The organism is Streptomyces sp. NPDC048191, from assembly GCF_040652655.1.
Classification (GTDB): Bacteria; Actinomycetota; Actinomycetes; order Streptomycetales; family Streptomycetaceae; genus Streptomyces.
Window position 1 is genome coordinate 1 of the sequence record NZ_JBEZMO010000048.1, and the last position, 44,014, is coordinate 44,014.

The 44,014-nt window shown below is 72.2% G+C and carries 41 protein-coding genes and 1 rRNA gene; 11 read left to right on the plus strand and 31 right to left on the minus strand.

All coding sequences use genetic code 11. The features are described 5' to 3' along the window. Positions 1–54: 54 nt before the first annotated feature. Positions 55–270: an I78 family peptidase inhibitor gene (locus AB0D93_RS39250; RefSeq protein ID WP_362130780.1), complete on the minus strand. Its 216-nt coding sequence runs from the start codon at positions 268–270 to the stop codon at positions 55–57. 461 nt (positions 271–731) lie between these two features. Between AB0D93_RS39250 and ctaD the strand changes: the two genes are divergently transcribed. Further along, the gene (gene ctaD / locus AB0D93_RS39255; RefSeq protein ID WP_362130784.1) at positions 732–2,426 is read left to right on the plus strand and encodes a cytochrome c oxidase subunit I; all 1,695 of its coding nucleotides are present in this window, start codon (positions 732–734) and stop codon (positions 2,424–2,426) included. Here the strand turns inward: ctaD and AB0D93_RS39260 are convergent. After that, positions 2,308–3,348 carry a YafY family protein gene (locus tag AB0D93_RS39260; RefSeq protein ID WP_362130787.1) on the minus strand — a complete coding sequence of 347 codons (1,041 nt, stop codon included), beginning with the start codon at positions 3,346–3,348 and terminating at the stop codon, positions 2,308–2,310. The genes ctaD and AB0D93_RS39260 overlap by 119 nt on opposite strands. 76 nt (positions 3,349–3,424) lie before the next feature. Further along, positions 3,425–4,120, minus strand: a complete 696-nt coding sequence (locus AB0D93_RS39265; RefSeq protein ID WP_362130790.1) for a transglycosylase family protein — start codon at positions 4,118–4,120, stop codon at positions 3,425–3,427. Positions 4,121–4,660: 540 nt separating this feature from the next. Here AB0D93_RS39265 and AB0D93_RS39270 point away from each other — a divergent pair. Both AB0D93_RS39270 and AB0D93_RS39275 read left to right on the plus strand, forming a co-directional pair. After that, positions 4,661–5,458, plus strand: a complete 798-nt coding sequence (locus AB0D93_RS39270) for a hypothetical protein (RefSeq protein ID WP_362130793.1) — start codon at positions 4,661–4,663, stop codon at positions 5,456–5,458. Between the two features lie 64 nt (positions 5,459–5,522). Beyond that, positions 5,523–5,921, plus strand: coding sequence for a hypothetical protein (locus AB0D93_RS39275; RefSeq protein ID WP_362130796.1), 399 nt, complete (start codon positions 5,523–5,525; stop codon positions 5,919–5,921). A 62-nt stretch (positions 5,922–5,983) separates the two neighbouring features. Here AB0D93_RS39275 and der read toward each other — a convergent pair whose 3' ends face one another. The 5 genes from der to aroH all read right to left on the minus strand — a co-directional run bounded on the left by der (position 5,984) and on the right by aroH (position 10,453). Next, a complete protein-coding gene (der, locus tag AB0D93_RS39280) occupies positions 5,984–7,468 on the minus strand; it encodes a ribosome biogenesis GTPase Der (RefSeq protein ID WP_362130799.1) in 1,485 nt (494 codons plus the stop codon). 91 nt (positions 7,469–7,559) lie between these two features. Continuing rightward, positions 7,560–8,147: a lysophospholipid acyltransferase family protein gene (locus tag AB0D93_RS39285; RefSeq protein ID WP_362130888.1), complete on the minus strand. Its 588-nt coding sequence runs from the start codon at positions 8,145–8,147 to the stop codon at positions 7,560–7,562. Between the two features lie 62 nt (positions 8,148–8,209). Further along, the gene (gene cmk, locus AB0D93_RS39290; protein WP_362130803.1) at positions 8,210–8,905 is read right to left on the minus strand and encodes a (d)CMP kinase; all 696 of its coding nucleotides are present in this window, start codon (positions 8,903–8,905) and stop codon (positions 8,210–8,212) included. A 103-nt stretch (positions 8,906–9,008) separates the two neighbouring features. Further along, positions 9,009–10,094, minus strand: a complete 1,086-nt coding sequence (locus AB0D93_RS39295) for a prephenate dehydrogenase (protein WP_362130806.1) — start codon at positions 10,092–10,094, stop codon at positions 9,009–9,011. Further along, positions 10,091–10,453 carry a chorismate mutase gene (gene aroH / locus AB0D93_RS39300; protein ID WP_362130809.1) on the minus strand — a complete coding sequence of 121 codons (363 nt, stop codon included), beginning with the start codon at positions 10,451–10,453 and terminating at the stop codon, positions 10,091–10,093. Before aroH ends, AB0D93_RS39295 begins: the two co-directional genes overlap by 4 nt. A gap of 146 nt (positions 10,454–10,599) precedes the next feature. Between aroH and AB0D93_RS39305 the strand changes: the two genes are divergently transcribed. Further along, on the plus strand, positions 10,600–10,986 hold the full coding sequence (locus tag AB0D93_RS39305) for a Rieske (2Fe-2S) protein (protein WP_362130812.1): 387 nt from the start codon (positions 10,600–10,602) through the stop codon (positions 10,984–10,986). A 22-nt stretch (positions 10,987–11,008) separates the two neighbouring features. Beyond that, positions 11,009–11,752 (plus strand): nucleotidyltransferase domain-containing protein, encoded by a 744-nt coding sequence (locus AB0D93_RS39310; RefSeq protein ID WP_362130814.1) that lies wholly within the window; start codon positions 11,009–11,011, stop codon positions 11,750–11,752. On the opposite strand, the gene AB0D93_RS39315 is transcribed toward AB0D93_RS39310, so the two are convergent. The 11 genes from AB0D93_RS39315 to AB0D93_RS39365 form a co-directional block, all read right to left on the minus strand. Beyond that, positions 11,678–12,427, minus strand: a complete 750-nt coding sequence (locus AB0D93_RS39315) for a nucleotidyltransferase domain-containing protein (RefSeq protein ID WP_362130817.1) — start codon at positions 12,425–12,427, stop codon at positions 11,678–11,680. The genes AB0D93_RS39310 and AB0D93_RS39315 overlap by 75 nt on opposite strands. Positions 12,428–12,431: 4 nt before the next feature. Beyond that, positions 12,432–13,439: an ADP-ribosylglycohydrolase family protein gene (locus tag AB0D93_RS39320; RefSeq protein ID WP_362130820.1), complete on the minus strand. Its 1,008-nt coding sequence runs from the start codon at positions 13,437–13,439 to the stop codon at positions 12,432–12,434. Between the two features lie 66 nt (positions 13,440–13,505). Beyond that, positions 13,506–14,570, minus strand: coding sequence for a pseudouridine synthase (locus AB0D93_RS39325; RefSeq protein ID WP_362130822.1), 1,065 nt, complete (start codon positions 14,568–14,570; stop codon positions 13,506–13,508). Between the two features lie 12 nt (positions 14,571–14,582). Continuing rightward, the gene (gene scpB / locus AB0D93_RS39330) at positions 14,583–15,230 is read right to left on the minus strand and encodes an SMC-Scp complex subunit ScpB (protein ID WP_362130824.1); all 648 of its coding nucleotides are present in this window, start codon (positions 15,228–15,230) and stop codon (positions 14,583–14,585) included. Further along, positions 15,227–16,384, minus strand: a complete 1,158-nt coding sequence (locus AB0D93_RS39335; RefSeq protein ID WP_362130827.1) for a segregation/condensation protein A — start codon at positions 16,382–16,384, stop codon at positions 15,227–15,229. Before AB0D93_RS39335 ends, scpB begins: the two co-directional genes overlap by 4 nt. Positions 16,385–16,402: 18 nt before the next feature. Then, positions 16,403–16,951 (minus strand): hypothetical protein, encoded by a 549-nt coding sequence (locus AB0D93_RS39340; protein ID WP_362130830.1) that lies wholly within the window; start codon positions 16,949–16,951, stop codon positions 16,403–16,405. Beyond that, positions 16,936–18,069 carry a ParA family protein gene (locus AB0D93_RS39345; RefSeq protein ID WP_362130833.1) on the minus strand — a complete coding sequence of 378 codons (1,134 nt, stop codon included), beginning with the start codon at positions 18,067–18,069 and terminating at the stop codon, positions 16,936–16,938. The genes AB0D93_RS39340 and AB0D93_RS39345 overlap by 16 nt, the downstream gene beginning before the upstream one ends. Before the next feature lie 412 nt (positions 18,070–18,481). Further along, on the minus strand, positions 18,482–19,606 hold the full coding sequence (gene ald, locus AB0D93_RS39350; protein WP_362130836.1) for an alanine dehydrogenase: 1,125 nt from the start codon (positions 19,604–19,606) through the stop codon (positions 18,482–18,484). 139 nt (positions 19,607–19,745) lie between these two features. Then, a complete protein-coding gene (locus tag AB0D93_RS39355) occupies positions 19,746–21,812 on the minus strand; it encodes a tetratricopeptide repeat protein (RefSeq protein ID WP_362130839.1) in 2,067 nt (688 codons plus the stop codon). Between the two features lie 164 nt (positions 21,813–21,976). Then, positions 21,977–22,603 (minus strand): NUDIX hydrolase, encoded by a 627-nt coding sequence (locus tag AB0D93_RS39360; protein WP_362130842.1) that lies wholly within the window; start codon positions 22,601–22,603, stop codon positions 21,977–21,979. A gap of 82 nt (positions 22,604–22,685) precedes the next feature. Further along, positions 22,686–24,335 carry a CTP synthase gene (locus tag AB0D93_RS39365; RefSeq protein WP_362130845.1) on the minus strand — a complete coding sequence of 550 codons (1,650 nt, stop codon included), beginning with the start codon at positions 24,333–24,335 and terminating at the stop codon, positions 22,686–22,688. Positions 24,336–24,853: 518 nt separating this feature from the next. Here AB0D93_RS39365 and AB0D93_RS39370 point away from each other — a divergent pair. From AB0D93_RS39370 to AB0D93_RS39380, 3 genes are all read left to right on the plus strand, one after another. Further along, positions 24,854–26,656, plus strand: a complete 1,803-nt coding sequence (locus AB0D93_RS39370) for a glycoside hydrolase family 15 protein (RefSeq protein WP_362130891.1) — start codon at positions 24,854–24,856, stop codon at positions 26,654–26,656. A 133-nt stretch (positions 26,657–26,789) separates the two neighbouring features. Then, positions 26,790–28,151, plus strand: coding sequence for an FAD-binding oxidoreductase (locus AB0D93_RS39375; protein WP_362130848.1), 1,362 nt, complete (start codon positions 26,790–26,792; stop codon positions 28,149–28,151). Positions 28,152–28,195: 44 nt separating this feature from the next. Continuing rightward, the gene (locus AB0D93_RS39380) at positions 28,196–29,842 is read left to right on the plus strand and encodes a PucR family transcriptional regulator (protein ID WP_362130850.1); all 1,647 of its coding nucleotides are present in this window, start codon (positions 28,196–28,198) and stop codon (positions 29,840–29,842) included. A gap of 51 nt (positions 29,843–29,893) precedes the next feature. Here AB0D93_RS39380 and AB0D93_RS39385 read toward each other — a convergent pair whose 3' ends face one another. The 6 genes from AB0D93_RS39385 to AB0D93_RS39410 all read right to left on the minus strand — a co-directional run bounded on the left by AB0D93_RS39385 (position 29,894) and on the right by AB0D93_RS39410 (position 35,928). Further along, entirely contained in the window at positions 29,894–31,030 is a 1,137-nt protein-coding gene (locus tag AB0D93_RS39385; RefSeq protein ID WP_362130853.1) for a glycosyltransferase family 4 protein, read from the minus strand. A gap of 267 nt (positions 31,031–31,297) precedes the next feature. Further along, entirely contained in the window at positions 31,298–32,047 is a 750-nt protein-coding gene (locus AB0D93_RS39390) for a hypothetical protein (RefSeq protein WP_362130856.1), read from the minus strand. Positions 32,048–32,097: 50 nt separating this feature from the next. Continuing rightward, positions 32,098–33,840: a DNA repair protein RecN gene (gene recN, locus AB0D93_RS39395; RefSeq protein ID WP_362130859.1), complete on the minus strand. Its 1,743-nt coding sequence runs from the start codon at positions 33,838–33,840 to the stop codon at positions 32,098–32,100. A 39-nt stretch (positions 33,841–33,879) separates the two neighbouring features. Further along, positions 33,880–34,797 (minus strand): NAD kinase, encoded by a 918-nt coding sequence (locus tag AB0D93_RS39400; protein WP_362130863.1) that lies wholly within the window; start codon positions 34,795–34,797, stop codon positions 33,880–33,882. Further along, positions 34,794–35,609, minus strand: a complete 816-nt coding sequence (locus tag AB0D93_RS39405) for a TlyA family RNA methyltransferase (protein WP_362130866.1) — start codon at positions 35,607–35,609, stop codon at positions 34,794–34,796. The genes AB0D93_RS39400 and AB0D93_RS39405 overlap by 4 nt, the downstream gene beginning before the upstream one ends. A 7-nt stretch (positions 35,610–35,616) precedes the next feature. Further along, positions 35,617–35,928, minus strand: a complete 312-nt coding sequence (locus AB0D93_RS39410) for a hypothetical protein (protein ID WP_362130869.1) — start codon at positions 35,926–35,928, stop codon at positions 35,617–35,619. 42 nt (positions 35,929–35,970) lie between these two features. Between AB0D93_RS39410 and AB0D93_RS39415 the strand changes: the two genes are divergently transcribed. Beyond that, positions 35,971–36,318, plus strand: a complete 348-nt coding sequence (locus AB0D93_RS39415) for an SCP2 sterol-binding domain-containing protein (RefSeq protein ID WP_362130873.1) — start codon at positions 35,971–35,973, stop codon at positions 36,316–36,318. Here the strand turns inward: AB0D93_RS39415 and AB0D93_RS39420 are convergent. Genes AB0D93_RS39420 through AB0D93_RS39435 form a run of 4 tightly spaced genes read right to left on the minus strand, consistent with a single transcriptional unit; the run spans position 36,302 to position 40,316 of the window. After that, positions 36,302–37,150 carry an ABC transporter ATP-binding protein gene (locus AB0D93_RS39420; protein WP_362130876.1) on the minus strand — a complete coding sequence of 283 codons (849 nt, stop codon included), beginning with the start codon at positions 37,148–37,150 and terminating at the stop codon, positions 36,302–36,304. The genes AB0D93_RS39415 and AB0D93_RS39420 overlap by 17 nt on opposite strands. Next, a complete protein-coding gene (locus AB0D93_RS39425) occupies positions 37,147–38,178 on the minus strand; it encodes an iron chelate uptake ABC transporter family permease subunit (RefSeq protein ID WP_362130894.1) in 1,032 nt (343 codons plus the stop codon). The genes AB0D93_RS39420 and AB0D93_RS39425 overlap by 4 nt, the downstream gene beginning before the upstream one ends. An 11-nt stretch (positions 38,179–38,189) precedes the next feature. Then, a complete protein-coding gene (locus AB0D93_RS39430) occupies positions 38,190–39,233 on the minus strand; it encodes an iron chelate uptake ABC transporter family permease subunit (protein WP_362130879.1) in 1,044 nt (347 codons plus the stop codon). 54 nt (positions 39,234–39,287) lie between these two features. Continuing rightward, complete coding sequence (locus AB0D93_RS39435) at positions 39,288–40,316, minus strand: HAD hydrolase-like protein (protein WP_362130882.1); 1,029 nt, start codon at positions 40,314–40,316, stop codon at positions 39,288–39,290. A gap of 73 nt (positions 40,317–40,389) precedes the next feature. Between AB0D93_RS39435 and AB0D93_RS39440 the strand changes: the two genes are divergently transcribed. Then, on the plus strand, positions 40,390–41,673 hold the full coding sequence (locus tag AB0D93_RS39440) for a DUF1015 domain-containing protein (protein WP_362130885.1): 1,284 nt from the start codon (positions 40,390–40,392) through the stop codon (positions 41,671–41,673). Positions 41,674–41,750: 77 nt separating this feature from the next. Here the strand turns inward: AB0D93_RS39440 and AB0D93_RS39445 are convergent, their stop codons facing one another. Continuing rightward, positions 41,751–42,482, minus strand: a complete 732-nt coding sequence (locus tag AB0D93_RS39445; RefSeq protein ID WP_362130897.1) for a hypothetical protein — start codon at positions 42,480–42,482, stop codon at positions 41,751–41,753. 291 nt (positions 42,483–42,773) lie between these two features. Here AB0D93_RS39445 and AB0D93_RS39450 point away from each other — a divergent pair, with 291 nt between their 5' ends. Beyond that, positions 42,774–43,688 (plus strand): hypothetical protein, encoded by a 915-nt coding sequence (locus tag AB0D93_RS39450; protein ID WP_362130901.1) that lies wholly within the window; start codon positions 42,774–42,776, stop codon positions 43,686–43,688. A 32-nt stretch (positions 43,689–43,720) separates the two neighbouring features. Here AB0D93_RS39450 and rrf read toward each other — a convergent pair. After that, positions 43,721–43,837: ribosomal RNA gene (rrf, locus tag AB0D93_RS39455) — 5S ribosomal RNA — on the minus strand. Positions 43,838–44,014 lie beyond the last annotated feature (177 nt).

Sequence of the window (44,014 nt, forward strand, 5' to 3'; positions counted from 1 at the left end):
CCCTGATCCGGGAGCGGGGCCTCGTTCGTGCGCGGGGGTGGCCCGCGGAGCCCGCTAGCCCTTCCAGGCGCGGACCACTCGCCCCTCCCGCACCTCGAAGTTCAGCCGTCCCACGCGGTACTCCATGGTGATGATCGCGCCGGGCGGCAGCGACCGTACCGTCGACCACCCCCGCTGCCGGGCGAGCAGCTCGGCGTTCGCGGCGTCGAGGCCGACGTACCCTTCCGGACTGTCCTGGGGCTCCGCTGGCGGAGTGGGAATCGGTGCCATGCCGCCACGCTAGGTCGCAACCGGCGGTCACGGAAGCCGGGCACGGCCGGGTAAGAGTCCCATCCGGCTCCCGTCACACTTCTGTCACAGCTTCCCGGCCCCCGTTTCCTCGCCGTGTCATTGGCCGCTGACGCTGCGGGCGTCACACGTACGGGGGTTTCCGCAGGGCCCACCGGTGTAATCGAACGGAATTCACGTGCCTCCGGTGCAGCCCGCCGAATTACCCGGCGGAAAGTTCCGCGGCAAGGAGCCGGACGGGTCCGATGAGGTGATTTCCCGCGCAATCCGGCGCGATGCCGCCACACCTGACGCCGCATAGGAAATTCACGGATTCAGCACAAGACGGCCGTACGCCCCCTGTCGGAGCACCCGGCACCGCGAGCATCATGGCGCCAGCTCGCGGGTACGCGTGCCGCGGGCCGCAGTGCCCGGGCGCGAGGATGCGGAGGGGCGGGCGAGCGATGGGGACCGAGACCGTAGGGACCGCGGCGGGGCCGCTGCACGGCAGGAACCGGGCCGGCCGGGTGGTGGTCGACTGGCTCACCACCACCGACCACAAGAAGATCGGGCACCTGTACCTGATCACGGCGTTCGGCTTCTTCCTGGGCGGCGGGGTGATGGCGCTGCTGATGCGTGCCGAGCTGGCCCGGCCGGGGCTGCAGATCATGAGCAACGAGGAGTACAACCAGCTGTTCACGCTGCACGGCACGATCATGCTGCTGCTGTTCGCGACCCCGAGCTTCGCCGGCTTCGCCAACGAGCTGATGCCGTTGCAGATAGGCGCTCCGGACGTGGCCTTCCCGCGGCTGAACATGCTGGCGTACTGGCTGTTCGCGTTCGGCGGCCTGATCGTGCTGGGCTCGCTGCTCACCCCGGACGGGCCGGCCGACTTCGGCTGGTTCGCCTACGCGCCCCTCAACAACTCGCTGCACTCGCCCGGCATCGGCCCGGACCTGTGGATCATGGGGCTCGCGCTGTCCGGCTTCGGGACGATCCTCGGCGCGGTCAACTTCATCACCACGATCGTCGGGATGCGCGCGCCGGGCATGACGATGTTCCGGATGCCGGTCTTCACCTGGAACACGCTGTTCACGTCGATCCTGATCCTGCTGGCGTTCCCGGTGCTGGCGGCGGCGCTGCTGGTGCTGGAGGCGGACCGGCGGTTCGGGTCCCAGGTGTTCGAGGCGCAGAACGGCGGGGCGCTGCTGTGGCAGCACCTGTTCTGGTTCTTCGGGCATCCCGAGGTGTACATCATCGCGCTGCCGTTCTTCGGGATCGTCACGGAGATCATCCCCGTGTTCAGCCGTAAGCCGGTCTTCGGTTATCTGACGCTGGTCGGCGCGACGATGGCGATCACGGGACTGTCGATCGTGGTGTGGGCGCACCATATGTTCGCGACCGGCGCGGTGCTGCTGCCGTTCTTCTCCTTCATGTCGTTCCTGATCGCGGTGCCGACCGGGGTGAAGTTCTTCAACTGGACCGGCACGATGATCAAGGGCTCGCTGTCCTTCGAGACGCCGATGCTGTGGGCGACGGGCTTTCTGGTGACGTTCCTGTTCGGCGGCCTGACCGGAGTGATCCTGGCGTCACCGCCGCTCGACTTCCATGTCACGGACTCCTACTTCGTCGTCGCCCACTTCCACTACGTCGTCTTCGGCACCGTCGTCTTCGCGGTCTTCGGCGGCTTCTACTTCTGGTGGCCGAAGTTCACCGGGAAGATGCTGGACGAGCGGCTCGGGAAGATCCAGTTCTGGACGCTGTTCGTCGGCTTCCACACCACGTTCCTCGTGCAGCACTGGCTGGGCGCCGAGGGCATGCCCCGCCGGTACGCCGACTACCTGGCGGCCGACGGCTTCACCACCCTGAACACGGTCTCGTCGATCGGCTCCTTCCTGCTGGGCCTGTCGACGCTGCCGTTCCTGTACAACGTCTGGAAGACCGCCAAGTACGGCGAGAAGGTCGAGACCGACGATCCCTGGGGCTACGGCCGCTCGCTGGAGTGGGCGACCTCCTGCCCGCCGCCCCGGCACAACTTCGTCACGCTGCCCCGGATCCGCTCGGAGTCCCCGGCGTTCGACCTGCATCACCCGGAGTACGCGGAGCAGGCGCCGGGCCCCGCGCCAGAGCCGCGTCGAGCCGGTCCCGGATCCTCCTGATCTCCTCGGTCAGTCCGGCGGGCTCGATCACCTCGAAGGGGAAGCCGGTCATCATGATGTGAATGACCATCACCTCCAGGTTCGGTGCCCCGCTGCGCAGGATGCAGGCGTCCTCCCCGTCCGCCTCCAGCGTCCCGGCGGAGGGTGAGATCCGCTCGGCGGCCTCGTGCAGGGGCACCAGCAGCCGTACGGCGGAGTGCGTGGCGTACGCGCGCGTGGAGACGCCCTTCGAGACATAGGCGGCCAGATCCCCGGCGGGCGGCTCGCGCGGGGTGAAGCGGGGCCCGTGCGGGGGCCTGGGGGTGATGCGGTCGACGCGGAAGGTGCGCCAGTCCGCGCGGTCGACGTCCCAGGCGACCAGGTACCAGCGCCGCTCGGTGCACACCAGCCGGTGCGGCTCGACGGTACGGCGGCTGTCCGCGCCGTCGTGCGTGCGGTACTCGAAGCGCAGCCGCTCGGTGTCCCGGCACAGGTGGGCGAGTTCGGTGAGCAGTGCCGGGTCGACGTCGGCGGCCGGCGGGCCGCCGCGCAGCATCGGCACGGTGAAGGCGTTGAGGGCGCCCACCCGGCGGCGCAAGCGGTTCGGCAGCACCTGTTCGAGCTTGGCGAGGGCGCGTACGGAGGTCTCGCCGATGCCCTCGATGCCCTGGCCGGCGGCGGTGCGCAGGCCGACCGCCACGGCTACGGCCTCGTCGTCGTCCAGCAGCAGCGGCGGGAGTTCGGCGCCCGCACCCAGCTGGTAGCCGCCGCCGGTGCCGGGGCTGGCGTTCACCGGGTAGCCGAGTCCGCGCAGCCGGTCCACGTCGCGGCGGACGGTGCGCGGGGTGACGCCCAGCCGTTCGGCGAGTTCGGCGCCGGACCACTCGCGGTGGGCCTGGAGCAGCGAGAGCAGGCGCAGCAGGCGTGCCGAGGTCTCCAACATGGGGCCGAGTCTGGCAGGGAACGCGGACAGCCGCTGTCCTCGACGGGCAGCGGCTGTCCGCGCGAGTGCCCGGTGGTCAGAGCGCGAGGCGCTGGCCGGGCACGATCAGGTTCGGGTCGTCGCCGATGACCTTCTTGTTCGCGGCGTAGATCCGCTGCCAGGTGGTGCCGTGCCGGGCGGCGATGGCGCTCAGCGTGTCGCCCTCGCGGACGGTGTAGTCACCGCGTGAGTCGCTGCGGCCGGTGTGGGCCGCCGGGCGGTCCGGCGTCTTCGCCGGAGCGGACTTCGTCGCAGCGGACCTGGTCGGGGCGGACTTCGTCGTCGCGCTGCCCCGCGAGGCCGCGGTGCCGGAGGAACCGGTGCGGTCCGCCGCGGGAGCGGCGCCGGAGGCTCCGGCGCGTCCCGAACAGACCGGCCAGGCACCCCAGCCCTGGGCCTGCTGGACCTTGCTGGCGACGGCGATCTGCGCGCTCCTGGAGGCCTGGTCGGCCGTCGGGGCGTAGGCGGTGCCGCCGTACGCGCGCCAGGTCGAGGCGGAGAACTGGAGCCCGCCGTAGTAGCCGTTGCCGGTGTTGATGTGCCAGTTGCCGCCGCTCTCGCACTGGGCGATGCGGTCCCACACCCCGTTGTCCGCCGCGGCGGCGTTGCCGGTGGCGGCCAGCAGGCCCAGCGGGGCCAGCAGGGCGGCTCCGGCGAGCGCGGCCGCCGTACGGCCCTTGCGGGCGCCGTCGCCACGGTCGGTGCTGCGGGTGGTATCGGCACACTCGGACATGTAATTCCCTCTCCACGAACCCGGACTCCCCCAGGCGGAGCACGCCTCGCCGCGCATGAGCGCGGTTGCTCGTGCCCGCCCCGTCCGCGTGGCCGGTGCCGGCGTCGGTGCTCTGCCGGTGCCGGCCGTCGGACGTGTCCGAGCGGTGCTCGTTGCACACGGCGGAGGAATGTAGGGAGAACGGGCAGCCGGAATCAACCAACTCTCCGTCATTCCAGGCCAGTTGCCGGTTACCAACGGTATCGGCGATTTTCAGCCACCCACTACATGCCCTGATTTCCCGATTTATCGACCAACGACTGAAGCGATCTGTGACCCACTTCACCTGTTCAAGTTCCTTGACACGGCGACGAGTTGACGAGGAGTAGCGGATTCCGGACTCCTGGTGACCGTGCGCGCCGGTTGGTTCGAACCGGTTGCCCCGGGAGCGTGACTCCCACCACAGGACGCCCGTTGTCTTCTTCATGAGCCCGGAACCCCGCCGGCTCATCGGCCGGGAGCCACCCGTCCGACCCAGCACCGCATCCCGAGGGAGCCACCGTGCCGCGCATGCTCGACGTCAGCGACGCCGTACGCGCCGAGATCGGCGACGAAGAAGCCGACCGGCTGCTCGCCGGAGAGAACGCCCCGGGCAGTTACGACTGCACGTCCTGCCGCACCCCGGGCGACTCCGAGCAGGAGCGCACCAGCACCGTTCTGTTCGTCGGCGACGAGACCGCCGTCCTCGCCTTCGCCCACGCCAGCTGCCTGCCCTCGCAGGTCGTCCAGGTCACCGAGGAGCAGTTGCAGGGCGCCGTCCGGTCCATCAGCGGTGTCGGCGGTGGCGAGGCCGCCGCTGCGGGCGCGCCGCAGCGGGCCGTACCCGAGCAGGCGGTGCTCGGCGTGACCAGCGGGCTCGTCCTGATCGAGGGCGAGCTGCACCCCGCGCTCGTCGTCGAGCCGACCTCGCCGATCGTGCGGCCGGGCTCCACCGGGGCCGGCGACGACTTCCTTCCGCTGCTCATCGAGCAGGGGTTCATGCCGGTGACGGAGCTGGCAGCCGTGCCGCCGGTGCTGCACGGCTGGTCGGTGCTGCTCGCCGTGGGCCAGCTGCACGCGGTGCTGCAGCCCTCGGCGCACGGCGGGCAGCCGGTCGCCTGGTGGCAGGCGCACCAGCCGCTGCAGGTGACGGACAGCTGGCGGGCCGCCGCCAACAAGCACCAGCAGGTACTGATGTTCGCGGCGCCGGTGGGATCCATCGGGCGGCAGCCCCGGGAGGACCTGCTGCGGGAGTCCCTCGACAAGGCGGCGGCGAGCGGGAAGCTGGTCACGGCGGCGCTTCCGCTCGCGGGTACGTGACCTGTTCGCCGCGTCCCTTCGGCAGCGACCGTATCTCTTCAAAGGCAGGGTCGTTTGGACATACGTGCACACATACGACGCTCCCCCTCCCCGCCGGTCCACCTTCGTCTCCGTTCCCTCCGCCCGGTTGGCGCAGGACGGGGTCGGCGCGGCTTCTGCCACGCCCATCTACGACATGCTCTACGCGGAATGGGTCAAGACCTTCCGCACACTGCCGGGGGACCGCAGCGGGGAGGAGGGGCTGAGGTTCAGCCCGTTCGGCGAGCTGCCCGGGGGCACGGGCTCGTACGGAGGCCACCGGGCGGGGTCGTTCAGCAGCTCCTACAGCGCCTACAGCGCCGGGGCCTACAGCGCGCGGCAGCAGTCGCAGTGGCAGCGGATCGGCACGCTCGGGCGGCAGCAGGACACCGGGATGCTGCACGTCCCGGCGGCGCTGCCGCCGGGGCCGCGCCAGGGGATGTGACCGGCGTACGGTGAAGGGCGGCTCCCGGATCTCCAGGGGCCGCCCTTCGCGTCGTACCGCGGTTACTTCTTCTTCGCGCCGCGCTTCTCGCGCACCCGCACCGAGATGTGGATCGGGGTGCCCTCGAAGCCGAACTCCTCGCGCAGCCGGCGCTCGATGAAGCGCCGGTAGCCCGCCTCGATGAAGCCGGAGGCGAACAGGACGAACCGCGGGGGCTTGGTGCCGGCCTGGGTGCCGAACAGGATGCGCGGCTGCTTGCCACCCCGGATCGGGTGCGGGTGGGCCGAGACCAGCTCGCCGAGGAAGGCGTTGAGACGGCCGGTGGGCACGCGGGTCTCCCAGCCGGCGAGGGCGGTCTCGATGGCGGGGACCAGCTTCTCCATGTGGCGGCCGGTGCGCGCCGAGACGTTCACGCGCGGGGCCCAGGCGACCTGGCCCAGCTCGGTCTCGATCTCGCGCTCCAGGTAGTAGCGGCGCTCCTCGTCGAGGGTGTCCCACTTGTTGTAGGCGACGACGATCGCGCGGCCCGCCTCGACGGCCATGGTGACGATCCGCTGGTCCTGCACCGAGATGTTCTCGGAGGCGTCGATGAGGACGACCGCGACCTCGGCCTTCTCCACGGCGGCCGCCGTGCGCAGGGAGGCGTAGTAGTCGGCGCCCTGCTGCAGGTGGACGCGCTTGCGGATACCGGCGGTGTCCACGAACTTCCAGGTCACGCCGCCCAGTTCGATCAGCTCGTCGACCGGGTCACGGGTGGTGCCCGCGAGTTCGTTGACGACGACGCGCTCCTCGCCGGCCACCTTGTTCAGCAGGGAGGACTTGCCGACGTTCGGGCGGCCGATCAGGGCGATCCGGCGCGGGCCGCCGATGCCGGCCCCGCCGAACGTCGCGCGCGGCGCGTCCGGCAGCACCTCCAGGACGGCGTCCAGCATGTCACCGGTGCCACGGCCGTGCAGGGCGGAGACGGGGTGCGGCTCGCCGAGGCCGAGGCTCCACAGGTAGGCCGCGTCGGCCTCGCCGCTCGGGCCGTCCACCTTGTTGGCGCACAGCACGACGGGCTTGCCGGCCTTGCGCAACAGCCGTACGACCGCCTCGTCGGTGTCGGTCGCGCCGACCTTGGCGTCGACGACGAAGACGACCGCGTCGGCCGCCTCGATCGCGTACTCGGCCTGGGCGGCCACGGAGGCGTCGATGCCGAGGACGTCCTGCTCCCAGCCGCCGGTGTCGACGACCTTGAACCGGCGGCCCGCCCACTCGGCCTCGTAGGTGACGCGGTCCCGGGTGACGCCGGGCTTGTCCTCGACGACCGCCTCGCGGCGGCCGATGATCCGGTTCACCAGAGTCGACTTGCCGACATTCGGGCGGCCGACGACGGCGAGCACGGGCAGCGGACCGTGGCCCGCCGCCTCGATGGCGCCCTCGACGTCCTCGATGTCGAAGCCCTCTTCCGCGGCGAGCTCCATGAACTCCGCGTACTCGGCGTCGCCGAGAGCCCCGTGGTCGTACTCGTGCTCAGCCGAGTCGCCGGGCTGGATGTCGTCGTTCATGTAGTCCGTACCTCGTCGTTCTTCGTGGTGATCGGTGGAACGGGCCCTTCCGGGAGGAATCCGCGGGGCTGATCCACTACTCAAGTGTCGCCTAGCGCCCGGTCAGGCGCCTGGCGTTTTCCAGGTGGCTGGTGAGCTGCTTCTGGATGCGCTCGGTCGCCTCGTCCAGCGCCTTGCGCGTACGCCGCCCGCTGCCGTCGCCCGCGTCGAACGGGTCGCCGAAGACGACGTCGACGCGGGAGCGCAGCGGGGGCAGCGCCTTTATCAACCGTCCCGGCCTCTCCGCGCTTCCCAGTACGGCGACGGGCACGATCGGCGCCCCGCTGCGTACCGCGAAGTAGGCGAGCCCGGCGCGCAGCGAGGCGAAGTCGCCCTCGCCCCGGGTGCCCTCCGGGAAGATGCCCAGCACTCCCCCGGCCTCCAGCACGCCGAGGGCCTGGGTGATCGCGGTGCGGTCGGCGGAGGTGCGGTCCACCTTCAGCTGGCCGATCCCGGTCAGGAAGGAGCCGAGAGGGCCGATGAACGCCTCCTGCTTGATCAGGAAGTGGGTCGGCCGGGGTGCCACACCCATGACCATCGGTCCGTCGATGTTGTGGGAGTGGTTCACCGCGAAGATCACCGGGCCGGTGGCCGGCACCTTCCAGGCGCCGAGCACACGCGGCTTCCACAGGCCGCGCATCAGGCCCACGCCGATGCGCCGCCCGACCTCGGCCCCTCTGAGGGAGGGAACGGACGGCTGGGTCACTTCCCGGCCCGCTTCTCCTCGACCAGGGTGACGACGCACTCGATGACCTGGGAGAGGGTGAGCTCGGTGGTGTCCACCTCGACCGCGTCGCCGGCCTTGGCGAGGGGCGAGGTCTTCCGGGAGGAGTCGGCCGCGTCCCGCTTGATCAGCGCCTCGCGGGTGGCGTGGATGTCCGCGCCCTTCAGCTCGCCGCTGCGGCGGGCCGCGCGGGCCTCCGGGGAGGCGGTGAGGAAGATCTTCAGGTCGGCGTCGGGAAGCACGGTCGTACCGATGTCCCGGCCCTCGACCACGATGCCGTTCTCGGCGCCGGTGGCCAGCGAGCGCTGCAGCTCGGTGATCCGGGCGCGCACCTCGGGCACCGCGCTGACGGCGCTGACCTTGGAGGTGACCTCCTGGGTGCGGATCGGGCCGGCCACGTCGACGCCGTCGACCGTGATGGTCGGGCCGGCCGGGTCGGTGCCGGAGACGATCTCCGGCTTGCCCGCGACGGCGGCGATGGCGGTCGGGTCCTCCAAGTCGATGCCGTTGTTCACCATCCACCAGGTGATCGCCCGGTACTGGGCGCCGGTGTCCAGGTAGCTCAGGCCGAGCTGCGCGGCGACGGCCTTCGACGTGCTCGACTTGCCCGTGCCGGAGGGGCCGTCGATCGCGACGATCACGGGCTTGGCGGTCGGGGCGGCGCCGTTTTCCACGGAGGGACACCTTCCTGGGTGCGGTGCGGGCGGGTGCGGGGGCAGGAGCGCCCTGCACAAGGTTACTGGGTGCGGGTCACTCGTCCGGACGCCCGCCGGTGCTCTACTGCCGCAGCGCCCAGCCCCGCTCCCGCAGGGCCTCCTTCAGTACCGGTGCCGCCTTCGGCTCCACGCTGAGCTGGACGAGACCGGCCTGCTGTCCCGTCGCGTGCTCGATGCGGACGTCCTCGATGTTGACCCCGGCCCGTCCCGCGTCGGCGAAGATGCGGGCCAGCTGGCCGGGCTGGTCGTCGATGAGCACGACGACGGTCTCGTAGCTGCGCGGCGCGCTGCCGTGCTTGCCGGGTACCCGCACCTGACCCGCGTTCCCGCGGCGCAGCACGTCCTCGATGCCGGCGCTGCCCTCGCGCCGCTTGGCGTCGTCGGAGGACTGCAGGGCGCGCAGGGCCTCGACGGTCTCGCCGAGGTCCGCGGCGACGTCGGAGAGCAGGTCGGCGACCGGGCCGGGGTTCGCGGACAGGATGTCGATCCACATGCGCGGATCCGAGGCGGCGATCCGGGTCACGTCCCGGATGCCCTGTCCGCACAGCCGTACGGCGGCCTCCTCGGCGTGCTCCAGGCGCGCGGCGACCATGCTGGAGACCAGGTGGGGCATGTGGGAGACGAGGGCGACGGCGCGGTCGTGGGCGTCGGCGTCCATGACGACCGGTACGGCCCGGCAGTGCGAGACCAGCTCCAGGGCGAGGTTGAGCACCTCGGTGTCGGTGTCCCGGGTCGGGGTGAGCACCCAGGGGCGGCCCTCGAAGAGGTCCGCGGTCGCGGCCAGCGGGCCGGACTTCTCGCGGCCGGACATGGGGTGCGTGCCGATGTACGCCGACAGGTCCAGGCCGAGCGCCTGGAGCTCGCGGCGCGGACCGCCCTTGACGCTGGCCACGTCGACGTAGCCGCGGGCCACACCCCGGCGCATGGCGTCGGCGAGCACGCCGGCCACATGGGCGGGCGGGGCCGCCACGACCGCCAGGTCGACGGGGCCCTCGGGGGTCTCGTCGGTGCCGGCGCCCAGCGCGGCGGCCGTCCGGGCCTGCTCGGGGTCCTGGTCGGCGAGGTGGACGGTGACACCTCGCTGGACGAGGGCCAGGGCGGCGGAGGTGCCGATCAGGCCGGTGCCGATGACGAGTGCGGTTCTCACTGGGCGATGTCCTTGCGCAGGGCGGCCGCGGCGCCGAGGTAGACGTGGCTGACGTCGGCGCGGGGCTTGTCCGACTCGACGTGGGCGAGGATCCGCACGACCCGGGGCATGGCGCCCTCGATGTCCAGTTCCTGGGCGCAGATCAGCGGCACGTCGACGATGCCCAGCTTGCGGGCGGCGGCCGCGGGGAAGTCGCTGTGCAGGTCGGGGGTGGCCGTGAACCAGATGCTGATCAGGTCGTCGGCGGTCAGGCCGTTCCGTTCCAGGACGGCGGTGAGCAGCGCTCCGACCTGCTCGTCCATGTGCCCGGCCTCGTCCCGCTCGAGTTGGACGGCCCCCCGGACCGCTCGTACCGCCACGGCGCTGCTCCCTGCTGACATGCGGATCTGTTCTTGGTCCGTCCAGCGTAGTCAGCCCGCGCGGTCCGAGCGCACGGCGCCCGATCGCTGAGACGATGCGGAGAATCCGGAACGCACCGATTTCGACTTGTTGTACGGAGGCCGGCATGGCTGAGGGCGCGACGCGGCGCACGGTTCTGGCGACGGGTGCGGCGGCGGTCGTCGCACCCGTCGCGGCATGCGGCGGCAACGCCGGCGGAACGAGCGGCGGGGACCTGGGCAGCACCAGTGACATCCCGGAGGGCGGCGGCAAGGTCTTCACGGACCAGAAGGTGGTCGTCACCCAGCCGGAGAAGGGTGACTTCAAGGCGTTCTCGGCGATCTGCACGCACCAGGGCTGCACGGTCAACAGGGTCGCGAACGGCACCATCGACTGCCCCTGTCACGGCAGCAGGTTCCACATCGCCGACGGCTCGGTGGCTCATGGACCGGCGACCAGGCCATTGCCCGCCAAGTCGATCAAGGTGCAGGGGAATTCGATCAAACTGACGTGAGGGAGCGGCGTACGCTCCGGGCATGGAGCCCGAGACCCTGGTACGCGACCACACCGTCTACGCCTGCGTCATGGGTTCCCGGGCCTTCGGTCTGGCCACGGACACGAGCGACACCGACCGGCGGGGCGTGTTCCTCGCCCCCACTGCCCTGTTCTGGCGGTTCGAGAAGCCGCCGACGCATGTGGAGGGGCCCGGCGAGGAGCAGTTCTCCTGGGAGCTGGAACGGTTCTGCGAGCTGGCGCTGCGCGGCAACCCGAACGTTCTGGAGTGCCTGCACTCCCCGCTGGTGGAGCACCTGGACGACACCGGCCGGGAGCTGCTCGCCCTGCGCGGCGCCTTCCTCTCCCGCCGGGCCCACGACACCTTCACCCGCTATGCCCTCGGCCAGCGCAAGAAGCTCGACGCCGACGTCCGCAGGACCGGCGCCCCGCGCTGGAAGCACGCCATGCACCTGCTGCGCCTGCTGACGAGCGCCCGCGACCTGCTGCGCACCGGTGAGCTGCGGATCGACGTCGGCGACCGGCGCGAGGCGTTGCTCGCGGTGAAGCGGGGCGAGGTCGCCTGGCCGGAGGTCGAGAGATGGATGGCCCGGCTGGGGGCGGAGACGGAACAGGCCCTGCACCGTTCCCCGCTCCCGCCGGAGCCGGACCACACCCGGGTGGCCGACTTCCTGTTCCGGGTGCGCCGGGACTCAGCCCTGCAGACGGACGCGGACCACGAAGTCGTGCAGGGCGTCGTACGCGGTGGGCGCGTCGGGCAGGGCTGAGGCGGACTGGGCCTCGTCCAGCACGACGTGCAGCCGCTCCACGTCGGCCTCCACGCGCGCGTGAGGTATCGAGGCGGCGCCGTGCTCCCGCTCGGCCTTGGCGGCTATCAGTTCGGGCAGATAGCCGGGGGCGTCCAACTGCTCCAGGAGCGTGGGCAGGTGGGCCTGGACCTCGCCGCTGCGCATGAGGTGGATGCCGGTGAGCAGCACCCGGAACGTGTAGAGCAGCGGCTTCAGTTCGCCCGTCTTCTCGAACAGCCGCCACTGCGTCACCGCGAACCCCCGGTAGTGGTGGGCGTGGTGGCTGGTGAGGACGCCGGGGGCGAGCGCGGCCAGTTCCCGGTGCGTGTCCCCGGTGTGCACGACCAGCGGCGAGAGCAGCTGCTCCAGCACATAGCCGTTGCGGCGCAGCATGAGCCGGACGAACTTGCGCAGGTCGTGGGTGACGAGGTCCAGTTCGACGCCGTAGCGTACCCAGGCCCGCGAGCGGGTCTCCTCCGGCTCGCGCAGCCCGAGGAGGTCGGCCGCCGGGAGCAGATGCACGCCCCGCAGGTCCACGTCCGAGTCCTGGGAGGGGAAGCCGTACAGGTGGGCCCCGGAGACGGTCGCGAACAGCAGGGGGTCGGGCTGTTCCGCGACCACGGGCTTCAGGTCGATGTCGAGGTCGTCGATCATGGGCCTAAGCGTCCCAGAGTGCTCCCAGGGCCGACAGACCGTCCCGGTACTCGATCCGGTCGGCCCACTCCTGTGGCCAGGCCTGTGCGCCCAGCCAGGCACCCGCGAACGCGCCCGTGAGGCAGGCGATGGAGTCGGAGTCCCCGGAGGAGCAGGCGGCCCGGCGCAGGGCGGTGACGGGCTCGTCGGGAAAGAGCAGGAAGCACAGCAGCCCGGTGGCGAGCGCCTCCTCGGCGATCCAGCCCGCGCCGGTGGCCAGGCACGGGTCGGTCTCCGGGGAGACGGTCCGTACGGCCTCCTGGAGCCGGTCGAGAACGGCCAGGCACTCGTCCCAGCCGCGCGCGGCGAAGTGCTCGGGGCTCGGGTCCTGGGAGCGGGTCCACAGGTCGCCCAGCCACGTGTGGTCGTAGTGCCCGCGGTGGTCGAGGGCGTACGAGCGCAGTCGCCCGACCAGTCCGGCCGGGTCGGTGCCCTGCGCGAGCAGGTGGACGGCGTGGGCGGTGAGGTCGGAGGCGGCGAGCGCGGTGGGGTGGCCGTGGGTGAGCGCGGACTGCAACCGGGCGGCGCCGGCGCGCTGTTCGTCGCTCAGGCCCGGGGCGAGCCCGACCGGAGCGACCCGCATGTTGGCACCGCAGCCCTTGGAGCCGACCTGGCTGGCGTCCTGCCAGGCGCGGCCCTCCTCCTTGAGCAGAGCGCAGGCGGTCAGGCAGGTGTTGCCCGGGGCGCGGTTGTTGTCGGGCGAGTGGTACCAGTCCACGAACTCCTCGCGCAGCGGCCGCTCCAGCCGCTTGGGCGCGAGGTACCCGCGTTCCATGGCGGTCCTGAGCCCGCGTCCGACGGCGAGGGTCATCTGGGTGTCGTCGGAGACGAAGGCGCGCTGCGGCAGCTCCATCTCCCGCCAGGGTCCGCACTTGGCGAGGATCGAGGGCACGTCGTTGAACTCGGTCGGGAAGCCGAGGGCGTCCCCGAGGGCGAGGCCGAGCAGTGCTCCGGTGGCGGCGCGCTTGGACATAGGATCACCATCCCCCTTTATCGTCACGTTGACCATAAAGGGGGACGGTGATCCCGGCAAGGCATTTTAGAGGTCGACTTCCTTCATCAGCATCCCGACCTCGGTGTTGGACAGGCGCCGCAGCCAGCCCGACTTCTGGTCGCCGAGGGTGATCGGGCCGAAGGAGGTGCGCACCAGCTTCTCGACCGGGAAGCCCGCCTCGGCGAGCATGCGGCGGACGATGTGCTTGCGGCCCTCGTGCAGGGTCACCTCGACCAGGTAGTTCTTGCCGGTCTGCTCGACCACCCGGAAGTGGTCCGCGCGCGCGTAGCCGTCCTCCAGCTGGATGCCGTCCTTCAGGCGCTTGCCCAGGTCCCGCGGGATCGGGCCCACGATCGCGGCGAGGTAGGTCTTCTTCACGCCGTACTTGGGGTGGGTGAGACGGTGCGCCAGCTCACCGTGGTTGGTGAGCAGGATGACGCCCTCGGTCTCGGTGTCCAGCCGGCCCACGTGGAACAGCCGGGTCTCGCGGTTGGTGACGTAGTCCCCGAGGCACTGCCGCCCCTCCGGGTCCTCCATCGTCGAGACGACGCCCGCGGGCTTGTTCAGCGAGAAGAACTGGTACGACTGCGTCGCGACCGTCAGGCCGTCGACCTTGACCTCGTCCTTCTCCGGGTCGACCCGGCGGCCCTGCTCCAGCACGATCTCGCCGTTGATCTCGACCCGCGCCTGCTCGATCAGCTCCTCGCAGGCCCGCCGCGAGCCGTAGCCGGCGCGTGCGAGCACCTTCTGCAGCCGCTCGCCCTCCTGCTCGGCGCCCGGGAAGGTCTTGGGCAGCTTGACGTCCTTCTTGCCGGCGTAACGCTCGCGGTTGCGCTCCTCGGCACGTGCCTCGTACTCGCGGGAGGTTCCCGGAGCCGTCCGCCCGCCGCGCTGCTGCGCCTGCTTGGGGCCGCCCTTGGCGCCGCCGCGCGCGGAGCCGCCGCGCCCGGACTTGGGGCCGTCCTTGGTGGCGCCGGGGCCCACGTCGTAGCGGCGCTCCTCCGGGCGGGGCTTGCGGGGACGGCCCTGCCCCTGCCGGTCGTCCCTGTTGTTGCCGGCACCGCGGTGGTTACCGCGCCCGCCACTCTTTCCGCTGCCGCTGCTTCGCATCAAAGTTCCGTCTTAGTCGTCTGCGTCCTGACCGCCGGGCGCGTCGGGCGCGTCCGGGTCGAACGACGGTACGCCCTCCTGGGTCTCGGCCTCGATCGCCTCCGCCTCCGGGAGGAAGGGCGCGAGCTCCGGGAGCTCGTCCAGGCCGCGCAGGCCCATCCGCTCCAGGAAGTAGTTCGTCGTCCTGTACAGGATCGCACCTGTTTCGGGTTCCGTGCCCGCCTCCTCGACCAGACCCCGCTGCAGCAGGGTGCGCATCACGCCGTCGCAGTTGACCCCGCGCACGGCGGAGACGCGGCTGCGGCTGACCGGCTGGCGGTAGGCGACGACCGCGAGGGTCTCCAGCGCGGCCTGGGTGAGCCGGGCCGTCTGGCCGTCCAGGACGAGCCGCTCGACGGCCGGGGCGTAGGCGGCGCGGGTGTAGTAGCGCCAGCCGCCGGCGACGAACCGCAGCTCGAAGCCGCGCCCCTGCACCGTGTACTCGTCGGCCAGCTCCCGCAGCGCGTCGGCGACCTGTCGTCTGGGCCGCTCCAGCAGCTTGGCCAGGTGCTCCTCGGTCGCGGGCTCGTCCACGACCATGAGCATCGCCTCCAGGGCGGGCTTGAGGTCGAGGTCGGCGACGCCGCGCGGCCCTGCGGGCAGCTCTGTGGTCTCGCTCATGCCTTCTTGTCCTCCTCGGGCTGCTCGGCCGGCCGGTCGAACTCGTCGGTGACCATCGGTGCCGTGTCGGTGTCCCCGCCGGTCCAGCGCACCAGCAGCTCCCCGAGCGCGGCCTCCTGTTCCAGGGCGACGGCCTTCTCGCGGTACAGCTCCAGCAGGGCGAGGAACCGGGCCACGACGGTGAGGGTGTCGTCGGTGTCCTCCACCAGCGCCCGGAAGCTGGCCTCGCCCAGCTCCTTGAGCCGGGCCACCACGATCCCGGCCTGCTCCTGCACGCTGACCAGCGGGGCGTGGATGTGGTCGACGTACACCTGCGGCTTGGGCTTGGGCTGCATCGCCTTGACCGCGAGCCGGGCGAAACCCTCGGGACCGATGCTGATGACGACCTCGGGCAGCAGCTCGGCGTGGTGCGGTTCCAGACCGACGGTACGGGGCCGGCGGCGGTCCTCCTCGTCCAGGCGCGCGTTGAAGATGTCCGCGATCTGTTTGTACGCGCGGTACTGCAGCAGCCGCGCGAACAGCAGGTCCCGTGCCTCCAGCAGCGCCAGGTCGGCCTCGTCCTCGACCTCGGCGGCGGGCAGCAGCCGGGCCGCCTTCAGATCGAGCAGCGTGGCGGCGACGACCAGGAACTCCGTCGTCTGGTCCAGGTCCCAGTCGGGTCCCATGGCCCGGATGTGCGCCATGAACTCGTCGGTGACCTTGGAGAGGGCGACCTCGGTGACGTCCAGCTTGTGCTTGGAGATCAGCTGGAGGAGCAGGTCGAAGGGCCCCTCGAAGTTGGCGAGCCGGACCTTGAAGACACCGTCGCGAGGTTCGTCGGTTTCGGCCGCCGGTTCCGCCGGCGAAGGCGACACAAGGACAGCCTCGGCCTCCGCGCCGGCCCCGGTGTCAGGCGCGGCCCCGGTGTCAGGCGCGGTCCCAAACTCAGGGGCGGTCCCGGACTCAGGCGCAGCCCCGGACTCGGGGACGGCCCCGGACTCAGGCGCGGCCCCCGGCAGGGGGGCACGCTCGGATTCGGGAGCGGGGGTGTCCGCTGGAGCGGGCTCAGGCTCGGGCTGTGCCCGTTGCGGTGCGGGAGCGACCCCCGGGCCCCGCCCCAGCGCACGCCGGCGGCCGGCTCCGGCGCCGGGGAGGGGAAGGTCGTTCGAGGTCATGGCCCCCGCAGGCTACCCCTACCGTCCGCGCAGGCGTCGTACGAGGATGCTCGCGTCCCCGCGGGACTCCAGGTCGGCCAGGACGACGGCCACCGCCTCGCGGACGATCCGCCCGCGGTCCACCGCCAGCCCGTGCTCGCCCCGGAGCACCAGACGGGCGTGCTCGAGGTCCATCAGCTCCTCGGCCGAGACGTACACGGTGATCTTCTCGTCGTGGCGTTCGCGTCCACTGGGCCGCCGGTTCGCCGCCCGCCCCCGCTTGCGCGGCTGCGCGGCGCCGGAAGCGTCCTGCGCCGCCTGCCGGCGCGCCGGGCGGGTGCGGGACTCGCCGTCCTCGGCCTGCTCGGCCTCCGCGGCGACATGCTCCGCGCCCTCGCCGTCGCCGCCCTGGACCGGCACCGACTGCGGTGCGTCGTCGGCGGCGGCCACGTCGTCGCTCTCCCCCGCGGGAGCCGGCACCCGGGCCTCACCGTTGGCCGCGCGTCGGGGCGTCGACGGCTGAAGCGCCATCCCCCCTGTCGTACGGAAGAGTTCGTCGGCCCCGGGCAGACTCACTCGGCGTGACACCGGGCGAGCACCTCCCTGGCGAGCTGGCGGTAGGCGGCGGCACCGACGGAGTTGGAGGCGTAGGTGGTGATCGGCTCACCGGCGACCGTGGTCTCCGGGAAGCGGACCGTGCGCCCGATGACCGTGTGGTAGACGTGGTCGTCGAACGCCTCGACCACACGGGCGAGGACCTCGCGGCTGTGGACCGTGCGCGAGTCGTACATCGTGGCGAGGATGCCGTCCAGTTCGAGCTCGGGGTTGAGCCGCTCCTGGACCTTCTCGATGGTCTCGGTCAGCAGGGCCACACCGCGCAGGGCGAAGAACTCGCACTCCAGCGGCACGATCACCTTGTGAGCGGCCGTCAGGGCGTTGACGGTGAGCAGGCCGAGCGAGGGCTGACAGTCGATCACGATGTAGTCGTAGTCGGGCATCAGCGGCTTCAGGGCGCGCTGCAGCGTCGACTCGCGGGCCACCTCGGAGACCAGCTGGACCTCCGCGGCCGACAGGTCGATGTTGGAGGGCAGCAGGTCCATGTTGGGGACCGCCGTCTTCAGCAGGACCTCGTCCGCGGACATGCCCCGCTCCATGAGCAGGTTGTAGACCGTCAGGTCGAGTTCCATCGGGTTGACACCGAGGCCCACCGACAGCGCGCCCTGCGGGTCGAAGTCCACGAGCAGCACGCGCCGGCCGTACTCCGCGAGCGCGGCACCCAGGTTGATGGTCGACGTCGTCTTGCCGACGCCGCCCTTCTGGTTGCACATCGCGATGATCTTCGCGGGACCGTGGTCGGTCAGCGGGCCCGGGATCGGGAAGTACGGCAGCGGGCGTCCGGTCGGGCCGACGCGCTCGCGGCGCTGGCGGGCCGCGTCGGGCGCCAGCGTGGCCGCGTACTCCGGATCGGGCTCGTACTCGGCGTCGGGGTCGTAGAAGTGCCCCTCGGGCAGTTCGTCGTAGTCGGCGAAGTGGTTGTGGGGCGCGCCACTTCCGTCGCCGGCCATGGCGTTCACGTGATGGCCATCCATGCTCTGGTGTGCTGTCCCGGCCACCTGCGGACCGGAACCTTGGTGGGCTGCGAAGGTGCGCACAGCTACGGAGCCGACAGCCTCGAATCCCGCGGAGCCCTGGCCCCGTGCAGGCATTCCTGGTTGACCACCCCCGGGAGAAAATGTCGACTCATTCACAAGTCGTCTTACCTCCTTGGTGACCAGGAAACTTCTAGACAAGGTCAGCGTGGCACCATGCCGACGGTTGGCGACTCTATGGCGTGTCGGCGGTCCGCAGCAACACAATCCGCCGGACCCGGCAGGATGTGTCGGCAATGAAACATCTCGCTGTCAAGGGCGTACGGCCGTCGCACAGCAGGTTTCACCGGTGTACGAATCGGTCGAAGGGTTGCGTTCGAGGCGAGTTGACCAAGAGTCGCCAAGTGACCATACACACATCCGGCCGGACCTTGTCGGGCAAGGTCCGGCCGGGTGCGTGTGGTTGACGAGACGTGTTGACGAATCGCCTTTTACCTGATGGTGACTTAACGACTCACCAGGTCAGGGGTCAGCCGAGCAGGGAGTCCAGCTCGACGTGCTCCAGGCCGTGGGCCTCGGCGACCTCCTTGTAAACGACCTTGCCGTCATGGGTGTTGAGACCCTTGGCGAGCGCGGCGTCGCGGCGCAGCGCCTCGACCCAGCCGTTGTTGGCCAGGGAGACGATGTAGGGCAGCGTCGCGTTGGTGAGGGCGTTGGTGGAGGTGTTGGGCACCGCGCCCGGCATGTTGGCGACGCAGTAGAAGACCGAGTTGTGCACCTTGAAGGTCGGCTCGGCGTGCGTGGTCGGGCGGGAGTCCTCGAAGCAGCCGCCCTGGTCGATGGCGATGTCGACAAGGACACTTCCGGGCTTCATGCGGGCCACCAGCTCGTTGGTGACCAGCTTCGGGGCCTTGGCGCCCGGGATCAGGACCGCGCCGATGACCAGGTCGGCGTCGAGGACGGCCTTCTCCAGCTCGAAGGTGTTGGACATGATCGCCTTGACCTTCGTACCGAAGATCTTGTCGGCCTCACGCAGCTTGTTGATGTCACGGTCGAGCAGGGTCACGTCGAAGCCCATGCCGACGGCGACCTGGGTGGCGTTCCAGCCGGAGACACCGCCGCCGATGACGACGGCCTTGGCCGGGGTCACGCCCGGGACACCGCCGGGCAGCACGCCACGGCCGCCGGCCGCGCGCATCAGGTGGTAGGCACCGACCTGCGGGGCCAGCCGGCCCGCGACCTCGGACATCGGCGCGAGCAGCGGCAGCGCGCGGTTCGGCAGCTCGACGGTCTCGTAGGCGATGGCCGTGGTGCCGGACTCGATCAGCGCGTCCGTGCACTCCTTGGAGGCGGCCAGGTGCAGGTAGGTGAAGAGGATCTGGTCCTTGCGGAGGCGGTGGTACTCCTCCGCGATGGGCTCCTTGACCTTCAGCAGCAGGTCGGCGGCGGCCCAGACCTCGTCGGCGGTGCCCAGGATCCGGGCACCGGCGGCCACGTACTCGTCGTCCGTGATCGAGGAGCCGAGGCCGGCGCCGCGCTCGATGACGACCTGGTGGCCGTTGCGCACCAGCTCGTGCACACCGGCGGGGGTGATGGCCACCCGGAACTCGTTGTTCTTGACCTCGCGGGGGATGCCGACCTTCACGTCGATCACGGTCCTTGGCTCAGAGGGTATGGGGGGTGCATTACAAGACATACCCAGGCATGCAGGGGCACACCGGGAGACACCGCAGGAGAACGAGCGGCAGAGCCAGTTTAATGAAGGTGTTCCGCGTGTCTAGCCTTTCATTGCATCAATCTTCGCTGGATGCACTACGGATTTCGCAGGCATTCGCCTCCTGATCAGGCCCTGCCTCGGTGTTCTGGGTCCCCTCGTCCAGCATGCGCCCGGCCGCCGCGCGGTGCAGACGGGCGGCGGCGGGGTCGCCGAGACGCTCCAGCGTGTCGGCCAGCCGGAGCTGCACCGCGGCCTGCAACCGGACGTCGTCGGCCCGCCGCGCCCACTCCGCCGCCTCCTCACAGGTGCGCAGCGACTCCGCGAACCGCCCCGCGTACTCCTGCACCCGGGCCAGCTCGCTCAAAGCCCGTGCGTGGGCGGCGACATCGCCGCTCCTGCGGTGGCCGGCGACGGCGGCCCGCCAGTTCCGCAGGGCCTCGCCGTAGCGGCCCGCGTAGGTGTGGGCGGTGGCGATCCGGCCGTACAGCCGGGCGGCGTGGTCGCGCTCGCCCCGGGCCAGCCGCTCGGCCAGGGCCCGGCCGAACCAGTCGGCGGCCCGGTCGTAGTCCTCGAGCTCCTGGTAGGCGCCACCTACGGATTCCATTGCGCGGCCGATGGCGTACGGGTCATTTGCTCTGCGTCCGGCCTCCAGTGCCAACCGATATCGTGCGAGCGCATCCTGGGTGCGGCCGGTCTGCGCGTCCACGTCGCCCAGGTTCAACAGGGCCGCCGACTCCTCCCGGGCCAGCCCGCGCCGCTTGGCGACATCGAGGACGAGGCTGTGCACGTCGTACAGGTCGGCGGCCGCCGCCTGGGTGCCCTCGTGCGCCACCAAGGCCCTGACCAGCTGGGACAACAGCCGCCGGGCGAGATTGTCCAGCTCGCCGTCGGCCACCGCCAGACGCGCGCAGGCCAGCAGCGCGGGGCGCCGGATGCGCAGCCAGTCGGCGGCCGCCCTGGGGGTGGGGAAGCGCACCTCACGGGGCATCGCGCTCAGCTTCTCCCGGGCCTGCGGGCTGTCCGTCTCGGTGATCGCGCGGCAGGACTGCAGGAGCCGCACGGTCCGCTCCAGCATCCGGGCCCGGGCCAGCTGCAGCTCCGCCGGCCGCTCCTGGCTCTCGGCGCAGGCCCGCAGCAGCGGGTGCAGGCAGCCGGGCACGTCGTACTGGGGCAGCGGCGAGTCCACCGGGCGCAGCAGGCCGAGGGCGACGAAGTCGTCCAGGACGGCGCGGGCGGCGCTGACCGAGCAGCCGGCCAGGGCCGAGGCGGTGTGCGGGTCGATCAGGCCGGCCGGGGCGAGGGAGAGCAGTGGCAGCATCCGGGCGGCCGGGCCGGGCAGGTCACCGCGCACATGGCGGAAGACGCGGGCCGGTGCGGAGCCCTCCGTGCCGTCGTCGGCGGCGGCGTGCAGCCGTTTGGCGAGGTCGGAGACCGCGGCCTGGGGCCGGGCGGCGAGCCAGCCGCCGGCCAGGACGAGTGCGGCCGGATGGCCCTGGCAGGCCTCGACCAGGCTCTCGGCGGAGCGCGGGTCGACCGTGATGCGGACGGTGCCGGTGTAACGGGTGAGGAGTTCCACCGCGGACTTGGTGTCCAGGCCGCCCAGGGTGCAGGGCCGGACGTCCGCGATCCCGGTGAGGGGACCCGAGGAGACGGCCACCACCAGGCAGTCCGGGGCCTGCGGGAGCAGCGCGTCGACCTGCTCGGCACCGGCCGCGTCGTCCAGGAGCAGCAGGACGCGCCGGTCGGCGAGGGCGGTGCGCAGCGCCTCGGTCAGCTCGTCCTCGCCCGCGCCGGCGGGAGCCGGCAGTTCCAGCGCGGTGAGCAGCTCGCGGGCGGTGCGCTCCAGGGGGACGGGGGTGCCGTCGGGCTCGCTGAGCCGGGCCCGCAGCACGCCGTCGGGGTAACGGTCCGCGACCTGGCGTACGAGTTCCTCGGCGAGGGCGGTGCGGCCGGAGCCGGGGCGGCCCGCGATCAGGAGGACACGCGCGCGTGGCGCCTTGCGGCCGGAGAGGGTGTCCAGGCCGGCGCGCTCGATGTCGGCGCGCAGCTCCTTCAACTCCCTTGTACGGCCCAGGAAATGGTCCTCCGCGGCCCCGTGCGCCGAGCGCCGCACCCCGCCTGTGTCCACCGCCTGATCCGTCACGGGCCACACTCCCGTCCCACCGCACGCGCAAGCCCGCCGGATGTTCCACTGCGGGCGTGCAAGAGCCTAGTTCACGCTCTGCGGAGTGCCGTGACGAGCGCGACGGACGAGTCCCCTGATCGGATCAGGCGATCGTCACACCGGTACCCCGAACGGCTGCGGCTTCAGGAGCGGAAGGGCCGGGCCGGCCACGGTGCGTCGGCCGGGCGCAGGGCGTCCAGGCCGTCGCCGCCGCGGGCGGCGACCAGCGAGAGGACGCCGACGACCAGGCAGTTGTTGTGCACGTCGCCGGCCAGGACGTGGCGCACCAGCTCCTCGACCGGCACGCGCGCGTGCTGCATGTCGGTCTCCTCGTGCTCCGCCGCGAACCGCTCGCCCTCGGCCTCGGACAGGTCGCGGGCGAGGAAGATCCGAACGGCCTCGTCGCAGCCGCCGGGCGTGGTGTACACATCGGTCAGCACCCGCCAGTCCCCGGCCTTGACGTGCGCCTCCTCGTACAGCTCGCGCTGGGCGGCGTGCAGCGGGTTCTCACCGGGCACGTCGAGCAGGCCGGCCGGGATCTCCCACAGCTTGTGCCGCACCGGGTGGCGGTACTGGTTGATCAGCAGCACCCGGTCCTCCTCGTCCAGGGCGAGGACGGCGACCGAGCCGGGGTGGACCTGGTAGTCGCGGCGGGCCACCGAGCCGTCGGGCATGACCACGTCGTCCGTGCGGACGGAGGTCTTGTTGCCCACGAAGGGGGTCTCCGTCGCCCGGATCTCCCATTCCTCGGGGGTGTCCTTGATCGTCATGCCTGTCCTTCCCCACGTGCACGAGCGGCCGGGGCACGATCCCTTTGAACGAGCGCGCCCCGGCCACCGTACAACTGTTGTGTTACTTCGCGATCTTCCGCTCGACGGCGGCCTTCACCAGGCCGGCGAAGAGCGGGTGCGGGCGCGTCGGCCGCGAACGCAGCTCGGGGTGCGCCTGCGTGGCGACCAGGTAGGGGTGTACGTCGCGCGGGTACTCGACGTACTCGACGAGCTTGCCGTCGGGCGACGTGCCGGAGAACAGGATGCCGGCCTTCTTCTCCAGCTCCGCGCGGTAGGCGTTGTTCACCTCGTAGCGGTGGCGGTGCCGCTCCTCGACGTACTCCTTGCCGTCGTACACCTCGCGCACGATGGAGCCCTCGGCGAGCTTGGCCGGGTACATGCCCAGGCGCATCGTTCCGCCCATGTCGCCCTCACCGGCGACGATGTCCATCTGCTCGGCCATGGTGGAGATGACCGGGTGGGCGGTGGCCGGGTCGAACTCGGTGGAGTTGGCGTCCGTGATATCGGCCAGATTGCGGGCGGCCTCCACCACGATGCACTGCAGGCCCAGGCACAGGCCCAGCAGCGGGATCCGGTTCTCGCGGGCGTAGCGGATGGCGCCGACCTTGCCGGTCACGCCGCGCTCACCGAAGCCGCCGGGGATGCAGATGCCGTCCACGTCGGACAGCTGGGCCTTGGCACCGGCCGGGGTCTTGCAGTCGTCGGAGGTGACCCACTTGATCTTCACGCGGGCCTTGTTGGCGAAGCCGCCGGCGCGCAAGGCCTCGGTGACCGACAGGTAGGCGTCGGGCAGGTCGATGTACTTGCCGACCAGGGCGAGGGTGATCTCGTGGTCGGGGTTGTGGACGCGGTCGAGCAGGTCGTCCCAGGTCGTCCAGTCGACGTCACGGAACGGCAGGTCGAGCTTGCGGACGACGTAGGCGTCCAGGCCCTCGCCGTGCACGGTCTTCGGGATGTCGTAGATCGAGCGGGCGTCGGGACAGGCGACCACGGCGGCCTCGTCGACGTCGCACATCAGCGAGATCTTGCGCTTGATGGCGGTCGGGACCTCGCGGTCGCAGCGCAGCACGATCGCGTCGGGCTGGATACCGATGTTGCGCAGCGCGGCGACGGAGTGCTGGGTCGGCTTGGTCTTCAGCTCGCCGGAGGGACCGATGTACGGCAGGAGCGAGATGTGCACGACGAAGACGTTGTCCCGGCCGACCTCGTGGCGGACCTGGCGGACGGTCTCCAGGAACGGCAGCGACTCGATGTCGCCGACCGTGCCGCCGACCTCGGTGATGACGACGTCGACCTCGTCGGTGGCCATGCGGCGGATGCGGTGCTTGATCTCGTTGGTGATGTGCGGGATGACCTGGACCGTGTCGCCGAGGTACTCACCGCGCCGCTCCTTGGCGATCACCGTCGAGTAGACCTGGCCGGTGGTGACGTTCGCGGAGCCGTCCAGGTCGCGGTCCAGGAAGCGCTCGTAGTGGCCGATGTCCAGGTCGGTCTCGGCGCCGTCGTTGGTGACGAACACCTCACCGTGCTGGAAGGGGTTCATCGTGCCCGGGTCGACGTTCAGGTACGGGTCGAGCTTCTGCATCACGACGCGCAGGCCGCGGGCCTTGAGCAGCATGCCCAGGCTGGAGGCGGTGAGGCCCTTGCCGAGCGAGGAGGCGACACCCCCGGTGACGAAGATGTGCTTGGTCGTCGTAGATTTCGGCGGCATGGCCAAGAGGGGGCTCCCGTGGTCGCGGTCTGTCGTGCGGTACGGCCTCCGGCCCGGAGCCTGCTGTGCTCCCGGGCGGGGATGCCGTCGCTGCGGTTCGGGGGTTTCGGGCCCACCGGTCCACGGGCTACCAGGGTATCAGCGCCTGGACGAGATGGCTTCCGGCCACGCTCCGCCATCGCGCGAGCACAGGCACGCACACGTCACATGGTCATCACCTGCTGCTCACCCGTTCGGCCCACACGGGTTGCCCGGAGCGGCACGCAGATCATCTACGTGCGTCGTATCCTGCTCGGACACTCGCTGCCGAGCCCGGCCGGAACGACGGCACACCCCCGCCAGCACCACCCGGAACAACGTGAGCGCGGCAGTTCGTTGGGCAAAGACTGTCGTGTTGCCTTACGTAACGGCGGGCTGCTTTGCTTCACCGCTCAACGACGCACAACAACGACCCCTTGACCGCACTAGCGACAGCCCCCCTGCGCGGGGGTGACGTGGCCGTTCGACTGGAGTTGCACGTGGCCGGGCGCATCGAAGACTACGCACTCATCGGAGACATGCAGACCGCAGCGCTGGTCTGCCGGGACGGCACGGTGGACTGGCTGTGCCTGCCCCGCTTCGACTCGCATGCCATCTTCGCCGGCCTGCTGGGCACCGAGGAGCACGGCTTCTGGCGGCTGGGCCCGGCCCACGCCGCCGACGCCCAGCCGCCCACGGCCGCCCGGCGCAGCTACCGCGGCGACTCGCTGGTCCTGGAGTCCGAGTGGGACACCCCGCGCGGCACGGTCCGCGTGACCGATTTCATGCCCCCGCGTGCGGGCGCGCCGCAGCTGATCAGGATCGTGGAGGGCGTCACCGGCCGGGTCCCGATGCGCTCGGCCCTGCGGATGCGGTTCTCCTACGGCCGGGTCGTGCCCTGGGTGCACAAGCACGAGGGCCGTACGGTGGCGGTCGCCGGGCCGGACTCGGTGTGGTTCGACACGGAGGCGGAGACCTACGGAAAGTCGCTGACCACGTACGCCGACTTCACCGTCGCCCCGGGGGAACGGATCGCGTTCACCATCTCCTGGCGGGCCTCGCACAAGGAGCCGCCGCCGCTGCCGGAGCCGGAGGCCTCGCTGGAGGCGACGGAGGACTTCTGGCGCGAGTGGGTCGAGCACTGCACGTACCACGGGCCGTACCGGGAGGCGGTGATCCGCTCCCTGATCACTCTCAAGGCGCTGACGTACGCGCCCACGGGCGGCATCGTCGCGGCCCCCACCACCTCCCTGCCGGAGGACATCGGCGGCGTCCGCAACTGGGACTACCGCTACACCTGGCTGCGCGACGCCGCGATCACCCTGTCGTCGCTGCTGCGCACCGGCTACCGCGACGAGGCCCGCGCCTGGCGCGAATGGCTGCTGCGCGCCGTCGCCGGCGACCCGGAGAACCTGCAGATCATGTACGGCATCGCGGGCGAGCGCGAGCTGGGCGAGGCCGAGCTGGACTGGCTGCCGGGCTACGAGAACTCGGCTCCGGTCCGGGTGGGCAACGGCGCCGCGCACCAGCTCCAGCTGGACGTGTACGGCGAGGTCACCGAGGCCCTGCATCTGGCGCACATGACGGGCCTGGCCCGCAGCGACTACGCCTCCCTCCTCCAGCTGAAGCTGATCCGCTACCTGGAGGACCACTGGCAGGAGCCGGACGAGGGCATCTGGGAGGTGCGCGGACCCCGCCGGCACTTCGTGCACTCGAAGGTGATGGCCTGGGTCGCGGTGGACCGCACGATCAAGCTGATCGAGTCCGGTGACGTGGACGGCCCGCTGGAGCGCTGGAAGGAACTGCGCGACGACATCCACCGGGACGTGTGCGAGAAGGGTTACGACAAGGAACGCAACACCTTCACGCAGTCCTACGGCTCCCAGGAGCTGGACGCCTCGCTGCTGCTGATCCCGCAGATGGGCTTCCTGCCGCCCGACGACAAGCGTGTGATCGGCACGATCGAGGCGATCCAGCGCGAGCTGTCCACGCCGGACGGGTTCATCCTGCGCTACCCGACGGAGGGCGACCACGCGGGCGTGGACGGCCTGCCCGGTGACGAGGGCGCCTTCCTGGCCTGCTCCTTCTGGATGGCCGACGACCTGGCGATGATCGGCCGCGTGGACGAGGCCCGCAAGCTGTTCGAGAAGCTCCTCGCGCTGCGCAACGACCTGGGCCTGCTCGCCGAGGAGTGGGACCCGCGCCTGCAGCGCCAGGTCGGCAACTTCCCGCAGGCCTTCAGCCACGTGCCCCTGATCGACACCGCCCTGCGGCTGACGGCCTCGGGGGCGTACGGCGGCTGAGGGCTCCGCCCGGTGGCCGGCAAGCCGGTCGTCCGCGGGTCCGTCATGGCTGGCCGCGCAGTTCCCCGCGCTCCTTCGGGACGCTCACGCCTAGGCTGGGAACACGCACCCCCTTCCGGAAAGGGGCCCGGCCATGGCTCCCCCTTCGAAGGCGCGCACGGCTCTCGCCGCGCTGCGGGAGGAGCTGGCCGGGGAGGTGTTCGCCCCGGGCGACGCGGGTTACGACGACGCCCGTACGGCCTTCAACGTGATGATCGACCGGCGCCCGGCGGCCGTCGCCCAGTGCGCGAACGTGACCGATGTCGTCCGGGCCGTGCGCTTCGCGCGGGAGCTCGATCTGAAGATCGCGGTGCGTGGCGGCGGGCAGGGCATGGCCTCGGCGGCGCTCGGCCACGGCGCGCTCGTGGTGGACCTGCGCCGGATGCACGGGGTGACCGTCGACCCGGCGGCCGAGGCGGTGCGGATCGAGGGCGGCGCCACCACGAGCCACCTGGACCGAGCCACCCGGCCGTACGGCCTCGCGACCACCGGCGCCCGGACCTCGGCCACCGGGGTCGCCGGGTACGTCCTGGGCGGCGGCACCGGCTGGCTGGACCGCGCCTTCGGTCTCGGCGTCGACAACCTCATCGGTGTCGAGCTGGTGACCGCCGACGCCGAGCGGATGCACGCCAACGCCGACGAGAATCCCGAGCTGTTCTGGGCACTGCACGGCGGGGACGGCAACTTCGGCATAGCCACCGCGCTCACCCTGGAGCTGCACGAACTGCCGGAGTTCTCCGCCGCGCTGCTGCTGTGCCCGCCGGAGTCCGGCCCGGACGTGGTCCGCGCCTTCCGCGAGGTCATCCGCAGCGGTCCGGACGAGGTGGGCGGCGCCGTGCTGTACCTGACCGGTCCGCCGGCTCCGTTCACGCTCCTGTGCGGTGCTTTGCTGACGTACGTGGGCGGCGAGGCCGGTCTGCGCGAGCTCGCCGGGCCGCTGCTGGCGCTGCCCCACGAGACGGAGGTCGTCGGTGCCCTGCCGTACCCGGATGTGCAGTGCATGCTGGACCCGTCGTCCGGCCTGCGCAGCCACTGGTCGGCCGAGTGCCTGACCGGCCTGCCCGACGAACTGGTGGACCTCTTCCGTGCCCGCGCGGCCGGCATGCCCGCATCGAACGGCAGCCGTCACGCTCTCTTCCCGCTGGGCGGTGCGGTCGCCGCCGGTCCCCGCGAGTACCCGGTGGCGTACCGGGACGCGTCCTGGACGGTGCACCCCTTCGCCTGCTGGACGGACGCGGCCGACGACGAGCGGGCGACGGCCTGGGTCCGGGACGCCTGCGCCGACGTACGGCCCTGGAGTACCGGTTCCGTCTGCCTCGACCTCGTCGGCGACGAGGGCCCCGAGCGCGTCCGGGCGGGCCTGGGCGCCGGCAGGCTGCTGCGGCTGGAGAAGGTGAAGCGGCGCTGGGACCCCGACAACGTCTTCCGCTTCAACCACAACGTCGCACCGGTGTGACCCGGAGCTGTCCTGCGGGCGTTCACGCAGGTAGCGTCCGCTGCATGGACAGCCGCACGGACCACCGATTCGACACCCAGGGCGCCGGGATCACCGTTCAGCGGGCGCTGGAACTGCCCGGCCTGCGCAGCGGGCTGCCGGAGATCGTGGCGGGTGCCGACCGGCTGGGCCGCACGGTGCGCTGGGTGCACGCGGGCGAGGTGCCGAACATCGCCTCGCTGCTCAAGGGCGGCGAACTGCTGCTCACCACCGGCTACGGCCTCGGCACCCGCCCGGCCGAGCAGCGGGCGTTCGTGCGCACCCTCGCCGAGCGCGGGATCGCCGCCCTGGTGGTGGAGCTGGGCCCGCGGTTCACCCGGCTGCCCGCCGCCCTCGTGGACACCGCGCGTGCCGCCGGGCTGCCGCTGGTCCAGCTGCACCGCGAGGTGCCGTTCGTGACGGTGACCGAGGAGATCCACACCGAGATCGTCAACGGCCACTACGCCCTGCTCCAGCGGGCCGAGGAAGTTCACCGGCGCTGCACCGAGGCGCTGCTGGGCGGTGGTGGGGTGCCGCAGGTGCTGGGCATCCTGGCGGACTTCAGCGGCAACCCGGTGTTCCTGGAGACGGCCGACGGCCGCCTGTTGTACGCCGCCGGGGAAGGGCCCGAGGGCGCGGACCCCCTTCAGGTGTGGGAAGGGCTGCGCGGCCCGCACAAGGACGCCCCGCCGCCCGCCGGTTCGGTGCTGGTGGACGTGCCCGGCGGTGGGCCGGGGACTGCTGGTGCCGTGCGGGCCCGCCTGGTCCTGCTGCCGGTCCGCGCACCGCTGGCCCCGGTGCACCGGATCGCCGCCGAGCGGGCCGCGGGCATCCTGGCCGTGGTGCTGATGCAGGCCCGGCAGGAGGAGGAGCTGGCGGCCCGCGGACGCGGTGACTTCCTCACCGATCTCGCCGAGGGCCGGATCACCGCGGAGGACGCCCCGGCACAGGCCCGGGTCCTCGGGTTCAAGCCCGGCGAGAGCCCGCTGCTGCCCGTGGTGATGCGGATCGGGGACTCCCTCTCCCCCGGCGGGGGCTGGGCGGTGCTGGCGCGGGCGGTCTCCGAGGAACTGGTCGCGGTCGGGGTACCGGTGCTGCTGGGCGTACGGCCGGTGGAGGGCCGGGTGCTGGTGCTGCTCGGGCTGCGTTCGGAGTCGGAGCGCTCGGCGGTCGCGGACCGGGTGGCGGCGGCGCTGCGCGCGGGCGTGGAGCGCGCCGGGATGCGCCGGCCCGGCTCGCCGCCACCGGTCGTGGTCGTCGGGGTCGCGGGCGGCTGGGCGGCGGCGTCGGCCGGGCTGCGGCACGCGGCGGAGACGGCGACGGCGGCCCAGGGCCTGTCCGACCGGCCCTGGTACGACGCCCGCCGGCTCGACATCGACCTGCTGCTGTGGCGGCTGCGCGACCACCCGGACCTGGCAGCGTTCGTGGACCGGGCGATCGGCCCGCTGCGCGACCACGACAACCGGTCCAAGCCACCGCTGCTGCCCACCCTGCAGACGTATCTGGCGCACGCCGGCCGCAAGGCGGAGACGGCCCGTGAGCTGCACCTCAACCGCCAGACCCTCTACAACAGGCTCGCCCGCATCGGGGAGTTGCTGGGCACCGACCTCGACGACCCGCAGACGGTCCTGGCGTTGAGCCTGGCTCTGCGCGCACGCCGCCACGTTCCCTAGGCGAGCGGCCCTGGGCGAGAGGCCCTGGGCGAGAGGCCCTGGGCGAGGGACCTAGGCGAGGGGCCGGGGCTGGGTCAACTCGTCGTAGACGCTGAGCACTTGGGCGACCGTCTCGTCCTCGCTCGGCCAGGACGCGGACTGCCGGGCTCCCGCCTCGCGCAGTTCCTCCCGGCGCCCCGGATCCGCGAGGAGCCGTACGACGGTGTCCGCGAGCGCCTGCGGGTCGCCGTACGGGACGAGTTCGGCCGCGTCGCCGACGAGGTCGGGGATGCCGCCGACCCGGGTCGCGACGAGCGGCACGCGCGCGTACAGCGCCTCCTGGGCGAGGACGGAACGGGACTCCCAACTGCTCGTCAGCAGGGCCACGTCGGCGGCGGCGAGCAGTTCGGGCGCGTCCTCGCGGCGGCCGATGAGCCGCACCGGCAGTTCCTCGTCCTCGATCCGCCGCTGCAGCACCGCCCGCAGTGGTCCTTCCCCGGCGACGACGACCAGCGGCACGGGGTCCAGGTCCCGCCAGGCGCGGGCCGCGTCGAGCAGGACCTCGTAGCCGCGGTGCCGGTCGAGGGAGCCGACCGCGATGAGCAACGGGCGGCCGGTGGCGCCGAGTTCGGCGCGAACCTTGGGGCGCATCCGGTCGGGGTCGTCGAGGACGACGGGCCGCCGCTGCCCGGGCAGGCCGACGGCGGCGAGCCGGGCGTCCCGCGCCCCCGTGTCCCGGGCCCGGTCCACCAGGTCGGAGGTGGTGCCGAGGACCACGGCCGCGGTGCGCATCACCCTCCGCTCCAGCATCCGCAGCAGATGCGCCCGCGGTCCCTCCGCCTGGGCCCGGTCGTGCCAGGTGACCACCAGCGGGGTGCGCCGGCCGCCGAGGGCGAGGACGGTCCGGAAGGAGGCGTGCAGCCCGTGCGCGTGCACCAGGTCGGCGTTGGCGCAGGCGGTGCGCAGCGCGGCCACCGAGACGGGGTCGCTGCTGCGCGGCACGTGCACGTGCTCGGCACCGGTGCCGGTGAAGTCGTAGGCGCGGTCGGCCTCGACGGGGGCGCAGACCGTGACCCGCACGCCCCTCGCCACGAGCCCCTCGGCCAGCGAGCGCACGTGCGCGCTGCTGCCGGCGTTGCCTCCGCCCAGCACCTGCACGGTGCGCAGCGGCGACTGGCCGTGCGGTGCGTTGCTGCTCAGGGGGCTCACGGGGCCGGGGCTCCTGGTTCGGCGTGGGCGGTCACGAGGAAACGTACAGAAGGTAGCGGGCTCAGGGGGGGCGGAAGGACATACCCCGCGCGCCTGCCGCGCGGACCGTGTGCCCTCAAGCATGCCAGGGGGAACCACCATTGCGGGAAATCCGGAGGGCGCACTGTGCGGTGGGCCGGGGCAATGCGCCGGAGCACGTCACCCACACGGGGGAAGGGAACCTGGCCGGGTGAACGCCCTCGGACCACGTCCGGCGAGGTCAGACGCTCACCGCGAGCGCGCCCACGCGGTCACCCGGTCCCCGTACCCGGCGGCGGCCACGATCGCGACGGCGTGCGCGAGCAGCCCCGCGCGCCGGTTGCACGCCACCACGGCCGCCCCCAGCGCGGCGCCGAGCGCGTGCGCCCCCGTGTCCCCGATCATCACGCGCTCCCCGAGGTCCTCGGGCAGGACGGCCGCGGCGGCGCCCATCGCCGCGGCCGACAGTTCCGCCCCCGGGCCCTCGCGCAGCAGCCCCGGCGTACCGAGCGCGAGCACCGCACCCGCGGCCCGGCCCGGCCGGACGTCCACGAGGTTGACGAAGTGCGCGGCACCGGCGATCACGACTCCTGCGAGCAGCTTGTCCGGCACCCGCTCCTTCATCAGCGCGCCCGCGACCAGCCCGGCGGCCGAGATCCCGAACAACTTCACGGACCCGCTGGTGACTTCACCCTCCCGCAGCGCCCGCAGATGCGCACGCAGCCCACGCCGGCCGTCCCCGGCGACGTCGTCGTACGCCCCGCAGGCACCGGCGGCGAGCACGGCGGCACCGGCGGCGGGGTGCACCCGGGCGGCCGCCAGCGCCACGCCGACGGCGCAGGCGGGTCCGGCGTACAGTTCGACGGTCCGCCCGGCGTAGTTCTTCCGCTCCCAGCGCTCCCGCCCGCCGGGCGCCGCCCTGCGCAGCATCGCCGCTCCGGCCCGCGTCACCCCGGCCGCCAGGGCGAACCCGCTCTTCCTTCCGCCACGCCTGATCATCCGCTCACTGTAGATGCCCGTCTCGCAGCAGTCCGACGGGCGTCTGCTCCCTACAGGTCCGCCCGGGCCGTCGCCAGGAGTTCCTCGGCGTGGGCGCGGGCCGTCTCGGAGTCCTCCTGGCCGGCCAGCATGCGGGACAGCTCGCGGATGCGCTCCTCGCCCTCCAGGACCTTCACGCCGGAGCGGGTGACGGACCCGTCGTTGGTCTTCTCGACCAGCAGCTGCCGGTCGGCGAACGCGGCCACCTGGGGCAGGTGGGTGACCACGACGACCTGCGCGGTCCTGGCGAGCTTCGCCAGCCGCCGCCCGATTTCGACCGCGGCCTTGCCGCCGACGCCCGCGTCGACCTCGTCGAAGAGGTACGTCGGCACGGGATCGGTGCCCGCGAACACGACCTCCACGGCGAGCATCACGCGGGACAGCTCACCGCCGGACGCGCCCTTGGCGATGGGCCGCGGCGGCGCGCCCGGGTGCGGGGCGAGCAGCAGCTCGACCTCGTCCACGCCCGCCGGGCCGTACGCGACCGTACGCCCGCCGACCTCGACGCCCTCCGGGTCCTCGGTCTGCCGGATGGCGAAGGACACGCGCGCGTGGGGCATCGCCAGCGAGGCCAGCTCGGCCGTCACTGCGGCGGCGAACCGCTCGGCGGCCTCGGCCCGCGCGTCCGTCAACGCCTGGGCCAGCCCGCCCAGTTCGGTGCGCAGCGCGTCCCGCTCGGCGGTCAGCTCCCCGGTGCGCTCGTCGTCGCCCTCCAGCTCGGCCAGGCGCGCGGCACTGTGCTCGGCCCAGGCGAGGACGGAGTTGACGTCCTCGCCGTACTTGCGCGTCAGCGCGGTCAGCGCGGCCCGGCGCTCCTCCACGGCGGCCAGCCGCAGCGGGTCGGCGTCCAGGTCGTCCGCGTATCCGGCCAGCTCACCGGCCACGTCACCGAGCAGGATCCCGATCTCCCCGATCCGGTCGGCGAGCGAGGCCAGCGCCGGGTCGTGCGAGCGTACGGCCTCCAGCGCCCGGTGGGCGCCCGCGACGAGCGTCGAGGCGTCGATCCCCTCGGGGTCCTCGGGATTGCCCGCGAGAGCGGCGTGCGCGGCCGTGGCGGCGGAGGACAGCGCCTCGGCGTGCCCCAGCCGCTCCGCCTCCTCGGCCAGTTCGGCGTCCTCCCCGGCGCGCGGCTCGACGGCGGCGATCTCCTCCAGCCCGTACCGCAGCATGTCGGCTTCCTGCGCCCGCTCACGCGCGCGCGTGGTGATCTCCTCCAGCTCGGCGGAGACGGCCCGCAGCCGCCGGTAGGCCTCGGCGTACTTGGCGAGCGGTACCGCGACCGCGTCGCCGGCGTACCGGTCCAGGGCCTGTCGCTGCCGGGACAGCTTCAGCAGCCCCTGCTGGTCGGTCTGCCCGTGCACGGCCACCAGGTCGTCGGCCAGTTCGGCGAGCAGCCCCACGGGCACGCTGCGCCCGCCCAGGTGGGCCCGCGAGCGCCCCTCGGCGGAAACGGTACGGCTGATCAGCAGGGCCCCGTCGTCGAGCTCGGCCCCGGCCTCCTCGGCGCGTACGGCGGCGGAGCCGTCCGCGGGTACGGTGACCCGCCCTTCCACGACCGCCTTCCCGGCCCCGATCCGCACGAGCGCCGGGTCCGCCCGCCCACCGAGCAGCAGCCCCAGGCTGGTGACCACCATGGTCTTGCCCGCACCCGTCTCACCGGTGACGGCGGTGAACCCCGGCGACAACTCGACGACGGCATCGTCGATGACCCCGAGCGACCGTATCCGCATCTCCTCCAACACGGAACAGACCATACGAGGTCCGGGCCGGGGAGTGCACACGGCCCGCCATTGTCACTCCGCCGAGTGGTGCGGCGCCCCCCGCCACCCGGTGGTCGGCAACGCGAACTTCGCGACAATCCGGTCCGTGAACGACGAATGATGCAGCCGAGCGAGCCGCACCGGCACGGCCCCCCGCCGGACCTCCACCCGTGCCCCCGGCGGCAACTCGACGGTCCGCCGCCCGTCACACCACAGCACACCCGGCGGGATGTGCGGCAGGACCTCCACCGCGAGCACGGAATCCGGTGACGTCACCAACGGCTTCGCGAACAGCGCGTGCGCACTGATCGGCACCATCAGCAGCGCCTCGACCTCGGGCCACACCACAGGGCCCCCGGCGGAGAACGCGTACGCCGTGGACCCGGTCGGCGTGGACAGCACGACCCCGTCGCAGCCGAACCCCGTCACCGGGCGGCCGTCGATCTCCAGCACGACTTCCAGCAGCTTCTCGGCGCCGGCCTTCTGCACGGCCGCCTCGTTCAGCGCCCAGTCGGTGTGCACGATGTCCCCGTTGCGGTGCACCACGACGTCGACGGTCATCCGCTCCTCGACCTCGTAGGACCGCGCCACCACCCGGTCGACCACCCGGTCGAGGTCGTCCCGCTCGGCCTCCGCGAGGAACCCCACCCGCCCGAGGTTGACCCCGAGCATCGGCACCCCGGAGGCGCGGGCGAACTCGGCCCCCCGCAGCAGCGTGCCGTCGCCGCCGAGCACGATCAGCAGCTCGCACCCGTCGAGGCACTGCGGAGTGGCCTCCTTGACCAGCTGCACCTCGTCCGGCAGCGGCAGGTCGCGCGCCTCCTCCTCCAGCACCCGCACCCCGATGTCATGCCGCAGCAGCCCCTTGACGACGAGTTCCGCACTGCGGATCGCCGCGGGCCGCCCGGTGTGGGCGAGCAGGAAAACAGTACGCGCCAGGTTCTGTGTCAACGCGGCCCCTCCGCCACTGCACGGTCGACGTCGGCCGGGTCCACCTGGGGTGCCCCCGCCCGCAGCCAGAGAAAGTACTCGACGTTCCCCGAGGGCCCGGGCAGCGGGCTGGCGGTGACCGACTGCACCCCGAGCCCCAGCTCCCAGGCCTTCTCGGCCACTCCCCGCACGGCCTCCGCCCGCAGCTGCGGACTCCGTACGACACCCCCGCTGCCGAGCCGCTCCTTGCCCACCTCGAACTGCGGCTTGACCATCATCACCAGGTCGGCGTCCGGCTTCACGCACCGCTTCAGGGCCGGCAGCACCAGCCCGAGCGGGATGAAGGACAGATCGCCCACGACAAGATCCACAGGTTCCCCATCGATCGCCTCGAGCGTCAACTCGCGTACGTTCGTACGGTCCTTGACGGTGACGCGTTCATCGTTGCGCAGAGACCAGGCGAGCTGTCCGTATCCGACGTCCACGGCGACGACGTGCGCGGCGCCCGCGCGCAGCAGGACGTCGGTGAAGCCGCCCGTGGACGCACCGGCGTCCAGCGCGCGCCGGCCCTCGACCACCAGCCCCTGCGGGACGAAGGCCGCGAGCGCGCCGGCGAGTTTGTGCCCGCCGCGGGAGACGTAGTCGGGGTCGCCGTGGTCGGCCTGGACCACGATCGCCGCGGCGGTCTCCACCTGGGTGGCCGGCTTGGTCGCCACGGTCTTGCCGACGGTGACCCGCCCGGCGGCGATCAGCTGGCTGGCGTGCTCGCGCGAGCGCGCGAGCTTCCGGCGGACCAGCTCCGCGTCCAGGCGGCGACGTGCGACTCCTGCCACGTTCGGTTCAGCTCCTGCTCTGGTGGTACGCCGGTGAGGGCGCCTGTCGGTGCGAAGGCGGGGGCGCCGGAGGTCCCGGGCGGGCGTCGAGCGCGGTGAGCGCGTCGCGCAGCCCCCGGTGTACATCCTCGTACACCTCGAGATGGCCGTCGGTGGCGAGGTGGTCGGCGTCGGCCAGCCGCTCCAGCCCGTCGTCGACCTCGGCGTTGCCGGTGGGGGTGCGCGGGACGTTCAGGGGGGCGGGCGCGGCGGGGTCGTACGCCTGAAGTGCCTCCACCGCCTCCGCCGGGATCTCCGTCTCCGGAACCGAGTCGCTCATGCCCCGACGCTACCCCGAACCGCTGGGGTACCGTCGGGGGCGATGGCGACGATCGAGGAGTGCCGCACCGCGCTGGGGAAGCTTTCGGACAACATGCAGGGCGCCGAGGGCGATGTCCGCGCGGCCGCCGCCCTGGACCGCTCGGTCAGCTGCCACATCACCGATCTGGACGTCACCTTCACCGGCCGGATGACGGGCGGCCGGATCGAGGTGGACGACACCCACCCCGGCCCGCCGCGGGAGAAGGCGCAGATCAGGCTCGCCATGGCCGGGGACGACCTGGTGGCCCTGGTGGACGGCGAGCTGAACTTCGCGACCGCCTGGGGCAGGGGGCGGGTGCGGCTGGAGGCGAGCCTGCTGGACCTGTTCCGGCTCAGGAAGCTGCTGTGACCTTCTCCGACCGTGCCTTGCGCGCCGCCGGCACGACGAGCGGGGTGCCGGTCTCCGGGTCGTCGACGACCTGACAACGCAGCCCGAAGACCTGCTCCACCAGCTCGGCCGTGACGATGTCGTCCGGGGCGCCCTCGGCGATCACCTCGCCGCCGCGCAGGGCGATGAGGTGGGTGGCGTAGCGGGCGGCGTGGTTGAGGTCGTGCAGGACGGCGACCAGGGTGCGGCCCTGGGTCTCGTGCAGCTCGGCGCACAGGTCGAGGACGTCGATCTGGTGCTGGATGTCGAGGTAGGTGGTCGGCTCGTCCAGGAGCAGCAGCGGCGTCTGCTGGGCGAGTGCCATCGCGATCCACACCCGCTGCCGCTGCCCGCCGGACAACTCGTCGACGTACCGGTCGGCGAGCTCGGCGACCCCGGTCTGCCGCATCGACTCCTGTACGACCCGCTCGTCCTCCCGCGACCACTGGCGCAGCAGGCCCTGGTGCGGGTAGCGGCCGCGGCCGACCAGGTCGGTGACGGTGATGCCGTCCGGCGCGACGGACGACTGCGGCAGCAGGCCGAGGGTGCGGGCGACCTTCTTCGCGGGCATCGACTGGATGACCTGACCGTCCAGCAGCACCCGGCCCTGGCTCGGCCTGAGCATCCGCGACAGCGCCCGCAGCAGGGTCGACTTGCCGCACGCGTTCGGGCCGACGATCACCGTGAAGGAGTGGTCGGGGATCTCCACCGACAACTGCTCGGCGATCACGCGCTGGTCGTAGGCGAGGGTGACGTTCTCGGCGGACAGGCGGTTCACGGTGCTCCCAGTCGTGTTCGTGTCGGTGCCCCTCATATCCGGCCCGCCCTGCGCTCGGCGACCAGCAGCCACAGCAGATAGCCACCGCCGAGGACGCCGGTGACCACGCCGACGGGCAGTTGGTCGGCGCCGAAGGCACGCTGTGCGGCCCAGTCGGCGGCGACCAGCAGGGCGGCGCCCATGCAGAGCGAGGGCACCAGGTTCGGGCCGGGCGAGCGGGTCAGCCGGCGGGCGAGCTGCGGCGCCGTCAGCGCGACGAAGCTGACGGGTCCGGCGGCCGCGGTGGCGGCCGCGACGAGCAGCACGGCGCAGACCATCAGCACCAGCCGGACGCGCTGCACGGGCACCCCGAGGGCGAACGCGACGTCGTCGCCCATCTCCATCATCCGCAGGCCGCGCGCGTGGGCGAGGACCAGCGGGACGAGGACGGCGCACAGCGCGAGCAGCGGCCAGACCTGGTCCCAGTCCCGGCCGTTCAGCGAACCGGTCATCCACACGACCGCGCGGGCCGCGTCGACCAGGTCGGCCTTGGTGAGCAGATAGCCGTTGACCGCGGTGGCGATGGCGGAGACACCGATACCGACCAGGACGAGCCGGTATCCGTGCACCCCCTGCTTCCAGGCCAGCAGATGGATACCGAGCCCGGTCACCAGGCCGCCGATCAGCGCACCGACGGTGACCTGCGCGGTGCTGCCGGACATCAGCACGATGACGACCAGCGCGCCGGCCGTCGAGCCCTGCGACAGGCCCAGCACGTCCGGGCTGCCGAGCGGGTTGCGGGAGACGGACTGGAAGAGCGCGCCGCCGAGGCCGAGCGAGGCGCCGACCAGCAGGCCGACCAGCGCCCGCGGCAGCCGCAGCTCGTTGACGATGAAGTCCTGGTACGCGTTGCCGTGGCCGGCGAGTGCGCGCAGCACGTCGGCCACGGGGATCCTCGCGTCGCCGGTGCCGATCAGGGCGACGCCCGCGGCGCAGGCGGCCACCAGCAGCAGGACGACGACGGTCAGGGACCGCGGGTCCAGGCGCACGGAGAGTCCGCCGGGGGTGCGTACGGCCCGGTTCATGGATCGGGTCTTCACAGCTGGGCCGTCCTCCGCCGTCGTACGAGAAAGATGAAGACAGGGCCGCCGATGACCGCGGTGACGATGCCGACCTGGAGTTCCGAGGGGCGGGCCACCACCCGGCCGACGACATCGGCGCCGAGCAGCAGCACGGGCGACAGGACCGCGGCGTACGGCAGGATCCAGCGCAGGTCGGGGCCGGTGAAGGAGCGCACGACGTGCGGGACCATCAGGCCGACGAACACGATCGGGCCGCAGGCCGCGGTCGCGGCACCGCACAGCACGGTGGCCGCCAGCATGGCGAGCGCCCGGGTGCGGCCCAGGTTCGCGCCGAGGGCGCGGGCGGTGTCGTCGCCCATCGCCACCGCGTTCAGCGGCCGGGCCAGCGCGAGCGCCAGGAGCGTGCCGGCCGCGAGGAACGGCAACACCTGCACGACCGTCGAGTCGGTGGCCGAGGCCAGCGAACCCACCGTCCAGAAGCGCATCTTGCTCAGCGCCGCGTCGTCCATGATCATCACGGCCTGGAGGTAGCCGTACAGGGCCGCGCTGATGGCCGTACCGGCGAGCGCGAGCCGCACCGGCGTGGCACCCCGGCCGCCGCCCAGGAACCACACCAGCGCGCCGACCACCGCCGCCCCGAGGAAGGCGAACCACACATAGCCGGTGAGACCGGTGACGCCGAACCAGGTGATGGCCGTGACGACCGCGGCGGAGGCACCCGCGTTGATGCCGAGCAGCCCGGGGTCGGCCAGTGGGTTGCGGGTGAGCGCCTGGAGGACCGCGCCCGCCAGGCCGAGCGCGGCACCGGCGAGCAGGCCCAGGACCGTCCGGGCGAGCCGCTCGTCCACCACGACGTCGCCGTAGGTCCCGGTGTCGTGGAACAGGCCGTGCCAGACCTGGTCCGGTGACAGTGCTTTCGCCCCGATCGCGATGCTCGCCAGGGCGACGAGCACCAGGATCACGGCGGAGAGCAGGAGCCCAAGGGCCCTTGCCGCCCGGCGGGTTGGGGACGCGGGGGCGGTCTCCGCGTGCTGTTCCGGAGGACTGTCGACCAACACGAGGTTAGGTTAGCCTACCCTCGCTCCGGATCTCGATCCCCGGGTGCGTATCCGTCACAGTCCAAGCCGTGCCAGGGCCTTCCCCCCGTCCAGCTCGCACGAGTCCTCCCCGGCCGCCGTCCAGGCCGCCGCGCACAGTGCCCGCAGCCCGTCCAAAGGCGCCCCTTCGCCCTCCAGTTCCAGCCGGTCCGCGCCGGGCGTCGCCGTGAACCCGCCGCAGCGGAAACCCTCCGCCAGCGGGACCACCTCCGGCTGGCCGGTGAGCAGCCCGCGCAGATCCGCGTCGACATACGTCGGCCGGTGCTGCGGCGGTGCCGCGAGCAGCCGGATGCCGTCCGTGACACCGGTCAGCACCAGCAGCGAGTCGACCTCGCCGTTGAAGGCGCCCTCGATGTCCGTGTCCAGCCGGTCCCCGACCACCAGGGGCCGCGTCGCGCCGGTCCGGATGATCGTCTCCCGGTGCATCGGCGGCAGCGGCTTGCCCGCCACCTGCGGCTCCTTGCCCGTCGCGATCCGTACGACCTCCACGGCCGCTCCGTTACCCGGCGCGATCCCGCGCCCACTGGGAATCGTCAGGTCCGTGTTGGACGCGAACCACGGCACCCCGCGCGCGACCGCGTACGACGCCTCCGCGAACCGTCCCCAGGTCAGATCCGGCCCGCCGTACCCCTGCACGACTGCCGCCGGATCGTCGTCCGCCGACTCCACCGGCGTCAGCCCCCGCTCGCGCAGCGCCACCCGAAGCCCCTCGCCGCCGATCACCAGCACCCGCGCCCCGGCCGGCACCTGCTCGCTGATCAGCCGCGCCACGGCCTGCGCGGAGGTGATGACGTCATCCGCGCCCGTCGGTATGCCCAGCTCCGTCAGATGCTCCGCGACGGTGTCGGGCGTCCGCAACGCGTTGTTGGTGACATACGCCAGACGCATCCCGCCCGAGCGGGCCACCGCCAGCGAGTCGACGGCGTGCGCGATCGCGTTCCCGCCCGCGTACACCACCCCGTCCAGATCGAGCAGCGCCGTGTCGTACGCCTCGCTCAGGGGCTGCCCACTGCCCTCGGGCCTCGTCCTGACCGCCTGGCTCATTCCACATCGCTCCTCGTTCGACCGTCTTTCCCCCGATCATCCCGCACGCCACTGACACACGTACGATGCCGGGATGAACACTGCAGGTCACTCGGAAGCAACGGCGCGCCGAGGCCTGGAACTCACCCCGTTCCGCGGCCTTCGCTACGACCCCGACCGGGTCGGCAGCCTCGCCGCCGTCACCTCCCCGCCGTACGACGTCGTCGTACGGCCCGACGGAGTGCACCACCTCCAGTCCGCCGACCCGCACAACATCGTCCGGCTGATCCTGCCCCAGGCCGGCACCCCGAGCGCCCGCAACGAACAGGCGGCCGACACCCTGCGCCGCTGGCTGGACCAGGGCATCCTCACCGCGGACCCGGTACCCGGCCTGTACGTCTACGAGCAGCGCGACGGCGGCGGCATGCTGCAGCGCGGCGTCATCGGCGCGCTGCGGGTCTCGGAGCCGACGGAGGGCGTGGTGCTGCCGCACGAGGACGTCATGGCGCCCGTGGTCGCCGACCGCGCGGCCCTGATGCGCGCCACGCGGGCGAACCTGGAGCCGCTGCTGCTGACCTACCGCGGCGACGGGACGGCGGCCGAGGTCGTCGAACGCACCGCGGAGAAACCCCCGCTGCTGGCCACGACCACCGAGGACGGCTTCCAGCACCGCCTCTGGTCCGTCACCGACCCCGCCGACGTGACCCGCATACAGTCCGACCTCGCCCACCAGCAGGCCCTGATCGCCGACGGCCACCACCGCTGGGCCACCTATCTGCGGCTGCGCGCGGAGCATCCCTCCCCCAGCGCCTGGGACCACGGCCTGGTCCTGCTCGTCGACACCGCCCGCTACCCGTTGCGCGTGCGCGCCATCCACCGACTGCTGCACGGACTGCCGGTCGCGGACGCGCTCGCGGCGGTCCACGGCCTGTTCCGGGTACGGCACCTCGACGCACCGCTGCCCGAGGCGCTGGCGGCGCTGGCGGACGCGTCCTGCGCGGGCAACGCCTTCCTGCTGGCCGGCGACGGCGCCTTCCACCTCCTCGACCGCCCGGACCCGGACCTGCTGGCACGGACGATCCCGGCCGGCCGCCCGGCCGCCTGGCGTTCCCTGGACGCCACGGTCCTGCACTCCACGCTCCTCGAGCACGTCTGGCACATCCCCGAGGACTCCCCCGCCCACATCGCGTACATCCACGACACGGCCGCGACGGTCGCCAAGGCGGAACGCAACGGCGGTACCGCCGTCCTGATGCACCCCGTCCGCGAGGACGTCGTACGCGACCTGGCCCGCCTGGGCGTGACGATGCCCCGCAAGTCGACGTCGTTCGGCCCGAAGCCGGCGTCCGGGCTGGTGCTGCGGGCACTGGAGATCTGAGCCTTTCCGGCCCCGCAATGCGAAAGAGGGCAGGCCCCACAAGGAGCCTGCCCTCCTCCCTTCTCAGCGGCTACGGGTCAGCCCTCGTCGCCGTCCTCGTCCGACGGCTTCTGCGGCTCCTGCTCGCTCTCGTCCAGGGCGTCGACGAACTCCACGCCGTCCAGCTCGGCGAGCCGGTCGGAGGCGTCCGTACTGCCGTCCCGGTCGGCCTCCACGGCCTTCGCGAACCACTCCCGTGCCTCGCCCTCCCGGCCGGCGGCCAGCAGGGCGTCGGCGTAGGCGTACCGCAGGCGCGCGGTCCAGGCCTGGACCGCGTTGGAGGCCAGCTCGGGGCTCTGCAGGGTCACGATGGCGGCGTCCAGCTGGCCCATGTCACGGCGGGCACCGGCAGCGACGAGCCGCATCTCGACCTGACCGGCCTTGTCCAGCTTGTGCACCTCGGCGGCACCGGCCATGTCCAGCGCCTTCTCCGGCCGCCCGAGCCCACGCTCGCAGTCGGCCATCACCGGCCACAGCTCCACGGTGCCGGTCATCCGCCGCGCGGCCCGGAACTCGGCGAGCGCCTCGCTGTACTTCTGGTTGGCGTACGCCGCGAACCCGGCGGCCTCGCGCACGGCCGCCACACGGGACGCCAGGCGCAGGGCCACCCTGGAGTAGCCGTAGGCACCCTCGGGGTCCTCGTCGATGAGCCGGGCGACCATCACCAGGTTCTTGGCGACGTCGTCCGCGAGCGTCTTGGGCAGGCTCTGGAGCTCCTGCCGGACGTCCTTGTCGATCTCCTCGCCGGTGACGTCCTCGGGGATCGGCAGCCGCTTGATCGGCTCCCGGTCCCGGTCGCGTTCGTCACGGAAGCGGCCACCGCCCCGGCGGTCGTCACGCCTGTCGTCACGACGGTCGTCACGCCCACGGAAGCCACCGGGCCGACCACCGCGGTCGTCCCGACGGGGCCCACGGCCACCGCGGTCGTCCCGGCCGCGGAACCCACCACGCTCGCCCCGGTCCCGGTCGTCCCGCCGGAAGCCACCACGGTCACCGCGGTCGCCGCGGGTGTCGTCACGCCTGTCGTCACGGCGGTCGCCGTAGCCGCCGCGGTCACCGCGGTGGTCGTCGCGTCGGCCGTAGCCGCCGCGGTCGTCGTCACGGCGGTAGGACGGCCGGTCACCGCCCCGGTCGTCGCGGCGGAAGCCGCGGTCGTCACGCCGATCGTCCCGGCGCGGCCCACGGTCACGGTCGTCCCGCTGGTACGCCGGACGCGGACCCCGGTCCCCCTCACGACGATCGTCCCGACGGCCGTAACCGCCACGGTCGTCACGACGGAACCCACCCCGGTCATCACGACGGTCATCACGCCTGTCGTCACGACGGTCATCGCGACGGTCGTCCCGCCTGTCGTCACGACGGTCATCGCGCCTGTCGTCACGGCGGAATCCGCCGCGGTCACCGCGGTGGTCGTCGCGTCGGCCGTAGCCGCCGCGGTCGTCGTCACGGCGGTAGGACGGCCGGTCGCCGCCCCGGTCGTCGCGGCGGAAGCCGCGGTCGTCACGCCGGTCGTCCCGGCGCGGCCCACGGTCACGGTCGTCCCGCTGGTACGCCGGACGCGGCCCCCGGTCACCCTCACGACGATCGTCCCGACGGCCGTAACCGCCACGGTCGTCACGACGGAACCCACCCCGGTCATCACGACGGTCATCATGCCTGTCATCACGACGGTCGCCGCGGGTGTCGTCACGCCTGTCGTCACGACGGTCATCGCGCCTGTCGTCACGGCGGAAGCCGCCGCGGTCACCGCGGTGGTCGTCACGCCGGCCGCCGTAACCGCCGCGGTCGTTACGGTCGTTGTCGCGACGGAAGCCGCCCCGGTCACCGCGGTAGCCGCCGCGATCGCCCCGGTCACCACTGTCCCGTCGCCGCTGGTCGCGCTCCGGTCGATCGTCGGGAGAGTTGGTGGACATGGTGACTCCTGTCTTCGGTACCGCAAGCATTGTAAAAACGAAAGGACCCCTGGTCCCAGCTGAACGCTGGTGACCAGGGGTCCTTCCCAAAGATTGTTCGGCGGCGTCCTACTCTCCCACAGGGTCCCCCCTGCAGTACCATCGGCGCTGTGAGGCTTAGCTTCCGGGTTCGAAATGTAACCGGGCGTTTCCCTCACGCTATGACCACCGAAACCCTAATGGTTTCGAGCGAACAAGCACACTCTGTAGTTATGCGTTCTGCTCAAAGCCGGCAACGGTCGTTGCCTCAGAACTAACACAGTGGACGCGAGCAACTGAGGACAAGCCCTCGGCCTATTAGTACCGGTCACCTCCACCAGTTACCTGGCTTCCAGATCCGGCCTATCAAC

Bases quoted from the DNA above. Each gene is read 5' to 3' on its own strand.
- AB0D93_RS39250 (WP_362130780.1), bottom strand. From the start codon at position 270: ATGGCACCGATTCCCACTCCGCCAGCGGAGCCCCAGGACAGTCCGGAA.
- ctaD (WP_362130784.1), top strand. From the start codon at position 732: ATGGGGACCGAGACCGTAGGGACCGCGGCGGGGCCGCTGCACGGCAGG.
- AB0D93_RS39260 (WP_362130787.1), bottom strand. From the start codon at position 3,348: ATGTTGGAGACCTCGGCACGCCTGCTGCGCCTGCTCTCGCTGCTCCAG.
- AB0D93_RS39265 (WP_362130790.1), bottom strand. From the start codon at position 4,120: ATGTCCGAGTGTGCCGATACCACCCGCAGCACCGACCGTGGCGACGGC.
- der (WP_362130799.1), bottom strand. From the start codon at position 7,468: ATGAACGACGACATCCAGCCCGGCGACTCGGCTGAGCACGAGTACGAC.
- AB0D93_RS39285 (WP_362130888.1), bottom strand. From the start codon at position 8,147: ATGCGCGGCCTGTGGAAGCCGCGTGTGCTCGGCGCCTGGAAGGTGCCG.
- AB0D93_RS39305 (WP_362130812.1), top strand. From the start codon at position 10,600: ATGGCTGAGGGCGCGACGCGGCGCACGGTTCTGGCGACGGGTGCGGCG.
- AB0D93_RS39310 (WP_362130814.1), top strand. From the start codon at position 11,009: ATGGAGCCCGAGACCCTGGTACGCGACCACACCGTCTACGCCTGCGTC.
- AB0D93_RS39315 (WP_362130817.1), bottom strand. From the start codon at position 12,427: ATGATCGACGACCTCGACATCGACCTGAAGCCCGTGGTCGCGGAACAG.
- AB0D93_RS39320 (WP_362130820.1), bottom strand. From the start codon at position 13,439: ATGTCCAAGCGCGCCGCCACCGGAGCACTGCTCGGCCTCGCCCTCGGG.
- AB0D93_RS39325 (WP_362130822.1), bottom strand. From the start codon at position 14,570: ATGCGAAGCAGCGGCAGCGGAAAGAGTGGCGGGCGCGGTAACCACCGC.
- scpB (WP_362130824.1), bottom strand. From the start codon at position 15,230: ATGAGCGAGACCACAGAGCTGCCCGCAGGGCCGCGCGGCGTCGCCGAC.
- AB0D93_RS39335 (WP_362130827.1), bottom strand. From the start codon at position 16,384: ATGACCTCGAACGACCTTCCCCTCCCCGGCGCCGGAGCCGGCCGCCGG.
- AB0D93_RS39345 (WP_362130833.1), bottom strand. From the start codon at position 18,069: ATGCCTGCACGGGGCCAGGGCTCCGCGGGATTCGAGGCTGTCGGCTCC.
- AB0D93_RS39360 (WP_362130842.1), bottom strand. From the start codon at position 22,603: ATGACGATCAAGGACACCCCCGAGGAATGGGAGATCCGGGCGACGGAG.
- AB0D93_RS39365 (WP_362130845.1), bottom strand. From the start codon at position 24,335: ATGCCGCCGAAATCTACGACGACCAAGCACATCTTCGTCACCGGGGGT.
- AB0D93_RS39375 (WP_362130848.1), top strand. From the start codon at position 26,790: ATGGCTCCCCCTTCGAAGGCGCGCACGGCTCTCGCCGCGCTGCGGGAG.
- AB0D93_RS39380 (WP_362130850.1), top strand. From the start codon at position 28,196: ATGGACAGCCGCACGGACCACCGATTCGACACCCAGGGCGCCGGGATC.
- AB0D93_RS39390 (WP_362130856.1), bottom strand. From the start codon at position 32,047: ATGATCAGGCGTGGCGGAAGGAAGAGCGGGTTCGCCCTGGCGGCCGGG.
- recN (WP_362130859.1), bottom strand. From the start codon at position 33,840: ATGGTCTGTTCCGTGTTGGAGGAGATGCGGATACGGTCGCTCGGGGTC.
- AB0D93_RS39410 (WP_362130869.1), bottom strand. From the start codon at position 35,928: ATGAGCGACTCGGTTCCGGAGACGGAGATCCCGGCGGAGGCGGTGGAG.
- AB0D93_RS39415 (WP_362130873.1), top strand. From the start codon at position 35,971: ATGGCGACGATCGAGGAGTGCCGCACCGCGCTGGGGAAGCTTTCGGAC.
- AB0D93_RS39420 (WP_362130876.1), bottom strand. From the start codon at position 37,150: ATGAGGGGCACCGACACGAACACGACTGGGAGCACCGTGAACCGCCTG.
- AB0D93_RS39425 (WP_362130894.1), bottom strand. From the start codon at position 38,178: ATGAACCGGGCCGTACGCACCCCCGGCGGACTCTCCGTGCGCCTGGAC.
- AB0D93_RS39435 (WP_362130882.1), bottom strand. From the start codon at position 40,316: ATGAGCCAGGCGGTCAGGACGAGGCCCGAGGGCAGTGGGCAGCCCCTG.
- AB0D93_RS39440 (WP_362130885.1), top strand. From the start codon at position 40,390: ATGAACACTGCAGGTCACTCGGAAGCAACGGCGCGCCGAGGCCTGGAA.